The organism is Chryseobacterium sp. FR048 (genome assembly GCF_056844665.1).
This window is the reverse complement of sequence record NZ_JBXDSE010000010.1, coordinates 115,344-173,014: the sequence shown is the minus strand read 5'-3', so window position 1 is coordinate 173,014 and position 57,671 is coordinate 115,344. Positions and strand designations below refer to the sequence as shown.

Annotated in this window: 48 protein-coding genes, 4 tRNA genes and 1 CRISPR repeat array (2 of these 53 cut by a window edge); of the genes, 19 read left to right on the top strand and 33 right to left on the bottom strand. The window is 36.6% G+C overall.

The window, feature by feature from the left end; genetic code table 11:
• The 5 genes from AC106K_RS24045 to AC106K_RS24025 form a co-directional block, all read right to left on the bottom strand.
• A protein-coding gene (locus AC106K_RS24045) for a sugar O-acetyltransferase (RefSeq protein ID WP_482448075.1) crosses the window boundary here: on the bottom strand, positions 1–486 show its 5' portion. Its footprint begins 81 nt before the window's first position; only the first 486 of its 567 coding nucleotides appear in the window; its start codon is at positions 484–486; its stop codon lies off the left edge, out of view.
• 173 nt (positions 487–659) lie between these two features.
• Positions 660–1,511 carry a GLPGLI family protein gene (locus tag AC106K_RS24040; protein ID WP_482448074.1) on the bottom strand — a complete coding sequence of 284 codons (852 nt, stop codon included), beginning with the start codon at positions 1,509–1,511 and terminating at the stop codon, positions 660–662.
• 324 nt (positions 1,512–1,835) lie between these two features.
• A complete protein-coding gene (locus AC106K_RS24035) occupies positions 1,836–2,741 on the bottom strand; it encodes a GLPGLI family protein (protein WP_482448073.1) in 906 nt (301 codons plus the stop codon).
• A gap of 60 nt (positions 2,742–2,801) precedes the next feature.
• Positions 2,802–4,733 (bottom strand): M56 family metallopeptidase, encoded by a 1,932-nt coding sequence (locus AC106K_RS24030; protein WP_482448072.1) that lies wholly within the window; start codon positions 4,731–4,733, stop codon positions 2,802–2,804.
• Positions 4,734–4,738: 5 nt separating this feature from the next.
• Positions 4,739–5,104, bottom strand: coding sequence for a BlaI/MecI/CopY family transcriptional regulator (locus AC106K_RS24025; RefSeq protein ID WP_202838784.1), 366 nt, complete (start codon positions 5,102–5,104; stop codon positions 4,739–4,741).
• Between the two features lie 336 nt (positions 5,105–5,440).
• Here AC106K_RS24025 and AC106K_RS24020 point away from each other — a divergent pair, with 336 nt between their 5' ends.
• Entirely contained in the window at positions 5,441–6,022 is a 582-nt protein-coding gene (locus tag AC106K_RS24020) for a hypothetical protein (RefSeq protein WP_482448071.1), read from the top strand.
• A 347-nt stretch (positions 6,023–6,369) separates the two neighbouring features.
• Here the strand turns inward: AC106K_RS24020 and AC106K_RS24015 are convergent, their stop codons facing one another.
• The 5 genes from AC106K_RS24015 to AC106K_RS23995 form a co-directional block, all read right to left on the bottom strand.
• Complete coding sequence (locus AC106K_RS24015) at positions 6,370–6,816, bottom strand: GNAT family N-acetyltransferase (protein WP_482448070.1); 447 nt, start codon at positions 6,814–6,816, stop codon at positions 6,370–6,372.
• An 889-nt stretch (positions 6,817–7,705) separates the two neighbouring features.
• Positions 7,706–7,778, bottom strand: a tRNA-Met gene (locus AC106K_RS24010).
• A 38-nt stretch (positions 7,779–7,816) separates the two neighbouring features.
• Positions 7,817–7,889: transfer RNA gene (locus AC106K_RS24005), tRNA-Met, on the bottom strand.
• 38 nt (positions 7,890–7,927) lie between these two features.
• Positions 7,928–8,000, bottom strand: a tRNA-Met gene (locus AC106K_RS24000).
• A 38-nt stretch (positions 8,001–8,038) separates the two neighbouring features.
• Positions 8,039–8,111: transfer RNA gene (locus AC106K_RS23995), tRNA-Met, on the bottom strand.
• A 101-nt stretch (positions 8,112–8,212) separates the two neighbouring features.
• On the opposite strand from AC106K_RS23995, the gene AC106K_RS23990 reads away from it, so the two are divergent.
• The 7 genes from AC106K_RS23990 to AC106K_RS23960 all read left to right on the top strand — a co-directional run bounded on the left by AC106K_RS23990 (position 8,213) and on the right by AC106K_RS23960 (position 14,745).
• Positions 8,213–8,824 (top strand): L-threonylcarbamoyladenylate synthase, encoded by a 612-nt coding sequence (locus tag AC106K_RS23990; protein ID WP_482448069.1) that lies wholly within the window; start codon positions 8,213–8,215, stop codon positions 8,822–8,824.
• 50 nt (positions 8,825–8,874) lie between these two features.
• Positions 8,875–9,576: a CPBP family intramembrane glutamic endopeptidase gene (locus AC106K_RS23985; RefSeq protein ID WP_482448068.1), complete on the top strand. Its 702-nt coding sequence runs from the start codon at positions 8,875–8,877 to the stop codon at positions 9,574–9,576.
• A 4-nt stretch (positions 9,577–9,580) separates the two neighbouring features.
• A complete protein-coding gene (yaaA, locus tag AC106K_RS23980; protein WP_482448067.1) occupies positions 9,581–10,339 on the top strand; it encodes a peroxide stress protein YaaA in 759 nt (252 codons plus the stop codon).
• Entirely contained in the window at positions 10,340–12,184 is a 1,845-nt protein-coding gene (locus AC106K_RS23975; RefSeq protein ID WP_482448065.1) for a hypothetical protein, read from the top strand.
• Positions 12,185–12,189: 5 nt separating this feature from the next.
• Positions 12,190–13,047 (top strand): peptide chain release factor N(5)-glutamine methyltransferase, encoded by an 858-nt coding sequence (gene prmC / locus AC106K_RS23970; RefSeq protein WP_482448064.1) that lies wholly within the window; start codon positions 12,190–12,192, stop codon positions 13,045–13,047.
• A 23-nt stretch (positions 13,048–13,070) separates the two neighbouring features.
• Complete coding sequence (locus AC106K_RS23965; RefSeq protein WP_482448063.1) at positions 13,071–13,430, top strand: DUF4180 domain-containing protein; 360 nt, start codon at positions 13,071–13,073, stop codon at positions 13,428–13,430.
• Positions 13,431–13,503: 73 nt separating this feature from the next.
• The gene (locus tag AC106K_RS23960) at positions 13,504–14,745 is read left to right on the top strand and encodes a hypothetical protein (RefSeq protein WP_482448062.1); all 1,242 of its coding nucleotides are present in this window, start codon (positions 13,504–13,506) and stop codon (positions 14,743–14,745) included.
• Here AC106K_RS23960 and AC106K_RS23955 read toward each other — a convergent pair.
• The 7 genes from AC106K_RS23955 to AC106K_RS23925 form a co-directional block, all read right to left on the bottom strand.
• Positions 14,742–15,713: an NAD-dependent epimerase/dehydratase family protein gene (locus tag AC106K_RS23955; protein WP_482448061.1), complete on the bottom strand. Its 972-nt coding sequence runs from the start codon at positions 15,711–15,713 to the stop codon at positions 14,742–14,744. The genes AC106K_RS23960 and AC106K_RS23955 overlap by 4 nt on opposite strands.
• A gap of 56 nt (positions 15,714–15,769) precedes the next feature.
• Positions 15,770–16,555: an SDR family NAD(P)-dependent oxidoreductase gene (locus AC106K_RS23950; protein ID WP_482448060.1), complete on the bottom strand. Its 786-nt coding sequence runs from the start codon at positions 16,553–16,555 to the stop codon at positions 15,770–15,772.
• Between the two features lie 158 nt (positions 16,556–16,713).
• Positions 16,714–17,802 carry a helix-turn-helix domain-containing protein gene (locus AC106K_RS23945; protein ID WP_482448059.1) on the bottom strand — a complete coding sequence of 363 codons (1,089 nt, stop codon included), beginning with the start codon at positions 17,800–17,802 and terminating at the stop codon, positions 16,714–16,716.
• 30 nt (positions 17,803–17,832) lie between these two features.
• A complete protein-coding gene (locus tag AC106K_RS23940) occupies positions 17,833–18,474 on the bottom strand; it encodes a rhomboid family intramembrane serine protease (protein WP_482448112.1) in 642 nt (213 codons plus the stop codon).
• A gap of 6 nt (positions 18,475–18,480) precedes the next feature.
• Positions 18,481–21,072: a DNA gyrase/topoisomerase IV subunit A gene (locus AC106K_RS23935; RefSeq protein WP_482448058.1), complete on the bottom strand. Its 2,592-nt coding sequence runs from the start codon at positions 21,070–21,072 to the stop codon at positions 18,481–18,483.
• Between the two features lie 8 nt (positions 21,073–21,080).
• Complete coding sequence (locus AC106K_RS23930; protein WP_482448057.1) at positions 21,081–21,557, bottom strand: hypothetical protein; 477 nt, start codon at positions 21,555–21,557, stop codon at positions 21,081–21,083.
• Between the two features lie 112 nt (positions 21,558–21,669).
• A complete protein-coding gene (locus AC106K_RS23925) occupies positions 21,670–23,556 on the bottom strand; it encodes a DNA topoisomerase IV subunit B (RefSeq protein ID WP_482448056.1) in 1,887 nt (628 codons plus the stop codon).
• Between the two features lie 220 nt (positions 23,557–23,776).
• On the opposite strand from AC106K_RS23925, the gene AC106K_RS23920 reads away from it, so the two are divergent.
• A complete protein-coding gene (locus tag AC106K_RS23920; protein WP_482448055.1) occupies positions 23,777–26,617 on the top strand; it encodes a sensor histidine kinase in 2,841 nt (946 codons plus the stop codon).
• Complete coding sequence (locus AC106K_RS23915; protein ID WP_482448054.1) at positions 26,607–27,332, top strand: LytR/AlgR family response regulator transcription factor; 726 nt, start codon at positions 26,607–26,609, stop codon at positions 27,330–27,332. The genes AC106K_RS23920 and AC106K_RS23915 overlap by 11 nt, the downstream gene beginning before the upstream one ends.
• A gap of 13 nt (positions 27,333–27,345) precedes the next feature.
• Here AC106K_RS23915 and AC106K_RS23910 read toward each other — a convergent pair whose 3' ends face one another.
• The gene (locus AC106K_RS23910) at positions 27,346–27,882 is read right to left on the bottom strand and encodes a DUF2867 domain-containing protein (RefSeq protein WP_482448053.1); all 537 of its coding nucleotides are present in this window, start codon (positions 27,880–27,882) and stop codon (positions 27,346–27,348) included.
• 321 nt (positions 27,883–28,203) lie between these two features.
• Here AC106K_RS23910 and AC106K_RS23905 point away from each other — a divergent pair, with 321 nt between their 5' ends.
• From AC106K_RS23905 to AC106K_RS23895, 3 genes are all read left to right on the top strand, one after another.
• A complete protein-coding gene (locus tag AC106K_RS23905) occupies positions 28,204–29,352 on the top strand; it encodes a methionine aminotransferase (RefSeq protein WP_482448052.1) in 1,149 nt (382 codons plus the stop codon).
• Positions 29,353–30,137: 785 nt separating this feature from the next.
• Positions 30,138–30,305, top strand: a complete 168-nt coding sequence (locus AC106K_RS23900) for a hypothetical protein (protein WP_482448051.1) — start codon at positions 30,138–30,140, stop codon at positions 30,303–30,305.
• A 39-nt stretch (positions 30,306–30,344) separates the two neighbouring features.
• Positions 30,345–30,530, top strand: coding sequence for a bacteriocin (locus AC106K_RS23895; protein ID WP_482448050.1), 186 nt, complete (start codon positions 30,345–30,347; stop codon positions 30,528–30,530).
• An 85-nt stretch (positions 30,531–30,615) separates the two neighbouring features.
• On the opposite strand, the gene AC106K_RS23890 is transcribed toward AC106K_RS23895, so the two are convergent.
• Together AC106K_RS23890 and AC106K_RS23885 are read right to left on the bottom strand one after the other, a co-directional pair.
• Positions 30,616–31,380, bottom strand: a complete 765-nt coding sequence (locus AC106K_RS23890) for an SDR family NAD(P)-dependent oxidoreductase (protein ID WP_482448049.1) — start codon at positions 31,378–31,380, stop codon at positions 30,616–30,618.
• Between the two features lie 90 nt (positions 31,381–31,470).
• Positions 31,471–32,409, bottom strand: coding sequence for a helix-turn-helix domain-containing protein (locus AC106K_RS23885; protein WP_482448048.1), 939 nt, complete (start codon positions 32,407–32,409; stop codon positions 31,471–31,473).
• Between the two features lie 194 nt (positions 32,410–32,603).
• Between AC106K_RS23885 and AC106K_RS23880 the strand changes: the two genes are divergently transcribed.
• From AC106K_RS23880 to AC106K_RS23870, 3 genes are all read left to right on the top strand, one after another.
• A complete protein-coding gene (locus tag AC106K_RS23880; RefSeq protein WP_482448047.1) occupies positions 32,604–32,804 on the top strand; it encodes a bacteriocin in 201 nt (66 codons plus the stop codon).
• Positions 32,805–32,833: 29 nt separating this feature from the next.
• Positions 32,834–32,995, top strand: a complete 162-nt coding sequence (locus tag AC106K_RS23875; protein WP_482448046.1) for a hypothetical protein — start codon at positions 32,834–32,836, stop codon at positions 32,993–32,995.
• A 99-nt stretch (positions 32,996–33,094) separates the two neighbouring features.
• On the top strand, positions 33,095–33,343 hold the full coding sequence (locus tag AC106K_RS23870; RefSeq protein ID WP_482448045.1) for a hypothetical protein: 249 nt from the start codon (positions 33,095–33,097) through the stop codon (positions 33,341–33,343).
• A gap of 54 nt (positions 33,344–33,397) precedes the next feature.
• On the opposite strand, the gene AC106K_RS23865 is transcribed toward AC106K_RS23870, so the two are convergent.
• The 8 genes from AC106K_RS23865 to AC106K_RS23830 form a co-directional block, all read right to left on the bottom strand.
• Positions 33,398–34,477, bottom strand: coding sequence for a hypothetical protein (locus tag AC106K_RS23865; RefSeq protein ID WP_482448044.1), 1,080 nt, complete (start codon positions 34,475–34,477; stop codon positions 33,398–33,400).
• 84 nt (positions 34,478–34,561) lie between these two features.
• Positions 34,562–35,653 (bottom strand): redox-regulated ATPase YchF, encoded by a 1,092-nt coding sequence (gene ychF / locus AC106K_RS23860; protein ID WP_482448043.1) that lies wholly within the window; start codon positions 35,651–35,653, stop codon positions 34,562–34,564.
• 178 nt (positions 35,654–35,831) lie between these two features.
• Positions 35,832–36,383, bottom strand: coding sequence for a ferritin (locus AC106K_RS23855; protein ID WP_482448042.1), 552 nt, complete (start codon positions 36,381–36,383; stop codon positions 35,832–35,834).
• Positions 36,384–36,548: 165 nt separating this feature from the next.
• Positions 36,549–36,917 (bottom strand): hypothetical protein, encoded by a 369-nt coding sequence (locus AC106K_RS23850; protein WP_482448040.1) that lies wholly within the window; start codon positions 36,915–36,917, stop codon positions 36,549–36,551.
• A 5-nt stretch (positions 36,918–36,922) separates the two neighbouring features.
• Positions 36,923–37,300, bottom strand: coding sequence for a hypothetical protein (locus tag AC106K_RS23845; RefSeq protein WP_482448038.1), 378 nt, complete (start codon positions 37,298–37,300; stop codon positions 36,923–36,925).
• 247 nt (positions 37,301–37,547) lie between these two features.
• A complete protein-coding gene (locus tag AC106K_RS23840; RefSeq protein WP_482448037.1) occupies positions 37,548–39,158 on the bottom strand; it encodes a glycoside hydrolase family 10-like protein in 1,611 nt (536 codons plus the stop codon).
• A gap of 140 nt (positions 39,159–39,298) precedes the next feature.
• Positions 39,299–41,104, bottom strand: coding sequence for a translational GTPase TypA (gene typA, locus AC106K_RS23835; protein ID WP_047098508.1), 1,806 nt, complete (start codon positions 41,102–41,104; stop codon positions 39,299–39,301).
• Positions 41,105–41,352: 248 nt separating this feature from the next.
• A complete protein-coding gene (locus tag AC106K_RS23830; RefSeq protein ID WP_185289678.1) occupies positions 41,353–41,604 on the bottom strand; it encodes a DUF1294 domain-containing protein in 252 nt (83 codons plus the stop codon).
• Between the two features lie 137 nt (positions 41,605–41,741).
• Here AC106K_RS23830 and AC106K_RS23825 point away from each other — a divergent pair, with 137 nt between their 5' ends.
• The gene (locus AC106K_RS23825) at positions 41,742–42,098 is read left to right on the top strand and encodes a hypothetical protein (RefSeq protein WP_482448034.1); all 357 of its coding nucleotides are present in this window, start codon (positions 41,742–41,744) and stop codon (positions 42,096–42,098) included.
• Positions 42,099–42,183: 85 nt separating this feature from the next.
• On the opposite strand, the gene AC106K_RS23820 is transcribed toward AC106K_RS23825, so the two are convergent.
• Entirely contained in the window at positions 42,184–43,497 is a 1,314-nt protein-coding gene (locus AC106K_RS23820) for a T9SS type A sorting domain-containing protein (RefSeq protein ID WP_482448033.1), read from the bottom strand.
• A gap of 232 nt (positions 43,498–43,729) precedes the next feature.
• A complete protein-coding gene (locus tag AC106K_RS23815) occupies positions 43,730–44,404 on the bottom strand; it encodes a YceI family protein (RefSeq protein ID WP_047098534.1) in 675 nt (224 codons plus the stop codon).
• 558 nt (positions 44,405–44,962) lie between these two features.
• On the opposite strand from AC106K_RS23815, the gene AC106K_RS23810 reads away from it, so the two are divergent.
• Both AC106K_RS23810 and AC106K_RS23805 read left to right on the top strand, forming a co-directional pair.
• Positions 44,963–46,954 carry a T9SS type B sorting domain-containing protein gene (locus tag AC106K_RS23810; protein WP_482448031.1) on the top strand — a complete coding sequence of 664 codons (1,992 nt, stop codon included), beginning with the start codon at positions 44,963–44,965 and terminating at the stop codon, positions 46,952–46,954.
• 284 nt (positions 46,955–47,238) lie between these two features.
• The gene (locus AC106K_RS23805; protein WP_482448029.1) at positions 47,239–47,394 is read left to right on the top strand and encodes a bacteriocin-like protein; all 156 of its coding nucleotides are present in this window, start codon (positions 47,239–47,241) and stop codon (positions 47,392–47,394) included.
• A gap of 105 nt (positions 47,395–47,499) precedes the next feature.
• A CRISPR array of direct repeats spans positions 47,500–52,859; the repeat unit is 47 nt; unit sequence GTTGTGAAGAGCTTTCAAAATTTATTATCTTCGTGATTAGTCACAGC.
• A gap of 57 nt (positions 52,860–52,916) precedes the next feature.
• Here AC106K_RS23805 and cas2 read toward each other — a convergent pair.
• The 3 genes in view from cas2 to cas9 are tightly spaced (at most 9 nt apart) and all read right to left on the bottom strand, a layout consistent with a single transcriptional unit that may run on beyond the window.
• Positions 52,917–53,255 (bottom strand): CRISPR-associated endonuclease Cas2, encoded by a 339-nt coding sequence (cas2, locus tag AC106K_RS23800; protein WP_482448027.1) that lies wholly within the window; start codon positions 53,253–53,255, stop codon positions 52,917–52,919.
• A complete protein-coding gene (gene cas1, locus AC106K_RS23795; protein ID WP_482448026.1) occupies positions 53,252–54,145 on the bottom strand; it encodes a type II CRISPR-associated endonuclease Cas1 in 894 nt (297 codons plus the stop codon). The genes cas2 and cas1 overlap by 4 nt, the downstream gene beginning before the upstream one ends.
• Before the next feature lie 9 nt (positions 54,146–54,154).
• Positions 54,155–57,671: the 3' portion of a type II CRISPR RNA-guided endonuclease Cas9 gene (gene cas9, locus AC106K_RS23790; RefSeq protein ID WP_482448111.1), read on the bottom strand. It continues 692 nt past the right edge of the window; only the last 3,517 of its 4,209 coding nucleotides appear in the window; its start codon lies beyond the right edge, outside the window; it ends in the stop codon at positions 54,155–54,157.

Sequence of the window (57,671 nt, the reverse complement as noted above, 5' to 3'; positions counted from 1 at the left end):
TACACTTCCCGCTCCTATTACAGAATTATTTCCAATAGATACTCCCGGAAGCACTACCACATTACCTCCCAGCCAGACGTTATCGCCCAGTTTGATCGGATGTGCATATTCCAGACCTTCATTTCTCTGTTTTGCATCGAGGGGATGCCCTGCAGTGTAGAAACTACAATTAGGTCCAATAAAAACATTATCCCCAAATTCTACCCTGGCACAATCTAAGATCACCAGATTATGATTGGCGTAAAAGTTATCCCCCACCTCAATATTATACCCGTAATCACACCAGAAAGATGGTTCTATGCAGATATTTCCTTTTATACTTCCAAGAATTCTACTGAGTTGTTCACTTCTTTTTTCAGTATCGGAGTTTTTTAATCCGTTGTATTCCTGACAGAGATCTTTGCAGGCAATACGCTCCTGAATCAGTTCTTTATCATAATTGGCATTGTATAAAAGTCCGGCAGCACATTTTTCTTTTTCTGTCATGATGGGGGTAAAATAGGGATTTGGTTTGATGTTTTATATTCTTTGAAAGGTAATAAATTTACTCTAATTAATTGACATTCTACTTAGTGACCTGACATCTATCAACTGATCTCTAAAAACACAAAAAACAGGATGCGTCAATGCGATCCTGTTCTAATCAAAATGAAATAGTTTTATTTTATCAGATCCAATTCAAGAATATTATTCTGTCTTTTAATATTGGCTTTGGCAATGGTTTCCTGATTTCTTTGGGATTGTACCGGATCCAGCAGATTTCCTGAACTGTCTCTTATTTCAACGATAGTTCCCTGTGCCAGCATTTGTCTTTGTGTTTTCGTCGGGTCCAGGCGGTAGTCTTTGAAAGTTTTTTTAAATTTTGCTTCGTTGAGGGTAACAAGAGGATTATAGCGCTCTTTATCTTTTGTGCTTTTCCAATCAAATCCAGCAGGGAGTTTTTTGCTTCCTTTTAATTCGAATGAGTGAGAATGGGTATTGTCTTCCACTTTCACAATCAGTCCCGGAAGTCCATAAAACTTATACGGCCCATCCTGAATAGGAAGATCTGTTGTAAACCACGCTGTCCATTTTCTTCCGGCGAAATCGCAAATGGCTTTCTGCGTATTGAACTCTCCTATTTTTTCTTTTTCCGGAAGGATTTTCCAAGCCTGTTTTCGGTCTTCCTGAATATGGTATTCATCAGAGCCAAGGACCGTAAAGAAGTTGATCGCATATCCCGGGTACATTTTTTCGACATTGTATCGTATTTTACCTTTAAACTTAAAATTTCCAAGGTTAATATTGATGCTTTGATTATCTTTTTCTACAATGGCTTGCATCGTAGAATCAGATTCAAAATAATCTTTACTATAAAACTTAGATCCCTTTGATGCAATATCCAGATACATCGTTTCGCTTTCCTGCTTATCTTTAGCTGTAGAGTCTATGATAAATTTGTACTCGTAAATGAATCTTTGATTCTGGGCATTAGTCATTACAGCCATTATAAGGCTGAATAGAATGGTCATTTTTTTCATGGTTAGTCTGATTTAGTTTTTAATTTTTTTCTATAATATTTTTTATCATTTTACAAGGTTTTCCTACCCAGATCTTTACACTCTATCCACTCCTTAATAAACTCCTGATCCTAGTTGACACCCCATAAAAGATCGGCTGTACATTTTTCTTTCTCTATTATGGGATATAACGTTGATAATTGTTAACTTATTGTTTATTGAAGGATAAAGAATTTAATAAATTGATTCGCATCAATTGAATATTTTTTGTTTTCTGCAATAAAAAACAGGATGCCATCTCCTGACATCCTGCTAACTATTACGTATGATATAATTTTAATTCACCAAGTCCGGTTCTATCGGATTGTTATCTTTCTGAAGAGCCTCTTTGGTTCTTTTTTCCATTTCTCTGAAGACCTGATTAGGATCTGAAATTTCCTTTCCGTCTGCCGTTTTCACTTTAAAAGCAACCTTCGTATTGTTCTCGCCGCCGTTTTTCATCATCAGCTCTCTCATGCTTTTAGAAGGATCATTCACATAAGCCTTCCATGCTTTTTTAAACTGATCTTTTGTTACTTCAATTTCTTTTCCGCCCATTCCCAGCACTTTTACCTGATCCGGCACCTGAAGTTCTCCTTCCGAAGCCATTGTTTTCACAGTTTTATTGCCTGCCAGAGTCATTTTGTGAGATCCGGTGGCATCTTCAATTTTCACGATAAGCCCTGGAAGTCCATAGAAAATATAAGGACCGTCCTGGAAAGGTAAATCAGTAGAAAACCAGGCTGTCCATTCTCTGCCGCCCAGCTTTGTTACTGCTTTCTGAGTATTATAATCTCCTATTTTCTGTTTATCCGGCATAATTTTCCATTCCGGTTTCTGATCTTCTCTGATTTTATACTTATCCATAGAGATACTCCTGAAAAGATAGGTTTTAAAATCCGGATACTGCTTGGTCACTTTATAAGAAACCTGCCCCGGTTTTTCTCTTCTGTTGATGCTGATGCTTCCGCCACCTGCTTTCAATTGTTTCTCAAGCTCTGCTTTTCCTATGGAATCTGCCACAAATTTATCATGGCTATAATAATTGGATCCGCTTTTATCAATATCCAGCAGCATGATTTCTTTCTTCACGTCTTCTTTGTTGTTAGAATCCGGGATGAAGGTATATTCATAGAAAAACCGGTTGATCTGGGCATTCCCAAGCACTCCCAGAAACATAAAAAATAGAATTTTGCTTTTCATAATACTCAATTATATAAAAAAGGCTTCGTCAGCATGGTACTGACAAAGCCTGATGGAACTTTATTTCTTTGTCTCAATTCTTATCTCGCCCTGTGTTCCTTTTACAAGGCTTCCTTTGATAACATTCATTCTTACAATATTTTCAGGATTTAAAGCATTAAGATCTTCTTTAGAACTTTCTCTTCCGTCTATATAGTATTTGTATCTGAAGTCATCCCCACCGCTTATATTGAATCTTTTTACACCTTTCATGTCCATGTTTCCATTTCCATCCTTTTTAACGAAATCAGCATTCATTACCATTACATTGGCATTACCCAGTCTGGTAAAATTAATTTCCTTAAAACTTTTCATGGTTTCGGCAGCAGCTCTTTCGGCGTTTAATCTCGCCTTTTCAGCATCTTTTCTTATTTTTTCTGTATCAATTCTTATTCTACCGCTCTCTGCTCTGGCTCTGTCGGCTTCCGTTCTTGCTTTATTGCCTTCCATCATTGCCTTTTGGCTTTCTTTCATCGCTTTGGCACTTTCTTTCATTGCTTTTTTGGCTTCTCTCATGGCCTGGCGTACTTCTTCTTTTTCTTTAGGTCCCAGATCATTATATTGTACAATACCATTTTTAAAGTAAATTACCTTTGGAGCATTGAGAGCTTGTGGTGGTTCCGGTACATTGGGTGGTGTAGGAGGCACCGGCAGAGCATTCCCTATTCTGGCAGCTTCTCTACCTATTTTTGCCGCTTTTCTGCCTGCCTTTGCGGCTTCTTTCTGTATTCTGCGAACTTCTTTTTTATCAAGAGGATCCATATTTTCAAGTTCCTCCATTTGTTTTTTCCATTCAGGAGAATTGAAGTATTCTTCTGTGCTTCTGGTTACCTCATCAGTAATATCGGTCATTGATGACACCAGTTCATCAATTTCTTCCATTTTCTTTTCGAAAGCCTTACTATCCGGGTCCAGATGGCCTAGCTCTTTTTGCTTCTTGTCAATCTCTTTTTGAAGCTCATCCAACTTTTTATCAGATTCTTTAGGATCAGTGAATCCTGTTTTATCTTGCTGTGCTGCTTTTTCTTTTACGGTATCTTTTTTAATCTCTGAAACGGCTTTTTCAATAGAAAGGTTTGTTTCTTCAATTTCTCTGTTCTTAGCATTTACCAGATACGCAAAGGCTATTGAAAATACAACCGGTAATGCAAAAATTCTTCGCGCATACCCGAATTTGGTTTTAGGTTTTTGTAACATCTTAAGTCTTTTTTTAAGGTTTGAACTTAGAAACGGACTGGCAGCAGGCAACTGTGTTCCGGAAAAGTGGCTTGCTAAAAGCATCTGCGCAAATGCTTTGGTGTCCGAATGCTTCACGGCTTTTTTATCAGCCAGGTATTCATGGATTAGGTTAATTTCTCTTTTAATGATATGAAAAAACGGATTGAACCAGAAAACAGCGGTAATGATTTCGATAAGGATCTTATCAAATGAATGCTTCTGTTCAATATGTACCATTTCATGCTTTAAAATCTGCTTTCCGACCTCAGAATTCAATGTGATGGTATTCTTCCAGAAAAGGTTTTTAAAGTAAGAAAAGGGGGCTTCGGTAAGGTCTGTACGGTAAAAGTTGATCCCGTCAAAACTCTCTTTCTGAAACTGTTTTTTAAACTTATGAATCTTAAAGATTCCATACAGCAGTCTTCCTAAAAAATAGAAAGAAACCAGTCCCAGAGCTGAAAAAATAATGTTAAAATAAAGGTTACCATTGTCTATGTTTTTTTCTGTATTAAAACTCTGAATTTTATCAAGAAGCATATAAATATCATTATTGACCTCAATCGTAAAATCATCGATCCTGATCAATGGCAGCAACAACGATATGAGTATGGCGGCCAGCAGGTAGAATCTGTTATAATGATGAAATGTCTTGTCTTTTAAAGACAACTGATAATACAAAAATGTTACACCTGAACATAAAATAGTTTTTCCAAAGTATAAAAGTATTGCTTCCATGGGTACTAGTCTTTGTTTTTCAGTTCATCCAATAGCATTTCAAGATCCTCCACAGTCATTTCATTTTTTTCTACCAGAAATGAAACGGCACTTTTGTAAGAACCTTTAAAATAATTTTTTACCAGACTTTTCATCGTCTTTCCTGAATACTGCTCCTTGGAAACCAATGGAAAATACTCATGCTGTCTTCCGTGTACACGATAATCTACAAACTCTTTATCTTTCAATACCTTTAATATGGTAGAAACAGTATTGGTATGCGGCTTTGGTTCCGGAAAAAGATCCAGTACATCCTTAAGGAAGCCCTTTTCTATTTTCCACAGATACTGCATTACCTGCTCCTCCGCTTTTGTTAAAGTCTGAATTTTCATATCCTGATTATTTATCATTATAGTGATACAGAAACCATGAAATCCTATATCACTAAGAAATTAGTTATACAAATGTAGAAATAAAATCGATTCAAACAACTATTTTTTTAGTGATAAAGCACTTGAAAAACATAAAACATTGATAATCAATAAGATAAAATTAATTAAAATATATTAAATATGTAATAGAGTGAAATTATATCCTGCTTTATCCACAGTAAAAAAGGTATTTCAACTACAAATTCTTAAAACTTGTTAAATTTTATTAAATAAAAATTAAAATGAATTTGTTAAAACCGGGAAATTATATTTATTTTAGTGGCTTAAAAATTTCTCATGAAAAGATATAATTTATTGATTGTACTATTACTGCTCATTTTCAACGTGACTACCGCACAGAAGAAAAATTCTCCGGCTGCTGATCTTAGCATACTAAAAGATACTAAATCAAAGATCGAAGCAACAGTTCCGTTGGTAATTCAACATCTTCAGACCATTTCAACAAAAGAAGGTGATAACAATATTGTTAACAACGGGAAAATTGCTGTAGGCAAAGAATATGCTATCCTTGAATCCGAATGGTTCTTATACAGAAACAACATGAAAAACTGTATCCTGAACAATTCTTCGAAAAAAGCAAAAAAATGCATGGAATACCATACTCAATATCTGAGAAATACCTTTATCAATTACAATAACTATATCAGCAACCTGACAAGAAAGAACGGTTACCTGGGAGTGGAAGGTGATACTAAATTCGACTTCAAACCTGCTGATATTGCCACTAAACTAAGCGAAGCTTATTCTAATGCCAATGCTGCTGCAGGAAGAATGAAAGCAGACCAGAAAAGAGACTTCCTGGGACAGACAATGTCTGACGACAATAAACTGACTCCTTACGCTCAGTTAGCTCAATAATCTCAACCACATAAAAAGTAAAAAGAGAACTGCCAATGCAGTTCTCTTTTTATTTCGCAAAAAATCTCCGTCAGAAAAAGCAGTTTTGTGGTACTAAACATAAAACTTGGGGAAAAAGTAGAAAATAAGACGGAGATTTTATTGCTTATACTCTGCAGAACCAACTGTCCTACCCATGGCCTGCAAGAGCTTTACAAAAATAGAATTATGCTTTTGTCCCGTGAAAGAATAGCTGTAGAATTAAATATCGGATAATGTAGAAGTAATTCTACCTTATGAAGAAAGATCAGCTTTACATTGAAAGAATAATTCAATCTACTTTTACAAATTCATGAAACCATCAAATTCTATTTCCACCAATGATAGTAATTGTGCAGGCCATCATACTCAAATCCACAACGGGGATATAAAGTATTTCCAATATCATTGGTCTTTTCCGTTTCAAGCATCAGTCCGCAAGCTCCTGTCTCTTCGCACCATTGCTTACTGCGGTCTATTAAAGCCACTGAAAGCCCTTTTCCTCTGTAGTCTGGATGTACAAACAAATCACTCAGTAACCACTGTTTCTGCAATTTGGTATAATGAAAAAGTTTATAAAGCTGTACAAATCCTACTGCTTTCCCCTCTTCCATCGCTAGAAATATATCTGATTCGCTGTTTAAAAACCGTTCTTTAAGAAAAGCTTTTCCTTTTTCAACATCCGATTCCTGTCTGTAAAAAACACGGTAAAGATTAAACAATTCTGCCGTTTCATCAAGGTCCTCAAGACTTGCCTTTTTAATAGTGTAATTCATCGTTATATCTATTTTTTAATTAACACTGCAAAAGTACCCTTAAACTGGAATGCTTATATCATCCAGATTTGAGTTATACTCATGGTCCAGCATATGCACAAAACGTTGAAATAAAACTCTAATTTTCCAGGAAAACCATTTTTACAAATGCAACATATTATCCGGAAATATACGGGTGATAATGGTATAGAAACAGAAGAAGAACCAATCAGGTTCAAAAGTTGGGAGAACATTACAAAACATATATTATTTTGTTAAATAAAACAATGTATTTTTTAAAAACACAAAGAAAGTTCATTTGAATGTTTTATTTTAGGGAGCAAAGAAGAGCGACTTTGTCGCTGACGAAGCTTCATGAATATGCATTTGCTTAGAAAGAATCAATGAAATTGGGATCATGCTCAAAAGCTGTGATAAAACAATTGAATAGCGATTGATTATTCTAAATTTTATACACACAAACAGTTAATGATTAGAATACTTTATTTTAGGAGGCTAAGTAATGCAACTTCGTCGCTGAAGAAACTTTGTGACTACACGCTCGCTTCTTCAGATCGATTAAAATCAATCCCGTCTTAGCTCACTTAAATAAAGCATACACAAACATAAAGCTTTGTGTGAAAGCCTATCTCTAAAACTGTTGATTCTAATTGGTAAGAAACAGAACATTTTTTCTATTCAGATGAACTCAACTTTTTGCTGGGTCCACAACCTTTGGTACTGATCCTGGTTATGCGTACGCTTCGTAAAAATCAATGAAATTGATTCCCTCTTTGCTCTCTCGAAATAGTACAGCATCAAAATAGAAACTTTGCTTTGAAAATCCATTTTCAATCATTGATTGAAATAAAAAAAGAGAAGCAATAATAATATTACTTCTCTCGTTTAGTAGCGGGAACCGGACTCGAACCGATGACCTTCGGGTTATGAGCCCGACGAGCTACCTACTGCTCCATCCCGCGGTATATTTTTAGAGTGTTTACCGAAAACACTTGCTTAGTAGCGGGAACCGGACTCGAACCGATGACCTTCGGGTTATGAGCCCGACGAGCTACCTACTGCTCCATCCCGCGGTGTATTTTTAGAGTGCCTACCGAAAGCACTTACTTAGTAGCGGGAACCGGACTCGAACCGATGACCTTCGGGTTATGAGCCCGACGAGCTACCTACTGCTCCATCCCGCGGTGTATTTTTAGAGTGCTTACCGAAAGCACTTACTTAGTAGCGGGAACCGGACTCGAACCGATGACCTTCGGGTTATGAGCCCGACGAGCTACCTACTGCTCCATCCCGCGATATTGGATTGCAAAGGTACGAATATTTTTCACAAATCCTAATTTTTCTTTTAAATAAAGGACTTTCATGAAAACTATTTTATTATTTGTATCTTTGTTCTATGGCAAAGATATTAAAAATTTATCCGGACAACCCACAGGAAAATCTTGTAAATGAGGTTATTAAAACTTTAAACAATGGCGGGCTTATTATCTATCCTTCAGATACGATTTATGCCTTAGGCTGCAATATTTTTGATATAAAAGCCATGGAAAAGCTGGCTCAACTCAAAAAAATGAAGCTTGAGAAGTCAAAATTCTCGATCATCTGTAATGATCTCAGCCATCTTTCCGATTTTACAAGACCTATTGACACGACGGTTTTCAGATTTCTGAAAAGCCACCTTCCCGGCCCATTTACCTTCATTCTTGAAGCTAACAAAAGCCTACCTTTAGCCTATAAAGGGCACAAAACAATTGGTATCCGTGTTCCGGATCACCCGATTCCGCAGCTTATTGTTGAGAAACTAGGACATCCTATTGCCTCCACCTCCATCAGAGATGATGATGAAATCATTGAATATTCTACCGATCCTGAACTTATCGCCGAGAAATATGATCATCTGGTAGATATTGTGATTGATTCCGGGTATGGAGATAATGTGGCCTCTACTATTGTAGACCTTACTTCAGGAGAACCGGAAATCATCCGTCAGGGAAAAGGAATTATTTAGTTTAAAATTCAAGGTTCAAAATTCAAAGTGTACGGTTGACAGATTAAATTATGGGGATTAATGGGAAGTATTCTATAGGAATTGTACTCACTTTTATTCTTTTAGTTGCTGCAATGCTTTATGCCTTCCCCGCAGCTACGTTGATAACAGGAGTACGAGGGATCACAGAACACAATTTTTTTCTTACCCGACTTATTATCTGGGGAGTTTTACTTATTGTATTTCTCTACAGTCTTTTTATCGAAAAAGGACCATTTCTATTAAAAAAAGAAAGTCGGTACCCGATTCTGTTTTATATAAAAGCTGTTCTTGGGCTATATCTTATCTATACCATTGGCGGAACATTTCTGAATATACTGCTACAGTTTCTATTTCATGAGAAAATGAGCACCAAGCTTTTTGAATTGAGCACAATTTTTAAAAACAATTATTTTTTAATTATTTTTACATGCCTTACGGCTGCTGCTGTGGAAGAATTTCTGATGCGGGGCTATATACAGCCCAGGATCGAAAAGATCTATAACAGTCCGTTTTTAGGAATTGCTGTTTCGGCTATTCTTTTTGGCATTCTGCACAGTACATACGGAACCATCGGACAGGTAGTTATTCCCTTCTTTATTGGAGTCGTTTTTGCTGTGTTTTATAAATTTTATTCAAACATTAAAATTCTGATCATCTGTCATTTTACGATTGACTTTGTGTCGCTGATGGCCATGAATTTTATTGATATTAAACATTTATCTGTATTTTAACATTATGAAAATTATAACATCTCCTGCGAAATTAATGAATGTAGAAAATTCAACAGAACTGTTGAAATCTACTACCCCGAAATTCATTGAAGACGCAGCATTGATACAATCTTATTTAAAAGAAAAATCTCCAAAATATCTTTCCGAGTTGATGGAAATTTCGCCTAAACTGGCTGATGAGAACTGGGAAAGAAACCAAAAATGGAAGTCTAAACCTACCGCAAAAGAATCTGCTCCGGCCATGTTTGCCTTTACAGGAGAAGTATACAGAGGTTTAGATGCTAAAACACTCGATAAAGATGCAGTAGATTATCTGCAAAAGAACTATAGAATGCTTTCCGGACTATACGGATTGTTGAAACCGTCGGATAAAGTAATGCTTTACAGATTGGAAATGGGACGTCCATTTGCCTTTGAGCAATATAAAAATCTTTATGAGTTCTGGAGAGAAAAAATCACAGAACAGCTAAATTCAGAAATGAAAAAAGGTGAAATACTTCTACACCTTGCCAGCAACGAATATGGAAAAGTCATCGACAGAAAAAAACTGAACCATACAATTGTTGATTTCGATTTTTATGAACTTAAAGACGGTAAACTGAAAACCATCGTAGTGTATACCAAACATGCCAGAGGTCTTGTGGTAAGATTCTGTGCAGAAACGAATGCCCAAACCCTAAATGATGTAAAAGCCTTTAATTATGAAGGATACAGAATTAATGAAGAAAAATCTACCGATACCAAATTAGTTTTTACAAGATAAATGAATCATTCAGAGATCCGAAATATTGTATTTCCCAAAGCGCTTAAACTTATCTTTTCAATAAGTTTTGTGATCAGTAGTGCCCAGGAAAAGACCGTAGTCATGAATGGATCTCTTGATAATTATATTTTTAACAGCCAGTATAACGACTCAATAAACTTTGTAACAAAAAATATTTTTTCAGTTACAAAGTTTAGAAAGGCTGAAAAAAAAACCGGCAATACTTTACTTCGTGACGGGCTTCCCTACCTCCAGGAATCCTATACAGAATATCTTCCGGATGGTAGAAAATTGTATCGAAAGACGAATGATGACATACATTCTACTGTAGAAAAATTTCATTATAAAAATAATCTTCTTGTCCTTAAAGAATCGATTGAGAATAAAAATACAAACAGCTATAACTGGCTTTTTTACAATAAAGACAATCATCTTCAGGAAGAAATAGATTATATCATAAATGATAAGAAATCCTTTGTATACGAAGGATATACAAAATACAGCTATTCTCCGGAGCCCAAAAAGACAACCGTTAAGATTACCGATTACAGTTATGATTCTTTAGCCGATCCTGAAGAAGAATATATTTTTGAGTATCCATTTCTCACCAAAAAAACGCCTTTATACCAATCCAAAATTCATCGTTATCAATGGATGAAAGGGGCTTACAAGCCTGTTGACATTAAAGATTATATCATTAAAGACCGGGATGTGACTTTCAGTTACGATAAAAACGGCTATCTTCTTTCGGAAATATGGTTTTCCAATCATAATGCTCTGGAAAATAAAACCGAATATTATTATTCTAAAGACTATCAGGAGCGTATTGAGCAGCAATACCACATGCTTGGAACGGAAAAGTCAACAAAAACCATCCGAAGGTATGATGATCGCAACAATCTTGTTTTCGAACAAAGCATAGAATATACGGGGCATTATCAGTATGCAGATTCTTTTGAATATACTTTTGACCAACAGGGAAACTGGATTTCAAAAAAATTTTACAGGCAGGATCCTGACGAAGGTGTCAACAGCAAAAAGAAACTCATTGATTATGAATACCGGGAAATAAAATATTATGAACCGAATTCTGTACCAAGAAGTTATACTTTGCCTGAATTCCCTAAAGATGCAGAGAATATCAGAACAGACATTCCTAAAATATCCAATGAAAAACAGAATAAAATAGGCGCTTTTCAGGAGGCTGTAGAAAGTGGGAATTTCGATAGTGAAATCACTCTGAAAAAAGCAAAAACTCTTGAAGAATTTACTCCAAAATTCTGGACTTTAAAAGAAAGAGCTTTTGGAAATCTGGATGACAGTCCTGAAGATGAAGCAGTCTGTGTGTATGAAACCCCGATAGAAGGTGATTTGGGATTCGCCCAAAGTTTGGCTATTTATAAAAAAGAAGGTGAAAACTGGGTATTATGGCACCAGTCAACCAACCCTATTCTTTCCACCGAGCATGGCGGGATGATGGGAAATCCATATCAAGGAATCAGCATTAAAAACAAAACCATTATTATTGATCATTTCGGAGGAAGCCGACAGAAATGGAATTATACCCATCGATACAGGTTCCAAAACAAGAATTGGCATCTGATTGGGGCCAGTGTAACTGTAGGTGCACCCTGTGATTATTTACAGTCAGTAGATTATAATATATCCACAGGTGATGCCATATTTGAGTATTCATCCGAAAATTGTGATAAAAACAGTCCTGTGAAAAGAAAAAGCTGGAACGAAAAAATCAATAAAAAAATACCTCCGCCACTGATGGATGAGTTCCTGGTAGGTGAGAATAAAATTGAATTAAAAAGTAAGAAAACAGAAATGTTTTATTAAATACGATGACACTATCAGCACTGAAAACCCAGTTTTCGACACAACTTTCAGAAATTTATACAGAATCAGAAAATGCATTTATCTTTCAGATGTTTGCAGAACAGATCTTAGGATTCAATCATATTCAGCAGCGCCAGTTTGCTGATCAGGAAATATCTTCAGAGATTGAGGAAAAGTTCCATCCTATTATTTCCGCGTTAAAAACAGGGAAACCTTATTTACAGATTTTGGGAGAAACGGAATTTTACGGAATGAAATTCTTTGTCGACGAAAATGTACTGATTCCTCGTCCGGAAACTGAAGAACTGCTTGAAATAGCTATCAAAGAGATAAAAAAAGCACAAAGCTTACAACCTGCAGCCCATGTTTTAAAAATTCTGGATATTGGTACAGGAAGCGGCGTAATTCCATTGGTTCTGAAAAAATATTTTCCGAAAGCCGACGTTTCATCCATAGATTTTTCTGAAAAAGCATTGGAAACCGCTAAAAGAAATGCGGAATACCATCAGTTATCCGTCAATTTTATCCATGCCGATTATCTTCATTTTGAACTGACGGAAAAGTATGACGTCATCATCTCAAACCCGCCCTATATCGGTATTGAGGAAGAGATAGAAATTGCCGACTCCGTGAAGGAATTTGAACCTAAAATGGCTCTTTTCTCCCCTACTGCCGATGCATTGATCTTTTACAGAAAGATCGCCGAAGACGCTAAAGAACATTTGAATGATGGCGGACTTCTGTTTCTGGAAATCAATCAGAAATTAGGTCCTGAAACAAGAGATCTCTATCCCTATTTTTCTACCGCTCAGTTATTGAAAGATTTGTCTGAAAATGACAGGTTTGTATATGGAAAAAAATAAACAATCAATTTTCAATTAAAACCATGGAAATTCAATCACACAACATCAACACTATGAAAATTGCGGAAATCATTTCCGACGAAATTATTATTCAATCTCCACAGGATGGGCTGGATCTCATGGGAAATGTATATTATCAGGGGTTTGATAAAGTGATTCTCCATGAAAAAAACATTACTCCCGAGTTCTTTGATCTGAAAACCAAAATAGCCGGAGAAATTCTTCAGAAATTTTCAAACTACCGTATAGGGCTGGCTATTGTAGGTGATTTCAGTAAATATGAAAGTAAGAGTATGAAGGATTTTATTTTTGAAAGCAATAAAACAAAACATGTAAATTTTGTAGAAACAGTGGAAAAGGCTTTGGAAAAATTTTCGAAATAGTTCTTATATCTTCAGTCTCTAAAATAATATGACTGGTTATTTCGTTATAGAGAAAAACTAATATTTCCCTATCATGAAAAAAATAAGTCTGCTATCTGGGCTTTTTATCTCTTCTGTTCTATTGGCCCAAATGGAATATACCACCTATAAAAACGGATTGATCTACAATGAAAAAACAATGGCAAAACTTGGGAAAATTGTTGATTCATTGAATTTAAAATATAAAACCTGTGATCTGACTAAAGTATTTTATTCAAAGCTTCAGACAAAAGGATATATTATCACCTTGGATTCAGGGAATGTCGCTCAGGCAAAAAACGATATTGATCATCATATTTCTTTTGAAGATTTTGTTAAAAAGTATCCTAATTCTAACGTTAAGAAAGACAATCTATTCATCAAATCGAAACGGAAAGATTACCGGAAACTAGATATTATTGAAGTACAGGAAATTGGGCTAGGTGATAACAGAGGATTTTATTTGGATGAAGATTATACAGGTGAAAAGTACAATAAACCTGCTAAGAACACCTGGATGTATCGTTACTATAAAGGCTCCAACACATCAGAAGAATCGTTATTAGCCTTTTACTTCCCAGACAATTTTGAAAGTCATCCTTTGGATTTACAATACAACCGTCAAATAATTTATTCCGATTGTCTGATTGATACTGCATCTGCTAAATTTAAAAACACATTAAAAGAGCCAACTATACAGCTTCCAAAAAACTGGCAAAAGCTGTCTGTAAAGAGTAAAATGAATTTACTTGAAAAAATGCGAGGATATCAGGCATATGGTACATGTAGCCAGGACGAAAGCCCAAGGATACAAGCCATCAATATAGCTTTATTATCTGCGAATGTCAATAATTGGGAAGTTTTTCTTAAATCACATTTGGACATCATGAATGACCGATTCGAAAGAGTCTCAGATGCCAGTTATGCACAACAACAGCGCCAAACCTATATAAAGGAATTGGAACATCTTAATATCAATGTTCAGGACCTTATTTTGGGAATCGCTTTCCGTATCGAAAACCCCGTCAATAACCATTATTTTGGAAGTATAGGAAGATTAGGAAGAGCCATATCAGAATCTGAACATATGAATCTATTTTTAACCAAGCTCCTATCTATGATAAAAGATGAAAAACTGGATGATTATAATAGAGTTATAGCTTATTTTTTCTATGAAAATTGTAATTCTTACATAAAAGATGATCATGAGAAGAAGATTAATAATACCCGATTAACAGAAGCTATTGAGAAACTTCCGAAATATATATCAGAGAAAATCCTGACTGAAAAAATTTAATCTAGATTTTTATTTTCGAAAAACTGAACCGCCTCTTTTATAGCTTTTTCAATAGACTGATATTGGATTCCAAGGTCTTCTACTGATTTCTGATTAGAATAATAATTACAAATCTGCAGTGCCTTCATATTGGAAGTACTGAGGTTAGTCTTTATTTTTAGTTTTCTCAATGCATCACCTGCCCATCCCAGCAAACTCAAAACGTTATTGGGAATGGGCAGCATCACTGGTTTTTGATGGGTAATCCTGTTGATCTTTTCAAAAAAGTCTTTATAGCTTATATTTTCATTTGCTAAAAGATATTTTTCACCGTTTCTGCCCTTTTCGATGGCATTCAATATCCCGTTGGCAGCATCTTCCACATGAACAAAGTTCTTTCCGCCCTTCGGATAAAAAACCAGTTTCTTTTTCCAGACCCAGAAAATAATCTTCCCTGAGCTAGGTTTAGTGTCATAAGGTCCGATCATAAAAGTAGGATTAAGAATGATTACCTCGGTATTTCTTCGGTTTTGCAGAAGGTAGTCCTCCGCGGTCAATTTACTTTGGGCATATAAAGAATGGGTAAAGGGATACAGCTGGGGTGCCTTTTCAGTTCCCCAGAACGCAGTATTTCCATAACCTAAAGTATTTGCCGTACTTACGAATAGAAACTTCTTAACATGAGCAGCCTCCGCATGGCTAAACAGGTTCACGGTTATATCATAATTCACTTTTTTATATTCATCATAGCTCAACAGATTCTGACGGGTTTCTGCGGCAATATGAATGATACAATCGACGTCTTTGAGAATACAGGAAAGATCGGATGAAAAATCGGTTTCAACCTGCATCAGATTTTCGTTTTCCTGGCCCAGCAAGCTGCTTTTCTGGCGCACCAGAGCAATAACAGAATAACCATCTTTTAATAATTTTATGATAACATTAGTTCCCAGAAGCCCGGATGCTCCGGTTACACATACTTTTTTCATAGATTGATGATACTTTTTTCTAAAGTAATAGCGCCGTACTTTCGACGGGGTTTATTTTATGCTTCAATTTCTCTTTTTATCGCCTGTGTCATGAGGGGAAGTTTGATCCATATCGGCAGAATTTTCATCACCAGCCAGCTTATCGGATTCACCATAATGACAGAATCTTTCTTAAATAACTGATGGATGCTGTATGAGGCCACTTTATCAGGATTTAAAAGAGTCAGCCTGCCCCAGAACCCCTGTTTTTCAATTCTCTTACAGACATCCGTATTGGTCTTCATGGCACCGGGATTCACTACACTTACAAAAACATTGGTGTCTTTCAGTTCTTCATGCAAACCTCTGGAAAATGAATGGATAAATGTTTTGGACGCCGGATATACGGTTTTAAAACCTATTGGAGAAAAGGCGGCCATGCTGGAGACATTCAGTATATAAGCTTTGGGCTGCCTCAGCAGATTCGGAAGCAGTTGGTGAGTGATCAGGGAGGTAGCCGTTACATTTACCTGCAGAATTGTATTGATATACTCCGATGTGGCTTCTGTAAATTTTTTTGTCCCTCCAAGACCGGCATTATTGATCAGCAGATGGATTTCAAAAGAACGGTTGAGCCATTCGGTAAGCTTCATCACGTTTTCGTTCACAGAAAGATCTACTTCATAATAGTGGGCCTTTATGTGATAATTTTCTTCAAGTTCTATGGAAAGTTCTTTCAGGTTCTGATCCGGAAGACTCACCAGAATAACGTTGATCTTTTTCTTCGCCAGATTTTCAGCAAATGCTTTTCCCAATCCCTGGCTAGCTCCTGTAACCACAGCATATGATTCTTTGGTATCCATAAGTTTAAATTTTACAGTACAAAGCTATACTTGAGAAAGCGCTTTAATGTTCAGGATTATCTGAACGAACTGATTTTAAAGCAAAAGGGCAAAAAGGAATAATCAATTAATAATCAACGCATTAAATTTTAAAAAAGTAAAACTTTATAAATCGGAACTTATTTTCTGAACTCAGATGGGGTCTGTCCGGTCAGTTTTTTGAAGGTCGTATTGAAGGAAGTCTTAGAATTGAATCCGGATTCATAGGCAATTCCAAGAATGGATAATTTGCTGTTGGATTCTTTCAGAAGTTTTTTGGCATGGTCTACCCTGAATTCATTAACGTATTGAAAAAAGTTTTTTCCACAGCCGGTATTAATCACATAAGACAGATGATGGGTAGAAACGGACAGCATTTCTGCCAGCCGGATAAGATTCAGCTCACTGTCAAGATAGGGCTTTTGAGCATCCATAAGGTTTTCGAGAGCTGTTTTAATTTTGAACAGTTCTTCGTCAGAAATAAGTTTCCTTTTCACTTCTTCCGAATCCTTATCTTCATCTATGGAGATCAGTTCTTCCCGCTGTTTCTCTTCCAAAGGATAGATCTCTTTCTGCTTCAACGAATAATAGCCTACCAGATAAATAACCAGCAGAAAAACGGTATTGATAAAAAAGTTCAGAGATTTAGGATCATAAAACAGATTGTAGATCACATAGATGATATTCACCATAAAAAGTACCAGAATGATATATTCCAGCCAGTTCAGATCGATCCCTTCTGTATTGGAAGAAAACTGCTGGATCTTCCGCTGGTGCCTTCTGATGGTAATATAAGATAAACCGGTATAAAACAATGCCTGAATCAGGATCAGAATAACACTCAATGATCCCAAGAAAGTACTGATACCTAAAGCAATACCTACCAGACAGATCATAAAGACAGCAGGAAACAACAGAAATTTAAGGTCTGATATTTTGAACCTGAAAGAAGGATTGGTATAAAACAATATACTGAAGTAAAAGAAAATAGGAGTCAGAAACTGTATGAACCGGACTCCAAGTAAAGAGTGGAATTCTATCGTTCTTCCTGTAATCAGAAACAGAATTTCGTCCATCCAGTATGTAGACCACAAAAAGAGAAAGAGTCCGAACCAGAAATTGGCTTTTTTATTTACTTTTAAAGGATTGGCCAGGGTTAGTAAAGACAGCAAAACCAATGAACCATAGATAAGTATCACGATGAAACTATTGAATTCTGATGTGTTCATTGGTTTTGATATTTTAGATTAAAAATAATTTTATCTGATCTTCTTCCTGACAAAGATCTGGTAACCCAGATAAATCAGCGGCAGTGACATCGCCCCCAGGAAAAGAATATTGCTCATGGCCTGTTGCGGGTGTAATGCAATGGAATAAACAAGTCCGAAGAAAGCACCTCCCAGGTGAGCAGCATGGCCCAGATTGTCCCATTGTTTCGGGTTCAGCATCATATATACCGAATATCCGAAATACAGGGTTCCAAAAAGCCATCCCGGCAAAAAGTTGACACTGATCTCATTCGGAGCCATTGCTATGGATGCAAAAATGATTCCTGAAACAGCTCCCGATGCGCCAATGGCAGAATACCACGGTTGTTTTTTATAGATCATCAGGCTGAAAAGGTTCCCCAGAATCATAGATCCGAAATAAATAATCAGAAAGCCTATGTTTCCAAAAAAAACGGTCACAGCAGCCTGAAAGAAATATAAAGAAAGCATGTTGAAGAACAGGTGCATAAAATCAGCATGCAGGAATCCTGAACTGATCAGTCTGATGTATTCTTTCCGGCTTTCAATAGCCCCTACATTGAATTTATATTTCTCAAATAAAGCTATATCATTGAAACCTCTGTAGCTAAACATACAGGTAACGGCAATAATAATTAAAACAGGTATACTCATCATGTATTATTCTTGGTTTTCAGACTCATCACTCTGGAACAGATCTCCGATGATTCCGCCATCTTCATCACCCTCTCCTGTCGGTTCCGGATCTTCATATACTTCAGGTTCTTCTTCTACAGGTTCAGGAATGGTAATATTAATGGCTTTTACTTTAAATTTTGTAAACTGATTTCCGATCGCTTTTATTCCTTTCACAGCAATGAATTCATCAATATTTACGGTTTCAGGATCACGCTCTTTACCTTTATCTTTTGCAAAAATGATTTCGGCTGTGGCATCATTGGCTACAATAACGTTTTCAATGAACGATTTCGGGTGTTCAGATGGCATGAAAGTCTGTACATTCACTGTATTCTCCAGCAAGAATCTCTTGATAAAGTAAATGTCTTTCTCTCCATCATAATAAATACAGGTAATGGGCTGTGCAGGTCTCCATTTTTCCAATACCAGATATTCATCATCAAAACGGTTCCCCAGATCAAAAGACACCAGCTTTACTTCGCCGTTGGTATTGATGGTAAGAATTTTGTCATCCCCTTTGAAGCTTCCCAGTAAGGTACCTCTTGCATCTGCATTCAGTCTTCTCACGGTATCGTCAAACCAGATCTTTCTCGGAGCCAGTGTAGAAACTCCTTCTTCTTTCATATCTACCTTTTTAACGGCGTATTTGGTCACCAGATTTCCTTTGGAATCTCTTCCTTTGATGGCAAGATCAGAGAAATTGATTTCCATTTTATTTTTTCGGATTCTTGGGTTAGGTTTCAAAAGTACCGTTACCGTTTCTGCTTCTCCGTTAGGGTTGGCTGAGAAATATAACGTCTCTGAACCTTTTTTATCTGAAGCAAGCGGATAGTCTGTATTTCTTGTTACTCCGGTTACGGAAAAACGTTTCATATAATAAGGACCTTCTCTTCCTTCACGGTAGATCATATTGTATACCGTTCTTTTATCGTTTTTCTTCCATATGGCAACGTGAAGTATATCTTTTCCGATAAATGTTTTGGCCTCCACTTTTACCACTTTCATACTTCCGTCTTTTCTGAAAGTAATAATATCATCGATGTCTGAACAGTCGAACAGATACTGGTCTTTCTTCAGAGAGGTTCCTATGAAACCTTCTTCGAAATTGGCATAGAACTTTTCATTGGCTACGGCTACTTTGGTAGCATCGATCGTATCAAATATTCTAAGTTCCGTCTTTCTCTGTTTGTCTTTTCCGTATTTCTTCTGAATATTCAGGTAATAGTCAATAGCATAGGCAATCAGGTTAGCCAAATGATGCTTCACCTGTTCTATTTTGCCTTCCAGAGCGGCTATATTTTCTTTAAATTTATCTAAATCGAATCTTGAAATTCTCTTGATTCTGATCTCAGTCAGCTTCAGAATATCTTCTTCGGTTACTGCTCTCAGAAGGTGTCCGGTGTGCGGTTTCAATCCTGCATCAATTGTTTTCAGTACATCTTCCCATGTTTTTACCTCTTCAATATCGTGATAGATCCTGTTTTCGATGAAAATTCTTTCCAAAGAAGAGAAATGCCAGCTTTCCTGAAGCTCATGAAGCTCAATTTCCAGCTCTTTCTTCAGCAATGAAACAGTATGATCCGTATTCATTTTCAGAATATCGGAAACATTCATAAACATTGGCTTGTCTCCCACGATTACGCAGGCATTCGGAGAAATGGTTACCTGGCAGTCTGTAAATGCATAAAGCGCATCAATCGTCTTATCCGGAGAAACATCATTATGGATATGAATCAGGATCTCAACCTTATCCGAAGTATTGTCCTCGATCTTTTTGATCTTGATCTTCCCTTTCTCATTAGCTTTCAGGATAGAATCAATAAGATCAGTGGTTGTCTTCGAATACGGAAGTTCTGAAATAACCAGTGTATGTTTATCAGTTTGTGTAATTTTTGCTCTTGCTCTTACCTTTCCGCCTCTGTGCCCGTCATTGTATTCGGAAACATCCAGGTACCCTGCGGTCAGAAAGTCAGGATAGAGTTCGAATTTCTTTCCTTTCAGGTAAGCTACTGATGCATTGATAAGCTCATTGAAGTTGTGCGGAAGTATTTTGGTAGAAAGTCCTACTCCAATCCCCTCTACTCCCTGCGCAAGAAGCAAAGGAAACTTTACCGGTAAATCGACCGGTTCATTATTTCTTCCGTCATAGGATTTTGTCCATTCCGTAGTTTTTGGGTTAAAAACCACTTCCAGGGCGAATGGGGTAAGCCTTGCTTCAATATACCTTGCTGCTGCGGCAGAGTCTCCCGTATAGATATTCCCCCAGTTTCCCTGAGTATCTATCAGCAATTCTTTCTGCCCGATCTGTACCATGGCATCGGTAATGGAAGCATCTCCGTGAGGGTGGTATTTCATGGTGTTTCCCACGATATTGGCGACCTTATTATAACGGCCGTCTTCCAGTTCCCGCATAGAGTGCATGATTCTTCGCTGAACGGGCTTTAGCCCATCATACACCGAAGGAATAGCCCTATCCAAAATTACATAGGAAGCATAGTCCAGAAACCAATCTTTATAGAGACCGGAAACTTTCTTCAGGCTTTCTCCCTCATGCGAATATTCTTCTGTCGTCATCTGTTTCTTTAATCTTTTTTCTCTTTATTAGCTTTTACTACTTTATTCAGAGAGATTTTTAAATCGTTTACTTCTTTTCTTGTCAAATAGGAAATCTGGTACTTTAATATGGTAGAACCATTATTCTTACTTGAAACGGTAATGTATAATCTTTTGATAAAGAGCATACTGATTACATCATATTTTATCAGCTTATATTTCGGAAACTCATCATGCAGCGGCTTGCTTAAAAAAGGAACTACATTCCTGTTTTTGAAGTTCAGCGCTTCTCCGTCACTATCATACTCAAAGATCTGCCTTCCGGCAAGATGAAAGATAATCAGCATCAGAACCGGAACGAGAATCAACAGATAGCTTTCTATTCCTAATATATTGAATCTATATTTATTGACTATAAAGAACAATATTCCAAATACTATGATCATCAAAAGCAAAGTGCTCAAAGAGTTATAAACTGATGCTTTGTTACGATTACTTAGTCTCATTTTGATTTTTCGGGTGTTGTAAGTGTTTTAAATTTCCACTTCATCCAAAATGTGTTTTTTTTCAGTCGTTGTGGTCATTTTTCATGACCAGTTGTTTTGATTTTAAGTTTTTTTAGTTTTCTACTTCATCCAGAATTTGTTTTTTATCAATATCTGTATCATCTTCCACTACAAGGTTTTCAAGAATGAAGGTTTGTCTGTCCGGGGTATTTTTTCCCATATAGAACTCCAGAAGCTGGTCTATGGTCTGATCTTTTCCTACCACCACCGGCTCCAGGCGAATATCTTTCCCAATAAAATGTTTGAATTCATCCGGAGAAATCTCTCCCAATCCTTTGAATCGGGTAATCTCAGGGTTTTTACCCAACTCATTCAGGGCTTTTATTCTTTCTGCTTCTGAATAGCAGTATCTTGTTTCTTTTTTGTTTCTCACCCTGAATAACGGGGTCTGAAGGATATAAAGGTGACCGTTTTTGATCAGATCCGGAAAGAACTGCAGGAAGAATGTAATCATCAGCAGACGGATGTGCATCCCATCGACATCGGCATCGGTAGCAATGATCACCTGGTTGTATCTCAGGTCTTCCAGACTTTCCTCAATATTCAAAGCAGCCTGAAGAAGGTTGAATTCTTCATTCTCATAGACTACTTTCTTGGTAAGGCCATAGCAGTTCAACGGTTTCCCTTTCAGCGAGAATACCGCCTGTGTTTCTACATCTCTGGACTTAGTGATGGATCCTGATGCCGAATCTCCCTCGGTGATAAAGATCTGGGTATCCCCTTTTCTTTCAGCTTTCTGATCGTTGTAATGCTGTCTGCAATCCCGAAGTTTTTTGTTGTGAAGAGAAACTTTTTTAGCTCTTTCTCTGGCCAGTTTCTGAATTCCCGAAAGTTCTTTTCGTTCTCTTTCGGAAATCAATATTTTTCTTTGGATGGCGTCTGCTATTTCCGGGTTCTTGTGCAGGAAATTGTCCAGTTTGCTTTTAAGAAAATCGATGATAAAGGTTCTTACCGTAGGACCATTCGGTCCCATATCGTTCGAGCCCAGTTTGGTTTTGGTCTGGGATTCGAAAACCGGTTCTTCAACGTTGATGGAAATAGCTGCAATGATCGACTTTCTTATATCTGAAGCGTCAAAGCTTTTATTGAAAAATTCACGAACCGTTTTTACATAGGCTTCACGGAATGCGTTAAGGTGCGTTCCTCCCTGTGTGGTATTCTGTCCGTTTACGAATGAAAAATAGGTTTCCGTCTGAGATTTATCAGAATGGGTAATCGCCACTTCAATATCATCATCTTTCAGGTGAATGATGGGATAGAGAATATCGCTTTCCAGCTCTTCTTCCAGAAGGTCCTTAAGACCGTTTTCAGAGAAATAGGTTTCTCCGTTGAAAAGAATTTTCAGCCCCGGATTCAGATACGCATAATTGCGGAGCATTCTCTCGATATACTCTTTTCTGTATTTGAAATGAAGGAAAATATCTCCGTCGGGAATGAAGGAAATTTCCGTACCGTTTCTATCTGAGGTTTCTTTTTCTTCAAAGTTTTCTTTTATGAGACCCCGGGAGAATTCCGCGGCTTTCATTTTCCCATCACGGAAAGAACGCACTCTGAAATAATCGGAAAGTGCATTGACCGCTTTGGTACCGACCCCGTTCAATCCTACAGATTTTTTGAACGCTTTACTGTCGTACTTTCCTCCGGTATTCATTTTAGAAACGGCATCTACTACCTTTCCGAGTGGGATACCACGTCCGAAGTCACGGATGGTAACTTTCCCGTCGTCAAGTTTTATTTCGATTCTTTTCCCTGATCTCATCCTGAACTCATCGATGGAGTTATCCAGGATTTCTTTAAGCAGAATGTAAATACCGTCATCGGCGGAAGACCCGTCACCAAGCTTCCCGATGTACATTCCGGGACGCAGGCGGATATGTTCCTGCCAATCGAGGGTTCTGATATTATCTTCTGAATAGGTTGGATTTATTTCTTGTGACATATATGATTTCAGCAAACATACAAAAGTACGAAATTGTATAAAATTATCCGAATTTTTTAACGCTGTTTTTTTCAATATTTCCTTATAAATATTACAGTATTATCAAACAATTTCTATAATTTACACGATTATTCCATTGGACGTGAAAAAAAGGATATTTTTCTGTTTATTTTGCTTCATATCACTATCTGTCTCATTATGCAATGCACAAATTCCGGGAATGGTACATTATAATGAAGGAGATGGGCTGAACAGCTCATATACTTATGGTATGAATCAGGATAAAAACGGGTTTATCTATATTGGAAGTGACAATGGTTTTTTCAGATTTGACGGGACAGAATTCAAACAGTTCGGGAGTAAAGACGGATTAAAAAACATTGAAGTTCTTTACTGTTTTCCCATCCCCGGCGGTGAGGTGTTTATCATTCCTTTTCTGAATGATTTTGGTTATATAAAAAAAGGAAAAGTAATCAACTCTGAGCTTAACCCTGAGCTAAAAAAATTGAAATTTTCCTATACAGCCAGCGTAAATATTTACAAAGATGCCTTATATCTGTATGAAGGAAGTAATCCAAAAAACATTTTGATTTATAAAAACGAAAAAATCAGTACCATCCCCCTCAGAACCAGTGCTGATCCTTCAGATTCTCATTATGCTTTCGGACTCGATCCGGAAAATGGACTGCTTTATTTATCGGATAAGAAGAAGAAAAAAAACATTGAGGCTTACAATATTTTCACTCACAAGAAAACAGTTTGTAATCTTCAGTTAAAAAAAACAATATCCGCAATGATAGAAGGAAACTTCCTCATTGTGAAAGGTGAAAAAACGATTGACATCTATCAGATTCACAACAAGTTTTACTTCAAAAAAGTACATTCTTATACCGCTCCCGAAAATATTCGCAGGCTCGCCATGGGTGAAGATTCACGGATTTGGGCATGCCTGGAAAATGGCGGTGTCTTGTATTTCCGACGGCCTTTTATGGAGAAAAACGGCTTATCAGACCCTATAAGACTTATGGACCAATACATTATTCATGATGTACTTACAGACCAGGATAAGAATATCTGGTTTTCTACCCGGAACAATGGTATTTTCTTTATTTCAGAAATGTTTTTCCGAAACTATATTGATTTTCCTGTACAAAACAATTCCGCCTATATCACCGCTATTGCAAAAAATAAAAACCAAATTTATCTTGGTTACAATGAAGCCAAAGCCGGAATTTACCATAATGGAAAAATCACTGATCTCCGGTTGGAAAAAACACACTCCAAGATGGAAAATAAGGCTATTTTTTCAGAAGGAAATACCATCATTTTCGGTCTGGCCAGAGATCCGATACAATACAATACGGCAACGAAGGAAACACATATTCTGAATGGCAATGCACTAAAAAACATTGTCCCATACCTACCCGGATCTGCACTTCTATGTACCTTAGAAGGTCTTATTGCTTATAATTATTCTTCCGGAACCTATCAAAAACTCATCTCTGACACCAGAATTTATACTGCACTTCCTTATGCCAAGGACAGCCTTTTCGCAGGAACATTTAAAGATCTTTATAAGCTGAATACTGTTACCCTAAAGAAAAAACTTTTTCTGGAAGGCTATTATTTCACCGATATAAAAAAGCTCGCACCCAATCTGTATGCCGGCTCAACCAATCTCAAAGGGATCGTTCTTTTTAATCATTCAGGGATTGTAAAAACCATCACGGAAAAAGACGGGCTGGTGGCCAATCAGGTCAAAAAAATAGAACCGGAGAATGAAAGAGTATTCTGGGCAGGAACCAATTCCGGGCTCAGCAGGATTGAAATCAAGGGTAAAATGGTAAAGATCAATAATTTTACCCGTACAGACGGGCTTCCCTCTAATGTGGTCGCCGGATGTGTACTCTCGGGAGATACCATTTATGTCGCCACGTCAAAAGGACTGGGCATCTTTTCGATCAGGAATCTGCTCAGCCAGCAGGAAACTATTCATAAAAAGGTCATCATTAATTCTATAAAAACCGGAAATAAGGAAATTTTCGACTTTAGCACACCGTTTACAACCCAATCCCCTAATAACAGTCTGACCTTCAATCTCAGCTTCCCCGATTTTGTATCTCAGGGAAAAATAAGCTACCAGTATAAAATTGAAGGTTTAAGTGACGGATGGCAGACCGGAAGTTCCCCGAACATTACATTCAATGCTATTCCGCCGGGTGAATACACCTTTAAAGTTTTTGGAATTGGATACAACGGGAGAAGGTCCTATACATCAACTGATTTTCATTTTGAAGTCAAGCCTGCATTCTGGCAAACCTGGTGGTTTAAATTATTACTGTTTTTGATTGGAGATTCTGTTTTGTTTCTGCTGATCAGATGGTATTTTCAGAAAAAGAGAAATAAAAAACTGGAAACGCTTTATTATGAGAAGAAAATTGCAGAGCTTGAACTCCAGGCTATTAAAGCACAAATCAATCCGCACTTTATCTACAACTGTCTCAATTCTATTCATTTTTTACTCTACAAAAAAGATTATGAAGAGGCGGAAAATTATCTCGACACTTTCGCCCGGATGATCAGGAAAACGCTTCATTATTCTGAAAAAACTTTTATGCCGATAAAAGAAGAAACTGAATATCTGAGATTATACCTGGATATGGAAAAGCTTCGTCTGAAAGATATTTTTGATTATAAAATCATCATTTCCGAAAACGTCGATGAAAACTGGGTAGTACCTTCCCTTCTGATCCAGCCTTTTGTAGAAAATGCCATAAAGCATGGTGTTGCCAGCCTTCAGGACAGAAAAGGAAGTATTGAAGTTCTGTTTCAGCACACGGGAACTGCCCTGTGTATCATCATTGAAGACAACGGGATCGGGATTGAAAAAAACAGCCACGGAAAGACTGATTCTTTTGGAGTAAAATTATCTGAAAAAAGGATTGAAACATTTAAGCAACTTTTTGAGACTCATATTGTATTGGAAATTACCGATCTTCAGGAGAAAGAAAAAAGACCGGGAACCCAGATCAAACTTTATATTACACCTTATGAAAACTAAAATACAAGCATGCATCATTGATGACGAACAGGATGGAAGAGATTATATCGCTCTGCTTCTGGAGAACGAATTTCCTGAAATACACAATGCCTATCAGGCATCCAGTGTAGAGGAGGCTTATATTTACCTTTCGAAAAACACTCCTGATATTCTTTTCCTTGATATTCAGCTGAAGGACGGCACTGCATTCGACCTCCTTTCCAAGTTCAGAGAAATTGATTCCCAGATTATTTTTATTACCGCTTTTGAACATTTTGCCATCCAGGCGATCAAAAACGGCGCAGCCGACTATCTGCTGAAGCCCATCAAAAAGATGGATTTCATTATTGCTGTTAACAAAGTGCTTGAAAACTTCAGAAAAAACAAGAGCGCAGCAGTTCTCCAGAGTCACAAAATCAATCTTCCGACGCTTCAGGGATTTAAAATCACAGACATCAACGATATTATCCGCTGTGAAGCCGATTCCAGCTATACGACATTCTATCTTACCGATAAAACCAAAATTATTGTCTCCAAGACCCTCCATGAATTTGAGGAATTGCTTTTGAAATACAATTTCTTCAGAATCCACCATAAGCACCTGATCAACCTTTCACATCTTAAGGAATACATCAAAGGAAAAGGTGGTCAGGTCGTGATGGCAGATCATTCTGTATTGGATGTTTCCGTCCGCAAAAAGAACGATTTCCTTCACCGGATAGAATATATAGAGTAAAATGTCGTAATTCTTAATCAGGTTTATTTTCTAATTGATTGATCATTCTTTTCAGCATGGAAGGAACGATCAGTTTATGAAAAGGTCTTACAGGAAGAAAATACAATACCCCAAGCCAATTATGGAATTTCACTGTCGTAGAAATCGTTAAAGAATTTTCTTTATTTTCATCCTCTGCGTTATCATAAAGCAGAGAAATTCTGAAATCAAGATGTTTATCGTCTTCACCAAGAACAATCTCATTATTGGTTTTACCAAAGATTTTAAAAAGCCCCACCTGATCGCCAACTTCACAGGTAAAATCCTGATGATCCTGTATTTTACCATTCTCCGCTCCTGTTTTCAGTCCGAACAACTTAACGACATTATTCCTGAAAGCAAACATTTTCTTGCCCCATTGAGGCCCGCTGGTAAAGAAAGCTTTGCCCATTTCGGAGCTGTTGATGCATTCATTCCTGATCTCTCCTTTAAAGCTGTCGATATAATCAAAATCTTTTTTCTCCTGGGATAAAACCGATTTTTCAGGAAACTCAATCTTCCTAATTTTCATTGTCATGGATTGTAAGTTGGTTATTGTCTAACAAATGTAGCTAATTACAGGTTTATTTAAAAGAAAATTTCAAACAAGTGTTTAAAATCATATTTTTTTAAAAAATTTAACCAAAAATCTATGTAAACAATTAATTATAGGCAACTTACCACCTACCTCAGTTTCAAAATTCTAGCTCCTTATAGCTTTCCAGACCTCCTTTCAGTTTTAAAATCTGTTTTTTTTAAAATCATCATACTACATGTTATCTCAATTTTTATCTAAGCATATTCAAAGTGTTTTAATTATTTCATTAAATTCGGTACCGATAAAATTGCATTTATGATACAACTTCCTCTGTCAAAACTTTCCAATGTAGGTACTACTATTTTCAGCCAAATGACTCAACTTGCCAATGAAAATGAGGCTATTAATCTTTCTCAGGGTTTCCCGGATTTTATGCCGGACCCGGAACTGCTGAATCAGGTAGACCATTTCATTAAAAAAGGGTTCAATCAGTATGCTCCACTCGGAGGAATGATCGCCCTTAAGGAAGAGATCGCCAGAAAAATCGAGAACAGTCATCAGGCAATTTATCATCCGGATACTGAAATAACCGTAACTGCCGGAGGGACTCAGGCAATTTTTACAGCCATTGCCACCTTTGTAAAAAAAGATGATGAAGTCATCATTTTCGAACCCGCATATGACTGCTACGAGCCTACCGTAGAGCTTTTCGGAGGGATTGTAAAGCGTTTTGAAATGAAAGCTCCCGATTATGAAATCGATTGGAAAGCTGTTAAAAATCTGGTCAATGAAAAAACCAGAATGATTATCCTCAACAATCCGAATAATCCATCAGGAAAAATCCTGAAAGAAGAGGATATTCAGGAGCTTATTCAATTGGTGAAAAACACTTCCATTCTTATTTTAAGTGACGAAGTATATGAGAATATTATTTTTGACGGAAAGCAGCATTTAAGCATCTGTAAATATCCCGAGCTCAAAGACAGAAGTCTTCTGGTCGCCTCTTTTGGTAAACTATTCCACGTTACAGGCTGGAAAGTCGGTTATTGTGCCGCTCCTAAAATTTTAACGGACGAATTCAGAAAAGTACATCAGTTCAATGTTTTCTGTGTGAATACACCTATCCAGCTGGCTCTCGCCGAATATATGAAAGATGACACTCACTATATTCATCTGAATCAGTTTTTTCAGGAAAAAAGAGATTTCCTGAGAAATGGACTGTCCGGGACTTCTTTCGAGTTACTTGATTGTGAAGGAACTTATTTTCAGGCGGTGAAATATGGGAAAATTTCAGATAAAAACGATTTTGATTTTGCTACAGAGCTGACGATTAATCATAAAGTAGCCAGTGTTCCTTTTTCTTCTTTCTACAAAAATAAATTGAATGAACATGTGATCAGATTGTGTTTTGCCAAGAAACAGGAAACGTTAGAAAGGGCAATTGAGAATCTGTCGAAGATTTAATCACCTAGTTTTAAAAACTTAATTAGCTGCAATCGAAGAAATTATTCGTGAATTAGTGGCTTATAATAAACGTTTTATTTGACGCAAAGTTTTAATAAGCTTAATGTTTTATTTCAGGGAGCAAAGGAGGGCGACAGGGTCGCTGATGAAGCGAGGTGGCTATCCAGACAGACTAATGTTCATTTTGAAACATTAAGTTTTTTATAAGGATTAAGAAGTAATCAAGAAGGAAGGCTAGCTCAAAATTTTCAACAACCTAATTAGCAGTAATCCGGAGGAATTATTCGTGGATTTGTGGCTTATAATGAAAGTTTTATTTGACGCAAAGTTTTAATAAGCTAAATGTTTTATTTCAGGGAGCAAAGGAATGCGACAGGGTCACTGATGAAGCGAGGTGGCTATCCAGACAGAGTAATACTATTGACTTTCTTATTATGTTTAGTGTTTTTCTATTTTTTTCTACAATTATAATTCATAAATAAATAGGATTTGGAATCTCAAATAGGGTAAACATTGTTTATTTTTTCCTAAATGAGTGATTTATCATTATATTTTCCTTATATTCGTCAGACTAACTCATTAAAAATCAAAACCATGAAAAGCAAATCTTTATTAAAAGGAAAACTGCTCGGCAGATCAGCTTTAAGCTTAATGAAAGGAGCTGGTTTTAAAATATGCTAAGATACAAGGCTGGGCGAATGCATAGATCGTGGCAGATTTTGTGAGGAACCTCAATGCAAAACCCCTTTTCCATAACCAGACAAACAATCATTAAAATAATTATTATGAGAAATCAAATTCTACAAAAAGGAAAAAAACTGAACAAAAAACAATTGAACGTGATCCATGGAGGTCGCAAAATATGTATTCCTCCAGGAACTACGGAATGTGCTGAATATGGAAAATATTGCGGTGAGCCTCAATGCCAGGTACCTCCTTTCATTATCTCTTAATGAATCAATCTGTAAATTAACATTATAAACAGTAAAAAGATGAACAAAGGAAAAAAACTAAGCAAGAAAGAGCTGAAAGTAATCAGCGGTGGCTTGAAACCGCTACAATGTACGAATTCATTAGGAAAATGTAAAATTTACGGTCCCGAATGCCTAGAGAAAAAATGCCAGCCATTGGAACCTCTGGAGCCTTTAGAGCCTTTGGATCCCATTGTAATTGATTAGTCCCTAATGGCATAAATAATAAAAATAGGCCGTCTCATACATTTCGAGACGGCCTATTTTATTTTAAGAGAGCTTAGAGCTATTTTTATAAAAACATTCCTCCTGATGCTTCAATTCTCTGCCCATTGATCCAGCCTGCATCTTCTGTACAAAGGAATGCCACTACCCCACCTATATCATCCGGAAGACCTACTCTTCCCAGAGCGGTAGCACCGGCTACCATTGCATTTATATCTGCATTATCTCTCACTCTGCCTCCACCGAAGTCAGTTTCTATGGCTCCCGGAGCAATCACATTGGCTTTGATCTTTCTTGATCCCAACTCTTTTGCCATATACTTTGTAAGCATTTCCACTCCTGCTTTTATCGATCCGTATACCGATGATCCCGGTGTTGCAAATCTGGCCAGCCCTGAAGATATATTAACGATTCCTCCCCCATTATTGATGAAAGGCAACAGTTTTTGGGTCAGGAAAAACACTCCTTTGAAATGGATGTCTACCATATCGTCAAGCTGTTCTTCGGTAACTTCAGTAATCGGTGAGTATAAAGCTGTTCCGGCATTATTAACCAGGTAGTCAATATTTGTGCTGCCTGTATTTTCCAGCAGATGTGTGGTAATGTCTTTTACAAAAGCATCAAAACTTTTAATATCTTTTGTATTCAACTGAAAGGCTGCTGCTTTCTGTCCCAAAGCCTTAATTTCATTCACTACGGCTTCTGCTTCTTCCTGATTGCTTCTGTAAGTAATGATGACGTCTAGTCCTTTTTGAGCAATTTTAAGGGCTGCATTTTTTCCCAATCCACGGTTTCCTCCGGTTACCAGTGCAATATTTGTTTTTGTGTCCATTTTTATTTTGATTATTTTGATGTTACAAAGTTGGGGTATTTCTATGATCAGGCATTTGTCCGAATCAATCTAAAATTTGCAAAATTCAAATCATGAACGAAATTCCAGAGGAGTAAAAGAAGTTTTTCTTTTAAAAAAATTAGAAAAATGGGCAATCTCCTCAAATCCTAAGGCATAAGATATTTCCGACACATTCCATTTTGTCTGTCTTAAAAGAATTTTCGCTTCCTGAATGATACGGTCAGAAATAAGTTCTGTTGTCGTTTTTCCGGTACTTTCTTTAAGCCTTTTGTTTAGATAATTGACATGTACTGCCAATCGTTCTGCATAGTCTTTCGCTGTCCTGAGCTGCAGCTTCTGATCCCAGGATTCAATCGGGAACTGTCGCTCCAATAGTTCTATGAATAGGGATACCACTCGCATTGAGGCATCGTTGGAGGCTGATATTTTAGTGGCTGGCTGTAGTTTTTGGCCGTAGTGGATCAGTTCCATCACATAATTTCTGATCAGATCATATTTAAAAACATAATCGGAATCGATTTCTTTTTTTATTTTGTTGAAAACGGCTTCAATCTCTTCTGCAAGGTCATCGCTTATTTCAAAAACAGGAATAGCACCTGGCTGAAAAATGGGCAGGTCTTCCAGATTATAATACGATTTATCTTTAATGAAAAAATCTTCTGTAAATACACAGAAACTGCCTGCCTGCTCAGGATCTTCAGGAATCCAATGATAAGGAACTTTCGGGGTAGCAAACAATAACGCATTTTCTTTTATTGCAATCACCTTATCCGCATATTCAGCTCTGTTTTTTCCCCGGATAAAGCTTATTTTGTAATATTTCCTCCTGTTATAAGGCATCTCAGAAGTAGTTTTTATTTTTTCTATGGTCTGGGCAATGTCAAATACATTAAAGTGTCCAATGTCTTTATGAAGCCCTTTCGGGAAAATGCTTTCCAGATCTTTACCCAGTTTGGCCGCCATTTCTCTGTAAAAATCTTCCAATGAAGTATGAGCTATTTTTTCCATAGCAAACGATTTGTAAAATTCAAATATACAAAGTTATGGAGATTCAATAGCCGAATATTTTCAAAGAGAATATCTATTGAAATATTCTAAGCTATCAATTTGTTAATGTATTTATTATTTTCTCCATATAAAGTGATATATGTTCATTTATTTTCATTACATTCGTAATAACTAACTCACTAAAAATCAAAAACATGAAAAATTTATTTGCAGAAATCGGCAAAAAGCTGAACAAAAAAGAATTAAAATCCATTACCGGAGGACTACTCAATTGTATTGAACCCACCCCTACTTTTTGTCCGGATCCTCCATGCCAGGGCGGTAGCCGTTGTAAAATCACCTCGCCTTCATGTGCGCAGTTGGAATGCAGACCCAACCATCCAATAGAGTTTTAACTATTCTAATAAAACCAACAACAAAAATTATGAAAAATCAAACTGTAAACAAAGGAAAAAAGCTTAACAAAAAAGAGCTGAGAGTAATCACCGGAGGAAAAGAAATGTGCTGGCTGGCTGAGCGGGTATGCAGCAAAATATCCTTCAGCTGTGCAGAACCACAATGCCAACCGAGCATTGAAATTGAATAATTCAAAAGATAGGGCGTTTCCTTATTTTCAGGAGGCGCTTTTTTATCTGTTATTATTTATATTCATCCTAAAACTAAAACCATTAAAAATTCAGTAAACATGAAAAAACAAATTTCAGAAAACGGAAAAAAACTAAGTAAAAAACAACTGAGAACAATCGCTGGAGGTGTAAAACTTTGCAAGAATGGCGATGTATGCATTCAATATGGTCCTTCATGCTATGAACTGGATTGTAGAACTGATGGAGGAGGATCAATAAAATGTGCAGATATTGTTAATAACTGTGTGATGTACTCTATAGAATGTATAGAGGCAAAATGCAGGTTTGAGATCCCCATGTCCATGTAGGAATACAATAACTGCTCTCTGATTTCAGGGAGCAGTTATTATATACGCCAAAATTTAAACAACAGTTCCACCAATATTTTCCAAGATCCATTTCCCTTTTACATACTTTGCTTTATAATCATTGGTAAAGCTGCTTCCTGATTGATAGATATAGACTGTATCCGGATCTTTATCGTCTTTCTGGATTTTGGAAATGGTTCCATCTGTGACATCGGTCATTCTGGTATAGTATGTCTGTTTACTCTTACTTTCAGGCATAAATAAAATCCTTAGTTCAGGATTGATCTGATGGAAATAATCACAATCGGTCTCATAGACCTCAAAAGTATAATTCAACTTTTTAAGGTTTGTAGTTCCATAATTGGGCAGTAACAATTCATAAAGCTGAGTGAACTTATTTTTTTCAGAGGCAAACATGGGATTCAGATCTTCAAAGTCATTGATCCCGTCGCCATCTGTATCTTTATTGTCTGGATTTAAACCGAAACATTTCTCAAAAATATCGTTATATCCGTCGCCATCTGAATCTTTCATCAGATCTTTTAAATTGATTTTAAACAGTTTCCCGTCTTCGATTGCCGAGTAATCATCATAACCGGGAAGTCCGGCTACTTTTATAATTTTTACAAGGCTTCCTTCAAACTGAAGAAATCCATCTTTTATAATAGGATTTTGCTGAACAAGGTTGACATAATAATGACTAAAACTTAAGCCTAGAAAATAAGCTTTGGGCTGATTGTTTTTGATTGTAAGCAGCCAGAATCCCAATCTGTTCTTTCCTAAGCCATATAAAGTATTTCCTACCTGCTGTTGGGAATAGAACAGGAACTGATCTGAAAATTGTTCTTTCAGTACTTTAAACTCCCGGTCCTGCCTTGACCATATGCTTTCAGATTCCGAAGAATAATCGTAAGAGTGGGTATCTGTACTGTCTTTCTTAAAAGCCCGGTACTGCTTCAGGTTTACAACTTCCAGATAATCCGGTTTGTCGTTTAATATCTGTTTTGCGGTGTAAGACTTCGGTTCTTCATAGCCCTCAAATACATCGTCCCCTTTGTTCATAAAACACTTCTGTTCGATAGATGGGGAGCAGGAAAAAAACAGGGTGCATACCGCGAAATATAGAATTCTCATGATGATAGTTTTCACCTATGCATGCAAAAAGCGCTCCCAAATTCATGAAAGCGCTTTTTATTATAAACTAACTTTAATATTTTCTTATACATTGAATCTGAAGTGCATGATGTCTCCATCCTGAACTACATATTCTTTACCTTCTACAGAAAGTTTTCCGGCTTCTTTTATTTTCACCTCAGATCCGTAAGTGATATAATCATTATATTTGATTACTTCTGCACGGATAAATCCTTTTTCAAAGTCTGTGTGGATTACTCCAGCTGCCTGCGGAGCTGTCCATCCCTGCCCGATCGTCCAGGCTCTTACTTCTTTCACCCCTGCCGTAAAATACGTCTGAAGTTTCAACAGGTCATAAGCTTTTCTGATCAAACGGTTTACTCCCGGCTCTGTAAGACCTAGTTCTTCAAGGAAAATCTCTCTTTCTTCGAAAGTCTCAAGCTCGTTGATGTCAGCCTCAATCTGAGCAGCCAATACAACGATTTCAGCCCCTTCATTTTTAGCCATTTCTTCGATCTTTCCAATCCAGTCGTTTCCGTTTTTGATAGAGTTTTCGTCTACATTACAAACGTAAAGTACCGGCTTATTGGTCAAAAGCTGAACTTCTCCGATAATAGATTTTGTAAAATCATCTACAGCAAATTCTCTTGCATTTTTTCCGTCTTCAAGGAATTTCTGTAGATTCTGAAGGGTTTCATAGGTAAGAATATCTTCTTTTTTACCTGATTTGATGAACTTTTTAGCTTTTTCAACTGCTTTTCCTACGGTTTCAAGGTCTTTCAGCTGTAGCTCAATATCAATAATTTCTTTATCTCTTAATGGGTCTACTGAACCTTCAACGTGAACGATATTTCCATTGTCAAAACATCTTAATACGTGGATGATCGCCTCACACTCACGGATATTCGCCAGGAACTGGTTCCCCAATCCTTCTCCTTTGCTGGCACCTTTTACAAGACCTGCAATATCAACGATTTCAACCACAGCTGGTAAAACGCGCTCAGGTTTTACGATTTTCTCCAGTTCAAACAATCTCTGATCCGGTACAGAAACCGTTCCAAGGTTGGGTTCAATAGTACAGAAAGGATAGTTTGCCGACTGAGCCTTTGCGTTACTCAGACAGTTAAAAAGTGTTGATTTACCTACATTCGGCAGGCCTACGATTCCACATTTCATATTGTAAAATTCAAAGTTTAAGGTTTAGGAGCAATTCAAGGATTCTACAGCTTTAAATAAAACCCGAACCTTGAATTACGAGTGTGCAAAGATAGTGATTTTTGAGGGAGTTTCATAATAAAAAAATCTGTCAGCATTCTGACAGATTTTCAAATTGTTTTTACAGGACCATTGACATTTACGGATTGTTCCCTGTTGCTTCCTGAGCCAGTGGCGCGTCATTCGGAGCAGCCTGCATTGCCCTATCCAGCGTGAATAATGATTCGTCTGTAGCACGGTCTCCGCCTGCAATTTTTAATTTATCGATTAAGTTTTGGGCCAGTGTCTCTTCTTCGATCTGTTCCTGTACGAACCACTGCATGAAATTCCATGTTGCCCAGTCTTTTTCTTCCATTGAAAGGTCTACTATTTTATAGATGGCCGTGGTATTGTCTACCTCATGTTTGAAAACTCCGTCAAAACAGGCGGTAAGGTTTTTGGGATCGGCCGGAGGAGCCGGAATTGCTGCTACTTTTGGTTTTCCGCCTCTGTTTAAAATGTATTCCATGAATTTGATCGAATGGTTTCTTTCTTCCTGAGCATGGCGGTAGAGAAAATTGGCAATTCCCTGATAGCCTTTATCATCGGCCCAAATTCCATACGATAGAAAAATGTGTGATGCATGAATTTCCTTGTTCATCTGATCACTAAGTGCTTTTTCCATATTAGCGGAAAGTCTTTTAGTATTCATAATGTTATATTTTGGTGATTATGATACTGATGATGCAAAAATGATTCCGATAAGATTTTATTTTCAATCCCATTTCACTATAATACATTATATTAAACTGAAAATCATCATTTTAAACTAATAATTTATAGCTATTCTAAAATACAATCCTTCAGTTGGCTCCTGCTATCGAGCCATTAGGATATTACATTCTCTGATGGTTTTCAGGCTATCTTTTATTTTAACCCAGTATACCAGTATGGAAAGAATCAGGAAGAATCCGAAGAATCCCCATTTGCCTATGATAGTAAATATACCGTACATCAGTTCGGATTTGAATATCAGCCGGATCTCAGACTCAGGGACACCGGAACTGTAAGTACTTTCTAACGCAGAGACCTCTATCAGGATCTTAATTCCTGCGTAAAGAAAAAAGACGATGATAATTCCGAATATCAGTACACTGCTTTGCGCCTTTGATTTTATTTTCTGCAAAGCTTCTCTGTTGTTTTGAGAATCACCATTGTAACGGGATAACTCTTCATTTTCTTCCATAGCGATTATTTTTTAGGGGTAATGATCATCAGATATATAATCAGAAAAGTGAATAAAGCGGTAATGAATAAGGATGTACCCACCAATATCCATATCCATCCGAAACGGATCCGGAAAGGCGGTCTGTATTTTATTTTTTCTTTTTCAAAATATTCTTTTATCTGTTGAGGCCATTCTTCGAGGGTAAGTATTTTTCCTGTATCAATATCTTTTACTACTGCATATTTTTTCCCAATCATATTACTTGGAACCTTTCCCCAAAACATGGCTGCATAGCCCTGGTAAAAGCTAATATTGAGATGCTTTCCGCCAGATATACCGGAAGGCAACACTTCTGTATGAAGATGAAAAGGATATACGGTAGTTTTGCTAATAAAAATCATTCTTTTTATACGATTAAAATTCTCTTGGATAAAATTGCAAGAATCTTTTCAAACCTGCGATCATTTATCCCCTACAGAATTACTACAGACTCCATCATCTGATGTCTACAAAGTGTCTACATAAAACATAACCAAATGATTTTCAGAACCACAAAAAAACAAAAGGAGCCTGACTATTTTAAAGTCAAGCCCTTTGTAAGGTTACAAAATTTAAACGGTTACTTCCGTTCTTAATTCCGGTTGTATTTTATTTGATCTTTTTTGCCATATAATCACTTTCGTTTCCAAGTCTGTCGATGGCTTTGATGGCTATGGCATTCAGCTTTTTACCATCTTTAAACTTAGGAATATCTTTTGAAAGAGTATCCAGCGTTAAGATTTCTGTTTGCCATACTCCGTTGTACTGGGTGAAAAGTACCCATTGGAAAACATCTGCTGCATTTTTAATACTCCAGCTTGTCTGGGCAAAACTTCCGTTATCTGCTATAAATAAGGTTGGCGTCTGCAGAGGAACAGCTTTGATCCATGGAGATTTAGGAATCAATGCTTTTTCACTGTACGGACCATTCTTCAATGCAGGAAGCATTCCCGGATTTTTGGAAAGCCCTGCAATACTCCAGTGAATTTCTCCGGCGTCATTTTTCAGGATTTTTCTTGAAATGTCAATCTGATTTTTGATTTCCGTCGGACGGTCAGATACTTTGATCTCAACGGTATTCAGTCCTGGCCACAAATGACGGTTCATGGTGTTTTCAGACTGCCACCAGCTTAATAAAGCTTCAAAACCTTGTCCTTTGGAATCGATCGGCCAGTATAATTGTGGTGAGAAATAATCTACCCAGCCTTTATTGAGCCATAATTTGGCATCTGCATACAGCTCATCGTATTGTGAAGATCCTACAATCCCTGCCGGGTATCCCGGTTTCCAGATTCCGAACGGGCTGATCCCAAATCTTACATTATTTTTTTCGGCATGAATTTCTTTATAGATACGTTCTACAAATTTATTCACATTATCTCTCCTCCAGTCTGCTCTTGACAGGGTTCCTCCACTGCTTACATAGGCATTCCAGGTTGCGTTATCCGGGAAATCGGCCCCTTTATTATAAGTGGCATATGGATAGAAATAGTCGTCAAAATGAACGGCATCAATATCGTATCTTTTTACGATGTCTTTTACTACATTCGACACGTGACCCTGTGTTTGCGGGTTGGCAGGATCAAACCAGTACATCCCATTTTTCAGCCTTACAACAATATCGGAAAGTTTATTGGCCATTGAAAGTTTGTTCACTGTACCACCATTGGTATGATGGGCACGGTAAGGGTTCAGCCATACATGAAGCTCCAGGCCTCTTTTATGGGCTTCCGCGATCCAGAACTGAAGAGGATCATAGTTTGGATAGGGAGCAGTTCCTGTTTCCCCGGTCAGGAAATAAGACCACGGCTCAATATCACTGGTATATAAAGCGTCTGCTGAAGGTCTGATCTGGAAAATAGCCGCATTGAAGTTATTATCTTTCAGCATATCAAGCATGCTGATTGCTTCGGCTTTCTGTTGTTCTACGCTCAGGTTATTTCTGGAAGGCCAGTTGATATTGGCTACACTGGCAATCCATGCTCCTCTGAATTCTCTTTTGATTTCAGGAAGGGTGGTTCGGAAGGTTTCATCAGCCGTATTACCTGTAGTAGGTTTAGGTACCGCTGTCTGGTCTTTAGGTTTAGGAGGGTTGGTATTAGGTCTTGTTGTATTCTTAGCAGGCGGGGTTTTCGTCACGTTGTTCTGAACAGAACATGAGGTAGTGTATGATGCAAAAACGCCCAATAAAACGATAAGTTTTAATTTATTCATTCTCATAGCCGCAAAACTACTTTAATTTATATTTTATTACTTGGGATATTTTTTTGAAAAAATAAACAATTTTTCCTGTTTTCTAGAAAAAAAGCCCCGAAAAATTCGAGGCTTTTCTATATATTTTAAATTTAAATCGTGAACGATTAAGCTTTCGCTGATCTTTCCACTCTTTTTCTTTCTTCTTCTGAAAGGATTTTCTTTCTCATTCTGATGAAGTTTGGCGTTACCTCAATGGCTTCGTCACCCTGGATATATTCCATACATTCTTCAAGAGAGAATAAGATTTTCGGAGCAACACCAGTATCTTTATCTTTTCCGGAAGCTCTCATGTTGTTCAACTGTTTTGCTTCTACGATGTTTACTACCAAGTCTCCAGGCTTGTTTTGCTCACCGATGATCATCCCTGTGTAGATTTCCTCACCCGGATCAACGAAAAACTTCCCTCTATCCTGTAGTTTAGCAATAGAATATTCTGTAGCAGGACCTGTAGTTTTGCTGATCAATACTCCGTTGTTTCTTCCAGGAATAGCTCCTTTGAAAGGCTTGTATTCTGTGAAACGGTGTGCCATGATAGCTTCACCTGCAGTAGCTGTCAACATCTGAGAACGTAGTCCGATCAAACCTCTTGAAGGAATTTCAAACTCCATGTGCTGCATCTCCCCTTTTGTTTCCATAATGTGAAGATCTCCTTTTCTCTGGGTAGCCAAATCGATTACTCTTGAAGCAAATTCTTCAGGAACGTCTACTACCAAAGATTCATAAGGCTCACATTTTTCACCATCAATTTCTCTGAAGATAACCTGTGGCTGACCAATTGTCATTTCGTACCCTTCTCTTCTCATAGTTTCGATCAAAACAGATAAGTGAAGAATACCTCTACCGAATACAAGGAAAGTGTTGGCATCATCAGTCTGCTGAACTCTTAATGCTAAGTTTTTCTCTAATTCTTTTGTTAATCTTTCTTTCAGGTGATTGGAAGTAACATATTTACCATCTTTACCGAAGAAAGGTGAATTGTTGATAGAGAACGTCATGTTCAGAGTAGGCTCGTCAATCGCTGTTCTTTCCAATGGTTCAGGATTTTCAAGATCTACGAAAGAATCTCCGATCTGGAAAGCATCGAAACCAACCACAGCACAGATGTCTCCTGCTTTTACTTCAGTTACTTTTTTCTTTCCTAAACCTTCGAAAACGTAAAGTTCTTTTACTTTTCCTTTTACAATTTTACCTTCTGCCTGTGCAAGACCGATCCATTGAGATTCTTTGATCTCACCTCTTGTCACTTTCCCGATGGCAATTCTTCCTAAGAAAGAAGAGAAATCAAGAGAAGTAATCTGCATCTGAAGGTTACCTTCTGTTACTTTTGGTTCAGGAACATATTGTAAAATACCATCCAATAATGGTAAAATATCTTCAGTCTGCTCTAGTGAAGTGTTGAACCAACCTTGTTTTGAAGACCCATAGAATGTAGGGAAATCCAATTGCTCTTCTGTAGCATCAAGGTTGAAGAACAAATCAAATACTTTGTCGTGAACTTCGTCAGGACGACAGTTTGGCTTATCTACTTTGTTGATAACCACTAATGGTCTCAGTCCTAATTCCAAAGCTTTCTGAAGTACGAATCTTGTCTGTGGCATTGGTCCTTCGAACGCATCCACCAACAAAATAACTCCGTCAGCCATTTTTAATACTCTTTCTACTTCTCCTCCGAAATCGGCGTGACCAGGAGTATCGATTACATTAATTTTTGTGTCTTTATAAGTAACAGAAATATTCTTGGATAAGATGGTGATCCCTCTTTCTCTTTCAAGATCATTGTTATCCATAATTAATTCCCCACTCTCCTGATTTTCTCTGAAAATGTTGGTAGCGTGGATGATCTTGTCAACCAAAGTTGTCTTTCCGTGGTCAACGTGTGCGATAATCGCAATATTTCTAATGTTTTGCATATAGGATTTTTACGGGTGCAAAAATAGTGATTTTAAATGAATTAATTAAAAAGTTTATGCAATATTTAACAATTTCATAATGAGAAAATTAGATTATTTTCTGAAAAAACGTCTGAAAAAATATAAGTTGGAAGCCTCTCCTACCCCTTTATTTCACCTATAATCACAATAAAATTCATGCAGAAATATATTGTATTTATTCTTTTTTCTAAAAAAAACATCTTTTGAAGAACGAATATCTGTCTGTATCAATGTCTTATAAATCGGTACAGCAATACAACATCAATTAAGAGCACCAGAAAAAATTTAACCAGAAAAGATTTTTTGGACACTTTATGATTGAAGAGGATCATTCCGGAAGCAGCTCCTATCGCTCCGATAAGGGAAAGTCCCAGAAGAGCATTCTCAGAAATTCTCCACTGGTGTTTTTTGGCTTGCCATTTGTCAAACCCAAAGACTCCGAATGTAATAAGGTTAGCGATCAGCAGAAAAGGAAACATCTACAATTAATTTGCTGCAAAAATAGAGTTTAATTTAAAGATAGAAAAGTCTGCAGGTTCATATCTAGGTTTTGAGATTTTTTAAGCATTATCAAAGTAAGATTTTCTTACATTTGCCTTCCAAAAAAAACAAATCAATGACAGTACATGATCTGGCAGGAACTTATTCTATTAAAGGAAGCAATCAGGAGGAATCTGATCAGCATTCTTATAGTGGTATATTGACTTTATCTGTTGATGAAAACAACCGGATTGTTGCCCAATGGATCATCGGTGATCATATACAAAACGGAACCGGATTCTATAAAGATCAGATCCTGGTCCTCAACTTCAACTATGAAGGGGGTGATCATACAGTATATAAAGGTGTAGCAGTGTACCGCTGCCTGAATAAAGATATTCTGGACGGATTCTGGTCTGAAAAACATGGCAACCCTTTATATCTGGGAAGCGAATATTGTGTACGTGTTCAGAATTCATGGATTTTTAATTGATTCCGGCTGCATTATTTCAAAAATATCCTAATAAAAAAGTGACCTCTAGAGATCACTTTTATTTTTTGCTTAAACTGTGAAGGTTTTATTTTTTAATAAATTTCTTGATAATGGTATTTCCGTCATGATGAATTTCAATATGATAAGTTCCTTCTGCAAACCATGAAACATTGATCTGATTTCCTGCCCCTCCTGTCTGAATCAGCCTGCCTGCAGAATCCCATATAATATAGCTATTAATAGGTGTTTTTGATCTTATATAGAGGTAATTTCCTGTAGGAATGGGATAAATTCCAAATTCATCTTCGTCTTTATTGTCACCAGGTGTTCCCGTTTCTATGGGTGTTTTATCAATAATTCCTGTAAGTTTATAATAACTAAGACTCGTTGTAAACCCTGAGCTATTGCTATAAATTCCAAATTTAGGGTCGTTATCAATCTCAGTCCAGGTTAGGCCTTTATCCAGGCTATACCTTGTTTTTTCTCCGGCAGCCAAAAGAATATCGCTATTGGGCACTTTTATAATATGGAAATTGGCACTCCCCGTTTCTATCTTTCCCTGAGTCGTCCATGTCAATCCGCCATCGGTTGTTCTATGAAGTTTCCCGGAGTTATATTCTACCATATAAGCATTATTTTCATCTTCAAGAGTAAAAGGTCCCATGCTATCTGCGAAGACCCCCGTCACACCGCCATAAATGTAAGGTGATGAAACTACAGACCATGTAAGTCCTTTATTATTGGTTTTAAAAATCCGCCCGCTATTTGTGCCAAACCAGAAAGTATCTTTATAAGAGGAAACAAAACCAAAAAGATGCGCCCCTGTCTCATATCCGATCGTTGAAGGAATATGGGCAGGATCAACTTTTTGCCAGCTGTCCCCTGCATCTGTAGTTCTATAAATTTTAAACTTTTGAGAAGTATCTTCCCGGCATATGACAATTCCATTTTTGTCATCAAAAAAGTGAATGGAATAAGGGTAAGTATCAAATTGTCCTGTAGTCTTCCAGGTCATGCCACCATCTGATGTTTTAAAAACTTTTGCATAGGAATCTTCTATTGCGCACAAATAAAGTCCCATGCTGGTTGAAAGAGGCGTAAATCCCAAAAAAGTAAATCCATAAGGCTTAGTGCTTGCCATCGCAAAAGGAAAATACCCTTTGGTTGACCAGGTATTTCCGCCGTCTGCACTTATTGAAAAGCTCATTGCCGTTGGCTCTTTAAAGGGGATCGATCCATCACAAAAAGTAGCCCAAATAAGTTTTTTTTCACCCAGAAAAATCGCAGAACGGTAAGGAAAGCCCGGAGGCGGTGTGGGAGAAATTTTTGTCCATGTAAGTGGCTGTGCGTTCAGAATTATTGTCCATAACAGCAATAAAAAAAGATAAATTTTCGTCATGATTATGTAGTTTTGAATATTATCCTTAAATAATTAAGAATTGGCTAAAATTAATAAATAAAAACCAAATTAAACATCATAAAAAAATAGTATTATCAGTGAAATACAAAAAACAAACAAATCAGACTTAAAATTAAAAGCCAGATTTTTTTGAACACCCAACCCCGATAACCGGAAAATAACAAAAGCTGCCTTGAATAAGACAGCTTTTCGTTATTAAACGTGTAATAACTTATTTTTTAGCTTTTACATCGATATTGATCTCGATATCTTTGCTGATCATCCATTCTGCAGGATCCGCTTCTGAAGTACCAAACTTGATTCCCCAGTCTGTTCTGTTTACCGTAAATTTAGCCTGAATAGCCGCTGTATTATCAGCTACATCTACTTTAGCAGGGAAAGTAACGTTCATTGTTTTTCCTAATAATGTAAGGTTTCCGCTTACTGTTTTGTTAGCTCCTGCAACAGCATCTTTTGGTGCTTCTTTCAAATCTGCCACACTTGTAATTTTAAAGTCGGAAACAGGGTTTTTCTCTGTATCAAAGAAATCAGCACTCTTAAGGTGAGCTTCAAGTTCTTCAGGTTTTTTATCTTTTTCTGTTACTGAAGCCGGATCAACTTTGATAGAAGTCATATCAATATTGAAGTTACCCGCTACAACCTGTCCGCCTTCAATGCTTAAATCACCTGATTTTACATTAAGAGTTCCCCAACGAGGAGCAAATCCTCCTTTGTGAAAAGCCTTCCAGTTTACCATAGAAGTTGCAGCATCTACTGTCAACATTTCTCCTTTGCTTTCAGCAACAGCCTGCTCAGTAGCTACTGCTGTATCCGTTTTTTCTTTACTATTACATGATGCTGCCAGCAATCCTACTGCTACTAATGCGATTACACTAATTTTTTTCATATTATTGAATTGTTTAAAAAAGTTTATTCATTGTTTTCGGGTACAAAAGTAGAAAAACTCTGTCTGGGTTTCCTTAACATACATCAAGAAATGGATATTTCATTTTTTTTTTCTTATTCAGAGTATCTTATTATTCACTTTTTCCTACTGATTACAACCTGTATCTCCCTTCATCAATCAAGGCCTATCCATTTTGAGATTTAAATATAAAAAAGTTTATTCAAAGAATACTCTCATTTGTTTTCAAAACACCTGTAAAAAAGGCTTTATTGTATTCATTAAAAAAAACATAGAAAAAATCACAATTATTAAAAACAAATATTAATTTTACATTAATTAATCAATAAAAATATTTTTTAACAAAAATAAATCAAAAATACAAGCAAATAATTAAAAACAATTTAAAAAATAAAACAAAAACAATTAAATATTATAAATTCTACTATACCAGACCATTAAACACAAAAAACGACAAGCATCTTTCTATTATCAATCCTCAGTAAAATTTATTAAAATATGAAGATGTAAAATTCAATTGATAAAAAAACCATATCAGATATGAAAACAACATTATTTCCTGATAGAAAAATCTATAGCTTATTGATTTTTCTATTTTCAGTTTTTCATTATTCTTTACTGAATGCCCAGTCTCCTCCTACCTGTGCCGGCACATGGGGCCCTCCTATTGTTAATCAGACTTTCGGACAGGGAAATGCAACCAGCGATTGGTACGGGCCATTAGCAAGCTACGCTCCCGGCGCGACTACTTCAACAACTTTTGTAGGAACGGCGGGCCCTTCCGGAGGAACTTTATCAGATGGGTATTCCGGATTAGTAAAAACCCCCAGCATAGGAGGCAATGGCTTTTTAAACTCTCCTGACCACACCGGAAATCCGAACGGACTCATGTTACTGATCAATGCACCTTCTACTGCTGCCACTGTTTTTTTTGAATATGTGATGAATAACCTATGCTCCAATACCACATTAAAGCTTTCTCTATGGATCCTTAATGTAAATCCTCCAGGCACCTGTGGTACCGGATACCAGTATCCGAATGTGACGCTTCGTGCTGTGGATCCTGCTACAGGAAATATTTTAGGGACCTCAGCTACAGGAAATATTCCTACCAGCAGTACCTGGACAGAATATTCTATTGTTTTCAACAATTCTTCGAGTTCATCGGTAAAACTTCAATTTGTGAACAATTCTGTGGGAAATGGCTGCGGAAACGATCTGGCTATTGATGATATTACGGTATCTCCCTGTATTCCTGCAACAATTCAGGCCATACCTAATGCCAGCACTACATTATGTCCGAATAAAAATGTTACGGTAGGCCTTACAGCAACTCTTACCGGAAGTTCATATAATCCCGCTGAATATCAATGGCAGTACAGTAATAATTCCGGAGCAACATGGACGGATCAGGGAGCTCCAACCACCAATCCGAATCATACTTTCAATTCAGCAGGACAACCACCGGGCAATTATTGGATAAGATTTAAGGTTGGGCCCCAGGGTTCTTCATTAAATCCACAGTGTAACGCTATAAGCCAAACCACCGTAATTACTGTTGGAGCTCTACCCATCGCTAACAATGCTGTTATTGAGTCCTGCTATATTGAATCTAATCCTTCTACCGCCTCATTCGACCTTACATCCGCCAATGTAACCAGCCAAGCGGGCAATATCAAAAACTATTACCCCTCTTTAAATGACGCCACGAACGGAACCCAGGAAATAACCAATCCTTCAGCCTATATTTCTTCTCATAATAGTAATGTTTATGTAAAGGTAACCAACAGTAATGGTTGCTTTGTCATTGTGAAAGTCACATTGGAAGTTCTGCCCCCTATTCGTTCTTCTGTATTGGTGGATCAATATATCTGTATTGAAAATACAACTGAACTGGATGCCGGCCCCGGCTTCAATGGCTATGAATGGAGCACAGGAGCTACCACACAAAAAATCACGAATGTAGGCATAGGGACTTACTGGGTAAAGTTAAAGACCGGAAATTGTATTACCAAACAAACGGTCTATGTCTATGCATCTCCTCAGCCTGTTATTAAGTCTATTGATATTTCAAATAACACAGCAACAATCAATGTTATTGGAGGGAAACCGCCTTATCAATATGCCTTAGACAAGCCATCCAACTGGCAGAGTTCGAACATTTTCAATAAGCTTTCAAGGGGACAGCATTTATTCTATGTAAAAGATTTCTATAACTGTGTTCCTGTTGATGTGGAAGTTACCGTTCCCAATTTAATCAACGCCATTACCCCCAATGGAGACCTCACCAATGATGTGATCGACTATTCTGCTCTGGAGTACAAGAAAAACCTGATCTTTGAAATTTATGATCGTTATGGCAATAAGCTTTATACTGCCGACAAAGTCAGAAATTTCACTTGGAATGGCACCGCATCCGGTAAAAAAATTCCAACAGCCACTTATTGGTACACCATCTCCTGGAATGAGAATAATAAAAATAGTACTCCAGTGCGATACAACGGCTGGGTTCTTGTGAAAAACAGAGATTAGTATTTTGCCATATCATTACGCCGGACTACTTTGAAATCTAGTCTGGCTTTTGTTTTTCAGAAATTGGTGCATGGCCTGCAGAAATTACTAGACTTGTGATAAATAACTACTCTGGGCATTGTATTTTGATCTAATAATTTACTATGAGGAGCTTTCAAATTTTAATAACGTTGCGATTATCTACAACTTGTAAATTAATAACGTATAAGCCTGCTTTTTGAAATAAAAATGACAGTTATTCAAAATAATTGTTTAAATTCACAATACATAAAATACTAATAATCATGGAAAATTTAAGAAAAATTACAAGAACCGGATTGAAATCAATTCAAGGAGGAATAGAAAGATGCATTCAGGACTGCTTCCAGGAAGGATACCGAAAATGCTGTATCAAAGGAAAGCCTTATGTATGCATTCCGACTAACCAATTGTGTGCATAAAATACATTGAGTATAAATTTAAGACCATTTAGTAGATGGTCTTTTTTTATTAATAGCTTTATAATTAACCACAACACACTTCCAAAATAAAGCCCCTGAATTAACGTTGTGAACTGCTTTCAAAATTTAATATCTTTGTGATTAAGCACAACTCAATCAACTTTTGATCCTGATGATCTGGAGTTGTGAACTGCTTTCAAAATTTATTATCTTCGTGATTAGTCACAGCGCTGGATACTACTATATCCCTGGTGCAAATGTTGTGAAGAGCTTTCAAAATTTATTATCTTCGTGATTAGTCACAGCACGAAGATTCCGTGGACGCCCTAGACGTCGGTTGTGAAGAGCTTTCAAAATTTATTATCTTCGTGATTAGTCACAGCTGACTGGAAAGTCTTAGCTAATGGTTCAAAGTTGTGAAGAGCTTTCAAAATTTATTATCTTCGTGATTAGTCACAGCGAAATAATCATGCTGCCATGCACGCTTTCTGTTGTGAAGAGCTTTCAAAATTTATTATCTTCGTGATTAGTCACAGCGTTGCCTTTCTAAGATCATTGATAGTAGTAGTTGTGAAGAGCTTTCAAAATTTATTATCTTCGTGATTAGTCACAGCTTCCTGAAGGTGTAAATACCGAGAAAGCCAGTTGTGAAGAGCTTTCAAAATTTATTATCTTCGTGATTAGTCACAGCGTAGAGCAAAAGAGTAGTTTTTCATACAATGTTGTGAAGAGCTTTCAAAATTTATTATCTTCGTGATTAGTCACAGCGGATTTTCAATCGGTAACAACGATTTTTTTGTTGTGAAGAGCTTTCAAAATTTATTATCTTCGTGATTAGTCACAGCCTATCTATCTGGCTGAATAGATCATAAGTGGTTGTGAAGAGCTTTCAAAATTTATTATCTTCGTGATTAGTCACAGCCTTCTTCAGAAAATTGATGATGAAGGTATTGTTGTGAAGAGCTTTCAAAATTTATTATCTTCGTGATTAGTCACAGCCAAGTTCAGCTTTATAACCGATTGGAGTCCGTTGTGAAGAGCTTTCAAAATTTATTATCTTCGTGATTAGTCACAGCCCGCATTAGAATATCTTTGCGATAACGGTAGTTGTGAAGAGCTTTCAAAATTTATTATCTTCGTGATTAGTCACAGCATATTTAGTTTTATAAACACAGGAATTCTTGTTGTGAAGAGCTTTCAAAATTTATTATCTTCGTGATTAGTCACAGCTGTAAGTCCTGATACCCTACTGTCTGCACAGTTGTGAAGAGCTTTCAAAATTTATTATCTTCGTGATTAGTCACAGCTTTTCGGTTGAAAACCTCTTGTTTGAATATGTTGTGAAGAGCTTTCAAAATTTATTATCTTCGTGATTAGTCACAGCTTCTGCTTTGTCTTTTACATATCGCGCTTCGTTGTGAAGAGCTTTCAAAATTTATTATCTTCGTGATTAGTCACAGCGGTCTTACATTCCAATACCTCACGAATTACGTTGTGAAGAGCTTTCAAAATTTATTATCTTCGTGATTAGTCACAGCTTCGAATTTGTTAATCATTGATTTCTTCATGTTGTGAAGAGCTTTCAAAATTTATTATCTTCGTGATTAGTCACAGCGAATCCGTTTAAATATGAATCTCTTTCAATGTTGTGAAGAGCTTTCAAAATTTATTATCTTCGTGATTAGTCACAGCTATTTCCCGGCAGGGAGTCACGGAAACGTAGTTGTGAAGAGCTTTCAAAATTTATTATCTTCGTGATTAGTCACAGCTTCTCTTTGTCTAATCCATCAAGGAAATAAGTTGTGAAGAGCTTTCAAAATTTATTATCTTCGTGATTAGTCACAGCTATGAGTGGGAAAAATATAAAAGTACCGGCGTTGTGAAGAGCTTTCAAAATTTATTATCTTCGTGATTAGTCACAGCGTAGAGCAAAAGAGTAGTTTTTCATACAATGTTGTGAAGAGCTTTCAAAATTTATTATCTTCGTGATTAGTCACAGCTTTAATGACTTCATTTTGTTTGATTGTTTAGTTGTGAAGAGCTTTCAAAATTTATTATCTTCGTGATTAGTCACAGCGCTATGAATATTAATTATAATCCCTTCCATGTTGTGAAGAGCTTTCAAAATTTATTATCTTCGTGATTAGTCACAGCTCTAAAACTTTGGTTGTTAAAACGACTGTCGTTGTGAAGAGCTTTCAAAATTTATTATCTTCGTGATTAGTCACAGCAAAAACAGGTCTTAAAATGACATTTAAATAGTTGTGAAGAGCTTTCAAAATTTATTATCTTCGTGATTAGTCACAGCTTAATATCATACTTACTATTATCCTTAATAGTTGTGAAGAGCTTTCAAAATTTATTATCTTCGTGATTAGTCACAGCCCTTCATTCTGAATTGATGCATAAGGCAGTGTTGTGAAGAGCTTTCAAAATTTATTATCTTCGTGATTAGTCACAGCTTCTGTACATTATTTACCTGTGCAATGACTGTTTTGAAGAGCTTTCAAAATTTATTATCTTCGTGATTAGTCACAGCAACACTATTTAAGTAAAAGCCGTGCCCTTTGTTGTGAAGAGCTTTCAAAATTTATTATCTTCGTGATTAGTCACAGCTGCGTCGTCTATCTGCTTGTTAGTGTAGAAGTTGTGAAGAGCTTTCAAAATTTATTATCTTCGTGATTAGTCACAGCGTAGAGCAAAAGAGTAGTTTTTCATACAATGTTGTGAAGAGCTTTCAAAATTTATTATCTTCGTGATTAGTCACAGCGGATTTTCAATCGGTAACAACGATTTTTTTGTTGTGAAGAGCTTTCAAAATTTATTATCTTCGTGATTAGTCACAGCCTATCTATCTGGCTGAATAGATCATAAGTGGTTGTGAAGAGCTTTCAAAATTTATTATCTTCGTGATTAGTCACAGCCTTCTTCAGAAAATTGATGATGAAGGTATTGTTGTGAAGAGCTTTCAAAATTTATTATCTTCGTGATTAGTCACAGCCAAGTTCAGCTTTATAACCGATTGGAGTCCGTTGTGAAGAGCTTTCAAAATTTATTATCTTCGTGATTAGTCACAGCCCGCATTAGAATATCTTTGCGATAACGGTAGTTGTGAAGAGCTTTCAAAATTTATTATCTTCGTGATTAGTCACAGCATATTTAGTTTTATAAACACAGGAATTCTTGTTGTGAAGAGCTTTCAAAATTTATTATCTTCGTGATTAGTCACAGCTGTAAGTCCTGATACCCTACTGTCTGCACAGTTGTGAAGAGCTTTCAAAATTTATTATCTTCGTGATTAGTCACAGCTTTTCGGTTGAAAACCTCTTGTTTGAATATGTTGTGAAGAGCTTTCAAAATTTATTATCTTCGTGATTAGTCACAGCTTCTGCTTTGTCTTTTACATATCGCGCTTCGTTGTGAAGAGCTTTCAAAATTTATTATCTTCGTGATTAGTCACAGCGGTCTTACATTCCAATACCTCACGAATTACGTTGTGAAGAGCTTTCAAAATTTATTATCTTCGTGATTAGTCACAGCTTCGAATTTGTTAATCATTGATTTCTTCATGTTGTGAAGAGCTTTCAAAATTTATTATCTTCGTGATTAGTCACAGCGAATCCGTTTAAATATGAATCTCTTTCAATGTTGTGAAGAGCTTTCAAAATTTATTATCTTCGTGATTAGTCACAGCTATTTCCCGGCAGGGAGTCACGGAAACGTAGTTGTGAAGAGCTTTCAAAATTTATTATCTTCGTGATTAGTCACAGCTTCTCTTTGTCTAATCCATCAAGGAAATAAGTTGTGAAGAGCTTTCAAAATTTATTATCTTCGTGATTAGTCACAGCTATGAGTGGGAAAAATATAAAAGTACCGGCGTTGTGAAGAGCTTTCAAAATTTATTATCTTCGTGATTAGTCACAGCGTAGAGCAAAAGAGTAGTTTTTCATACAATGTTGTGAAGAGCTTTCAAAATTTATTATCTTCGTGATTAGTCACAGCTTTAATGACTTCATTTTGTTTGATTGTTTAGTTGTGAAGAGCTTTCAAAATTTATTATCTTCGTGATTAGTCACAGCGCTATGAATATTAATTATAATCCCTTCCATGTTGTGAAGAGCTTTCAAAATTTATTATCTTCGTGATTAGTCACAGCTCTAAAACTTTGGTTGTTAAAACGACTGTCGTTGTGAAGAGCTTTCAAAATTTATTATCTTCGTGATTAGTCACAGCAAAAACAGGTCTTAAAATGACATTTAAATAGTTGTGAAGAGCTTTCAAAATTTATTATCTTCGTGATTAGTCACAGCTTAATATCATACTTACTATTATCCTTAATAGTTGTGAAGAGCTTTCAAAATTTATTATCTTCGTGATTAGTCACAGCCCTTCATTCTGAATTGATGCATAAGGCAGTGTTGTGAAGAGCTTTCAAAATTTATTATCTTCGTGATTAGTCACAGCTTCTGTACATTATTTACCTGTGCAATGACTGTTGTGAAGAGCTTTCAAAATTTATTATCTTCGTGATTAGTCACAGCAACACTATTTAAGTAAAAGCCGTGCCCTTTGTTGTGAAGAGCTTTCAAAATTTATTATCTTCGTGATTAGTCACAGCTGCGTCGTCTATCTGCTTGTTAGTGTAGAAGTTGTGAAGAGCTTTCAAAATTTATTATCTTCGTGATTAGTCACAGCTACTACTTCCGGGTGGACTAATCACCAGGTGTTGTGAAGAGCTTTCAAAATTTATTATCTTCGTGATTAGTCACAGCTTTTGCAGTTGGAAGCCCCGCACTGTTTTTGTTGTGAAGAGCTTTCAAAATTTATTATCTTCGTGATTAGTCACAGCTCTATGATATTGGCGTTGTTTGAAAAGACAGTTGTGAAGAGCTTTCAAAATTTATTATCTTCGTGATTAGTCACAGCTGTGAAAAATCTGTTGTACAACGCGCTATAGTTGTGAAGAGCTTTCAAAATTTATTATCTTCGTGATTAGTCACAGCTAAACTCATCATTATTAATCGCAGAATAGTGTTGTGAAGAGCTTTCAAAATTTATTATCTTCGTGATTAGTCACAGCTCAATACTATAACGCATGATACGAGGTAACGTTGTGAAGAGCTTTCAAAATTTATTATCTTCGTGATTAGTCACAGCATTATTCTATTATTTGATAAAGTGCGTCTAGTTGTGAAGAGCTTTCAAAATTTATTATCTTCGTGATTAGTCACAGCGATAGCAAAAATATGGTTGCTGGATAAGGAGTTGTGAAGAGCTTTCAAAATTTATTATCTTCGTGATTAGTCACAGCACTCTTGAAGAACTTAACAAAGTGATGGGAGTTGTGAAGAGCTTTCAAAATTTATTATCTTCGTGATTAGTCACAGCTTGACGACGGCAATTACGATTATAGCAATGGTTGTGAAGAGCTTTCAAAATTTATTATCTTCGTGATTAGTCACAGCCTCAAAATTTAATCCGTTGAAATTCAGCGGATTTATCATTTATTTAGGATTCAAAATTTAGAATAATTCGAGTTGCTGAAAGGTTGGTGGAGGTTCTTCTTTATTCCTAGCAAAAAAGATTTCTATATCGCCAAATTGTTTATCTGTAATGCACATAATGGCTACTTTCCCAGCTTTTGGAAGCATAAATTTAACTCTTTTAATATGTACTTCCGCATTTTCCCGGCTGGGACAATGTCTTACATACATTGAAAACTGAAACAAGGTAAACCCATCATCAAGCAAGCGCTTTCTGAACAAATTAGCATCCCGCATATTTGCTTTGGTTTCAGTTGGCAAATCATACAAAACTAATACCCACATGATCCTATATGCATTAAACCTTTCGGCATTCATAATAATTCGGGATAAGATATCAAACGCTTTTCACCTGTATAGCATTTATACAGCGACGAAGCTGTCATTTTTACAGCAATCAGAAGCGGCCGGGTTTTATCATCAATCCTTACATCTACGGTTGCAATTTTCAGAATATGAGCTTTAAACTCTTTATCAAGTTCTTCTGTTACTGGATTTCTCTCGAGCCATTGCATCACCAAGAGATCTACAAACGGACGAAATGGTTCCATCAGATCATCTGCCAGGCAATACGCATTGTATTTGTTCTTGTGAAAGATTCCTAATACTGGCAACAAACCTGTTTCCACAATAGCTCTTGCGACAATACTTCTGAGAACCGAATACCCGAAATTAAAAAACTGATTTGGAGAATCACCAAAACGCTGTCTCAGAAAGTCCAGACTGATCAGATATTTCCAGTAATGCTGCGCAGCAATACCCTCCATATTGCTCATATCACCGCTTTTCACATTTCTTTGGTACTCGATCATAGGTTCATAATAGTTTCCCAATCGCCTGAGCACTTCTTTTTGATTTTCAATTTTACACTCGACGGTTTGCTTCCACAACTGCTTCTTTAAGGGCTCACTAGCTTCCAACTGATCTTTTACGCGATCTGAATGTTCTGTATGTCCATAAATCGGAAGCATTATTCCATGCGGCAAATGATGAGCATCACAACTGATCACAACCACATTATTCCCCATCATTTTCTGGATCAGCTGATGAGAGATTGTGATCTGAAAGTGATCCAGCATCAGCAATCCCAGATCCTCTACCGAAACTTTACCTTTTAAGTCTTTGGTAGAAGGATCGAGGATATACATCTGCTCATCTTTAAGCTTCAGATATGCAGGGTTACCGATGTAAATAGAACGAGTGATCATAGTAATTCTCTAATATTCGCCTATCTGAACGATCTTTCCTAAATGATTAAGCCTTACTTTTACAATATTCCTTAATCCTTCAAGGCTTTTCAACTGTATATAAGTCATATTACGAAGTTCTTTCCGTTCTTCAACTGTTGTTTCCAAATGGTGTCTGAAAACAAAATCCCTGACAAAAGAGTTTCCATAACCGACCTTAGAAATCTTCTGAACTCTAAACAAGTGTCTGGAGATCTCCTCTAAATTTTGTTCATCCAATAAGTCAATTTCATTGGGATCAAAATCCTCATCGGGAAATACAAACATTTCATTTTGCTTCAGTGTCATCAAGAAACTATATCCTTTTTCTGAATTATAATCTTTATCCACGATTGGCAACCCTTGATTCACTCTTATTACCGCTTCATAAAATGTGACCATCTTATCATCAATATTTCCATTTTCATCCAGGTAAATTGCCAAATGATGGTTATTTCCCGTACTTACAAAATCAACAGGAACTCTACCTCCATTATCATCCAGAATCTCCTTGCCTAAATGATCTTTTTTAAAGTGCAGTGCCTCCGCATTGCTTACTCCTGTAATGGTTACTGTCTTTATAGCTACTCCCTTATCTTTATTTAACCAGATGGGGTCTTTATCCAGATTGGAAAATGCTTCTTTTGCATTTCCATTGAATCTGTCGAGACGGTCTTTCAAAATTCTTCGGATTCCAATATCTGTTACTTTTTCCAGATTTTTATAATCTTTAAAGTTTTCTGGACTAACGGCTTTTCGAATGGTATATCCTGTTGTATACCAGGAAAGGTTAACTTTTTCAGGCAGTATATCAGTCTTTGAGTCATTCAGATAAACAGGATTTTTATTCACTGCATTTTTACCGGCAAAAGCTTTTTTAGGATCATTCCCATTTTCCAGCAATCTATTCAGCAACACATTTCTGTATATTGGATTAGTAACCATTAATATTGTTTGCTTATCAAATTTTGCAGATACTTTTTCTTCTCTGGTTTGTAAGAATTTTCTGCTTCCGTATATCGTTTCTTTATGAAGCTGCCCTCTTGGGGTTAGTTCTGATTTCTTCTGAAAACCTCCTTTTTTCTTGCTTTTATTGATATTAGAAGTAACTACTTTATTTTTGGTTTTATGAGAAACCAACACTTCCTTCAAATGTTGTTTGGCCTTATACCGGAATTGATCCAGAGGTGTTTTGAACCTTCTTACCTTTGAACCATTCTTTTTCTCTATAACTTCTGTAATTACATTTTCTATGGCATAAATATTCTGGTGTTGTTTATGTTTTTCATCTTTTCTGGCATTAAGATAATTGAGGTACTGAATATGATTTCTGGTAGTAAAAGCGACTGTTAAAGCATCCATTGCGTGATGACGATGATCATTGCGTTTAGTCCAGTCCTGAATAATTTCTTTCTCCTCTCCTTTCGAGTTTTTAACCATCTCAGTCAGTCCCAGTTTTCTATATTTATCCAGATTAAGTTCTTTCATGACATTGACAAGATCCCAATCTTCCCTTAGTCTATCCGTAATACTTCCTGAGGTAGAAACTATAGAATTGGTAATTCCAAAAAGAATTTCTTTGGCTTTTCTGGCAATATACTGAGTATCTCTTAAATCCCGTTCTATAAATCCATCTCCTATTTCTGTACCCTTTTTCTTTAGTTTTTCATATTTTGCTTTGGAAATATCTCCTTTATCTGCCAAACTTTTGATAGCGTTCAAAAAATGTTCTTCTCTTTCGGCTCCTTTATTAGACATAAAATCATATCCGGTCAGGTTCCCTTTATCAAGATTTGCCTGTCGTGGAACTAACACTTTATTCGAAAAACTATCATCAAAGAATCTAGACTGCGGAATGATATGGTCTATATCATATTTCTCGGTAAAAAGATTCTCTTTTTCTATTTTTGTATTGGTATACAGATCTTTAAATCCATTACCCGCGAGTTCCATATACAGCTTATATCGGATAATATCATTTCTGGACGGATTAACCACTCCAAATTCCTGCTTTAAAACAGCTGCATATTTTTGGTGAAGGAGAGTTGCATCATTGATGCTTTTTGTCATATCTTCACGTTCCTTGGCGCTTTTTTTCAATTCTCTTGCCAGCTCTATTCTTACCCCATTCAGTTCTCCATATTCTGAAATTGTAGCATTCACAAGATTGATCATCTGATTGAGAACTTTTTCAACAACAGGATTTCTCAGTGAATTTTTAGGTAAAACTTCCAATTGTTTTTTAAGTTCTCGCTTATCAAGGTCTTCTCTGGTCCAAGAATGTTTAGAATGATTATACCCAGCAAGAACACATGCATCACTGTATTTATTTTCTTTACTATAAGGATAGATTCTTCTCATTGCCTTAGCACTAAGATTACCATATTCTTGCGGAAAAACGATTGTTGATAGCACCTTGGAATGCTCTTTTTTAAAACCAAATTTCTTTTCCAGTAGTTCGTACAACCTTTCATTCCCTGATGGGGAATCGTCTCCCTCATAAGAATACATCAGGTGCCAAAATTGATATGAAGACTGATTTTCAAAATCTTTCTCTTCAAGTTCCGCATTAAAATCAAGGATAGAAGTATCAATAGCATTTGCATCAAAAATCTCTCTTACTATTTTCTTAATTTCGGAAGCAGAAGCTTTCAACTCAGGCAATTTGGCTTCGTCTTTGTCTTCTCTTATTTTTAAAAGTTCAAAAACATTATATCCTTCAAGTTCAAGTATTTTCAAAAAGGCCTCATACAATCTTTCATTCGTTCTGTTGCCTTCTACGACTCTAAAATTAAGTTTGGTATCTTTTGAAGTAAAGCCTAAAAGCTCAAGGCATTTCTGTGCATTAAGATTCCCCTTAATATTCAACTCACTGAAAAGCCGCTCTTTTTCTTCAGGATCTAAAAACCTTCGTCCCTCATCATTCTTAATTTCTATATTATTAAGAATCTGCCAGATTTTAAACTCCTGAAATAAAGGTGAAGACTTGGGAGTCACTTTTAATCCGATCCGTTTTCTTTTCTTTTTCCCGTTTTCTTCAATCTCTATTTCCCGGCTTTCAAATTCACAGAAACTAATTAATCCTTTTTGTGATTTCAGTTTCCTTTGGTAGAAAATAACAACATCCCGGATTTCTTCTTTCAGTTCTTTGGTTAATTGAGAATGGAATTTTGACTGTACTTCCCAAATCTTTTCAAATTCGTCCCAATAATCCTGACGGTAAAATACCTGATTCTTTAAACGGGTATGAGGGTTTACAGAAAGTTCTTCATAAAGATACTCTCCTATGGTCTGTCCTTTAAAATACAATTTTTTGCTCCTGTCACTTATCGCTCCCAGGTATCCACTGGAATTATTAAGGTTATTATTGATTTCCGTAATCACATAAGCAACTTCCTTGACATCTAATTCCTGAGAAAGTGCTTCAGCTCTCCATTGATAGGCCTGAAGTTTTTTTTCTTCCCTTGTTCCCTTGTTATCAGCAGTATAAATTTTATAGTGACTCAGA

What these genes read in the sequence shown, in the direction of transcription:
- AC106K_RS24040 (WP_482448074.1), bottom strand. Translation starts at nt 1,511, where the DNA reads ATGACCATTCTATTCAGCCTTATAATGGCTGTAATGACTAATGCCCAG.
- AC106K_RS24035 (WP_482448073.1), bottom strand. Translation starts at nt 2,741, where the DNA reads ATGAAAAGCAAAATTCTATTTTTTATGTTTCTGGGAGTGCTTGGGAAT.
- AC106K_RS24030 (WP_482448072.1), bottom strand. Translation starts at nt 4,733, where the DNA reads ATGGAAGCAATACTTTTATACTTTGGAAAAACTATTTTATGTTCAGGT.
- AC106K_RS24025 (WP_202838784.1), bottom strand. Translation starts at nt 5,104, where the DNA reads ATGAAAATTCAGACTTTAACAAAAGCGGAGGAGCAGGTAATGCAGTAT.
- AC106K_RS24020 (WP_482448071.1), top strand. Translation starts at nt 5,441, where the DNA reads ATGAAAAGATATAATTTATTGATTGTACTATTACTGCTCATTTTCAAC.
- AC106K_RS24015 (WP_482448070.1), bottom strand. Translation starts at nt 6,816, where the DNA reads ATGAATTACACTATTAAAAAGGCAAGTCTTGAGGACCTTGATGAAACG.
- AC106K_RS23990 (WP_482448069.1), top strand. Translation starts at nt 8,213, where the DNA reads ATGGCAAAGATATTAAAAATTTATCCGGACAACCCACAGGAAAATCTT.
- AC106K_RS23985 (WP_482448068.1), top strand. Translation starts at nt 8,875, where the DNA reads ATGGGGATTAATGGGAAGTATTCTATAGGAATTGTACTCACTTTTATT.
- yaaA (WP_482448067.1), top strand. Translation starts at nt 9,581, where the DNA reads ATGAAAATTATAACATCTCCTGCGAAATTAATGAATGTAGAAAATTCA.
- AC106K_RS23975 (WP_482448065.1), top strand. Translation starts at nt 10,340, where the DNA reads ATGAATCATTCAGAGATCCGAAATATTGTATTTCCCAAAGCGCTTAAA.
- prmC (WP_482448064.1), top strand. Translation starts at nt 12,190, where the DNA reads ATGACACTATCAGCACTGAAAACCCAGTTTTCGACACAACTTTCAGAA.
- AC106K_RS23965 (WP_482448063.1), top strand. Translation starts at nt 13,071, where the DNA reads ATGGAAATTCAATCACACAACATCAACACTATGAAAATTGCGGAAATC.
- AC106K_RS23960 (WP_482448062.1), top strand. Translation starts at nt 13,504, where the DNA reads ATGAAAAAAATAAGTCTGCTATCTGGGCTTTTTATCTCTTCTGTTCTA.
- AC106K_RS23955 (WP_482448061.1), bottom strand. Translation starts at nt 15,713, where the DNA reads ATGAAAAAAGTATGTGTAACCGGAGCATCCGGGCTTCTGGGAACTAAT.
- AC106K_RS23950 (WP_482448060.1), bottom strand. Translation starts at nt 16,555, where the DNA reads ATGGATACCAAAGAATCATATGCTGTGGTTACAGGAGCTAGCCAGGGA.
- AC106K_RS23945 (WP_482448059.1), bottom strand. Translation starts at nt 17,802, where the DNA reads ATGAACACATCAGAATTCAATAGTTTCATCGTGATACTTATCTATGGT.
- AC106K_RS23940 (WP_482448112.1), bottom strand. Translation starts at nt 18,474, where the DNA reads ATGAGTATACCTGTTTTAATTATTATTGCCGTTACCTGTATGTTTAGC.
- AC106K_RS23935 (WP_482448058.1), bottom strand. Translation starts at nt 21,072, where the DNA reads ATGACGACAGAAGAATATTCGCATGAGGGAGAAAGCCTGAAGAAAGTT.
- AC106K_RS23930 (WP_482448057.1), bottom strand. Translation starts at nt 21,557, where the DNA reads ATGAGACTAAGTAATCGTAACAAAGCATCAGTTTATAACTCTTTGAGC.
- AC106K_RS23925 (WP_482448056.1), bottom strand. Translation starts at nt 23,556, where the DNA reads ATGTCACAAGAAATAAATCCAACCTATTCAGAAGATAATATCAGAACC.
- AC106K_RS23920 (WP_482448055.1), top strand. Translation starts at nt 23,777, where the DNA reads ATGGTACATTATAATGAAGGAGATGGGCTGAACAGCTCATATACTTAT.
- AC106K_RS23915 (WP_482448054.1), top strand. Translation starts at nt 26,607, where the DNA reads ATGAAAACTAAAATACAAGCATGCATCATTGATGACGAACAGGATGGA.
- AC106K_RS23910 (WP_482448053.1), bottom strand. Translation starts at nt 27,882, where the DNA reads ATGAAAATTAGGAAGATTGAGTTTCCTGAAAAATCGGTTTTATCCCAG.
- AC106K_RS23905 (WP_482448052.1), top strand. Translation starts at nt 28,204, where the DNA reads ATGATACAACTTCCTCTGTCAAAACTTTCCAATGTAGGTACTACTATT.
- AC106K_RS23900 (WP_482448051.1), top strand. Translation starts at nt 30,138, where the DNA reads ATGAGAAATCAAATTCTACAAAAAGGAAAAAAACTGAACAAAAAACAA.
- AC106K_RS23895 (WP_482448050.1), top strand. Translation starts at nt 30,345, where the DNA reads ATGAACAAAGGAAAAAAACTAAGCAAGAAAGAGCTGAAAGTAATCAGC.
- AC106K_RS23890 (WP_482448049.1), bottom strand. Translation starts at nt 31,380, where the DNA reads ATGGACACAAAAACAAATATTGCACTGGTAACCGGAGGAAACCGTGGA.
- AC106K_RS23885 (WP_482448048.1), bottom strand. Translation starts at nt 32,409, where the DNA reads ATGGAAAAAATAGCTCATACTTCATTGGAAGATTTTTACAGAGAAATG.
- AC106K_RS23880 (WP_482448047.1), top strand. Translation starts at nt 32,604, where the DNA reads ATGAAAAATTTATTTGCAGAAATCGGCAAAAAGCTGAACAAAAAAGAA.
- AC106K_RS23875 (WP_482448046.1), top strand. Translation starts at nt 32,834, where the DNA reads ATGAAAAATCAAACTGTAAACAAAGGAAAAAAGCTTAACAAAAAAGAG.
- AC106K_RS23870 (WP_482448045.1), top strand. Translation starts at nt 33,095, where the DNA reads ATGAAAAAACAAATTTCAGAAAACGGAAAAAAACTAAGTAAAAAACAA.
- AC106K_RS23865 (WP_482448044.1), bottom strand. Translation starts at nt 34,477, where the DNA reads ATGAGAATTCTATATTTCGCGGTATGCACCCTGTTTTTTTCCTGCTCC.
- ychF (WP_482448043.1), bottom strand. Translation starts at nt 35,653, where the DNA reads ATGAAATGTGGAATCGTAGGCCTGCCGAATGTAGGTAAATCAACACTT.
- AC106K_RS23855 (WP_482448042.1), bottom strand. Translation starts at nt 36,383, where the DNA reads ATGAATACTAAAAGACTTTCCGCTAATATGGAAAAAGCACTTAGTGAT.
- AC106K_RS23850 (WP_482448040.1), bottom strand. Translation starts at nt 36,917, where the DNA reads ATGGAAGAAAATGAAGAGTTATCCCGTTACAATGGTGATTCTCAAAAC.
- AC106K_RS23845 (WP_482448038.1), bottom strand. Translation starts at nt 37,300, where the DNA reads ATGATTTTTATTAGCAAAACTACCGTATATCCTTTTCATCTTCATACA.
- AC106K_RS23840 (WP_482448037.1), bottom strand. Translation starts at nt 39,158, where the DNA reads ATGAGAATGAATAAATTAAAACTTATCGTTTTATTGGGCGTTTTTGCA.
- typA (WP_047098508.1), bottom strand. Translation starts at nt 41,104, where the DNA reads ATGCAAAACATTAGAAATATTGCGATTATCGCACACGTTGACCACGGA.
- AC106K_RS23830 (WP_185289678.1), bottom strand. Translation starts at nt 41,604, where the DNA reads ATGTTTCCTTTTCTGCTGATCGCTAACCTTATTACATTCGGAGTCTTT.
- AC106K_RS23825 (WP_482448034.1), top strand. Translation starts at nt 41,742, where the DNA reads ATGACAGTACATGATCTGGCAGGAACTTATTCTATTAAAGGAAGCAAT.
- AC106K_RS23820 (WP_482448033.1), bottom strand. Translation starts at nt 43,497, where the DNA reads ATGACGAAAATTTATCTTTTTTTATTGCTGTTATGGACAATAATTCTG.
- AC106K_RS23815 (WP_047098534.1), bottom strand. Translation starts at nt 44,404, where the DNA reads ATGAAAAAAATTAGTGTAATCGCATTAGTAGCAGTAGGATTGCTGGCA.
- AC106K_RS23810 (WP_482448031.1), top strand. Translation starts at nt 44,963, where the DNA reads ATGAAAACAACATTATTTCCTGATAGAAAAATCTATAGCTTATTGATT.
- AC106K_RS23805 (WP_482448029.1), top strand. Translation starts at nt 47,239, where the DNA reads ATGGAAAATTTAAGAAAAATTACAAGAACCGGATTGAAATCAATTCAA.
- cas2 (WP_482448027.1), bottom strand. Translation starts at nt 53,255, where the DNA reads ATGAATGCCGAAAGGTTTAATGCATATAGGATCATGTGGGTATTAGTT.
- cas1 (WP_482448026.1), bottom strand. Translation starts at nt 54,145, where the DNA reads ATGATCACTCGTTCTATTTACATCGGTAACCCTGCATATCTGAAGCTT.